The following is a 54,737-nucleotide window of genomic DNA, read 5'->3' on the forward strand; positions in this document are numbered from 1 at the left end:
AAATTAACTAATCCAGTAAAGGGTGCTACTTTGATTGGTGAGGCTAAAGAAGTTATGCCAAAAATATCAATGTGCGGAAATGACCTCGAATTAGCTCCTGGATTCTGTGGATCCATCAGTGGAAGTGTCAACGTAACAGTTGGCCAACCTCATATTAAGGTTGATTCAATCACTGTTGGTGGAAGATAGGATATGAATTCAAAAGAAATAACAACTCAAATCTCTGAAGCTGCAGTTTCTCTAAATCTTAAAAAATGGGATTATGGTGCAAGCTTTTCAAATGATTATTCTGTGCAAGTAGATAAAGGTGAGGCTAAACAACTTAAGGCATCACAGAAGCAAATTTTAACTATAAGAGTTTGGAACGAATCTAATTTAGTTGGTATTACAACAACTAGTGATATCAGTGAATCTGGTATTAAAAAAGCTCTAAATCAAGCAAATATTGCATCTGATTTTGGCAACAAGAATGAAAGAACAGAATTCTCACCACTAGCCAAGGATCCTATTGAAGTTAAGGACTTAAAAAAAAGAAATCCTGTTGGAATAAAAAAATTACTTACGCTTTTAAGAGAAGCAGAAGTAAAACTATTAGAAAGCCATGAATCCATAAAATCTGTTCCTTATAATGGTCTATCTGAAAGTTTTTATGAGAGAGTTTATGCAAATAGTGATGGTGCATTTCGGAGTTATACCAAAAGTCAAGCTGCACTTTATTTATATGCAAGAGCAGAAGAGAAAAATAAGAAACCTCGTAGCTCAGGTTCGGTAAAACTTGGATATGGAGTTGAAGATATAGATATAGAGTCGTGTATTAAAGATGCTTCTAATAAAACAATTTCTCATTTAAATTATTCATCTATTAAAACTGATAAATACTTAATATGTTTTTCCCCAGAGTCTTTTTTAACGATAATTAATGCCTTTAGTTCAATGTTTAATGCTAGAAGCATTTTAGATGGAGTTAGCTTATCTAATAAAAATTCTATTGGAGAGAAACTATCTACAGAAGCACTTAATATTTATGATGATGGTCTTCACGAAAAGAATATTTCTTCATCACCATTTGATGGAGAGGGAACTCCTACCAAAAGACTATGTTTAATTAACAAAGGGAGACTTGAAAATTTTATACATTCTGAATCAACTGCAAGAATATTTAAAACAATCCCCACAGGCCACGCTGGACTAGGATCAAAAGTCTCAGTATCTCCTGATTGGATAGTAGTTGAGAAATCAGAGGAAAACTCAGATCTAAAAAAATCATTAGATCACTCTACTTATGAGGGAGAATTTGTTTATATTGAAGAATTAAATGCAATCCATGCAGGTGTCAGAGCAAGTCAAGGTTCATTCTCTCTTCCATTTGATGGATGGCTCTACAAAAACAGTAAAAAAATCTCAATAGAATCTGCGACTGTAGCAGGGGATATCAAATATCTTATGAAAAACATAGTAAATATTGAATCAAACCAGGAAGTAACAACAAGTGGAATTTCTCCACATGTATGGGTAGATGAATTATCAATAACTGGTGACGCGTGAGAATTATATTTTGGGGAACACCTGAATATTCAATTGCGAGCCTTGATACTTTTATTAAATCTAAGCACGAGGTAATTGGAGTAGTTAGCCAACCTGACAAGAAAAGATCTAGGGGAAATAAATTATTATCCTCACCTGTTAAAAGCTTTGCCGAGCAAGAATCTATAAAAATTTATACTCCAGCAAAAATCAGGGACAATGTACATTTTATAAATAAACTTAAATCACTATCTTGTGATTTATTTATTGTTATAGCTTACGGGAAAATATTACCCAAAGAGATATTGGAAATCCCAAAATTTGGATGTTGGAATGCACATGCTTCATTACTTCCAAGATGGCGTGGTGCAGCCCCAATCCAATGGTCCCTAATAGAAGGCGATGAATTTACTGGTGTAGGAATTATGAAAATGAATAAGGGACTAGATACTGGCGACTTATTATTGGAAGAAAAAATTAAAATTGATAATGACGATAATTTTAATACACTATCGGAAAAACTTAGTATTTTATCTGCAAAATTATTTTTAAATGCCACATCACTACTCGAAGAAAATATTTATAAAAATACTAATTATCAATTAACAAAACAAAATACTCTTGGAAGAGAAATTACTTACGCAAGAATGATTGAAAAATCAGACTTTAGAGTTGATTGGGGTAATGAGGCAATTAAAATTTCTCAAAAAATAAAAGGATTATACCCACGAGCAAATACAACTTTTAGGGGTAAGAACCTAAAAATACTTAAAATCAAAGTTTTGAGTAGTGATGAAATTAAAAATAAAAAAAACCTTTTCACGAACAATTATTCAAGACCAGGTATTATTCTTGCTGTAATAGAAAATGAAGGAATAATAATTTCAACTAAAACTGATCCTATTATTTTGTTAGAAGCAAAACTTGAAGGCAAAAACATTTCTAGCAAAAAGCAATTGATACAACAGTTAAAGCCATCAGTAGGTGAATATCTCTCAGATTAAGTTTTAGATTCTTTTTTAGAGAATCCCCAAGTGAAGGCAAAAAGAATCAAAAAATAAAAATAATAGTCTGGAAGAATAGATTCTTTAATTAACGTATTTAGTAAAAGTTTAATCCCAACTATTAAAATTGCTACGTAACCGGCTGTTTCTAATCTAGAAAATATATCCAGAAGTTTTAGAAAAATCCCCGATGTAAATCTTAAGGCTAATACTCCAATCAATGCTCCAAATATTATTAATATATATTGATCGCTGATAGCTACTGCAGTAGTGATACTGTCTATGGAAAAAGCAAAATCAGTAATTGAAAGAAGCGCTACAACCCTTAAGAACTTAAAATTATTTTTATTATTATCTGTCCCATTTTCAGCGTTTTCTATATCTGAATTTAAAAAAACATTAGAGAAGAACAAGTATATTAAATAAAAACCAGCAAAAACTCTAATAAGAATAAACTTTAGAAGAACATTAGATAAAATGATGAGAATAATTCTAAATAATAAAGATATTGTTATACCAATATTTAAGGCTCTTGACCTTAATTCTGAACTGTCGAGGGATTTAGTAAGAGAAGCTAGTGCGACAGCATTATCTGCCGATAATAATAATTCTAGAGCAATTAATATTGGTAAAAGTGTAAAAATTTCGTACCAACTGTCTACCTGATCTAGTGTGGGTATAAAAGAATTTATAGCAGCTGAATCCATTAAATATTATTCACAAACACTTTAAAATCTAATATAATGTATCGGATATTTGTAATCAAGATTGATAACTATAAATGAGTTTAAATACTTTAGTTGATTATATTTCTAACTCACAAATTACTTCTGAATTAATAAAAAGAATTTCAAAAAATAATGAATTAAATATTGTTGGTTCAAGTAGATATGCTAAATCAATAATTTTAGATAGCATCGCGAAAAAAGAGGGTAAAAATATATTATTAATTTGTCCTAATGTAGAAATTGCCTACAAATGGATTGGTTATTTTGAAAGTATAAATAATAAAGCAGTTTTATATTATCCCCCAACAGAACATCTACCATACTCATCAATTAATAAATCCAAAGAGATTGAATTTAGTCAGCTTACTGTTATATCCAAATTAATTAAAAAAGAGACAAAGGAACTTAATATTGTTATATCAACAGAGAGATCACTACAACCTCATCTAATAAATAAAAACTTATTTATTGAAAACAAATTAGATTTGCAAAAAGGGGTTCAAATCGAGATTCAAGAATTAGCAAATAAACTTACTTTGCTGGGTTATACAAAGGATAATGTCACTTCAACAGAAGGATTCTGGAGTAGGAGAGGGGAAATAATAGATATTTATCCTGTAAATAATGAGTTTCCTATAAGATTAGAATTTTTTGATAATGTAATTGAGAAAATAAGAGAATATGATCCCCACACACAGAAAACATTAGAAAGTATCAATAATATTGAAATAATACAGGCTGGATTTGATTTGCTAATAAAAGATAAGTTAAATAATTTATCTAAGAACAGTATTTTTAATTCAGAAGATATAAATAAAAATAATCTTGATCGTTATTTAGGAATAATTGAAGAAGAACCTTCAAATATAATAGATTTTATAAATAGGGATACAATTCTTGTAATTGATGAATTAGAAGATTGTAAAAAATTTGCAAATAATTGGTATCTAGATTCAGAAAGTAATTTTGATAATTGTGCTTATGAATTAAATGAGAACCTTAAAAATAATGACATAAATTTAGAAGCCATACCTAACTTGCATTTAAAGTTTGACGAAATACTAAATTCACTAGGAAATTTTAATTTAATAAAATTTTATGAATTTGAATCTAAAGTCAATATTGATAATAGGTTTTTGTTAAACGATAAAAGATTAAATTCATACTCTAAAAATATAGGAAAATTATCCAATGATATAAATAAAAATATAAAAAACAATGAAAAAGTTTGGATATTATCGGCACAGCCATTGAGAACTAGAACTTTACTTTTTGAGCACGAATGTAATACAAATTTTTTAAATAATCCCAATGATATTGATGAAGCATTTAAATCAATCAATAATTCAACTCCCTTAATTTTAAAAAATAAGAACAATTATGAAATCGAGGGTTTTTATCTTCCGATATGGAAAGTTGTCCTCATAACAGATAAAGAATTATTTTCACAACAATCTCTTTTTAATAATGTATTCATAAGAAGAAAAAAAAGAAGTGTCAATTCAAATATAAATGTGAATAAGATTAGTCCCGGTGATTTTATAGTTCATAAAAATCATGGGATAGGAAAATTTATAAAAATAGAAAAAATAAATATAACTGGAGATTCAAGAGATTATTTAGTTATTCAGTATCAAGATGGGAAAATAAGTGTTGCCGCTGATCAACTTGGTAGTGTTAACAGATATAGATCAAGCGGAAAAATAAAGCCAAAAATAAATAAATTAGGAGGGACAGAATGGGAAAGAATAAAAGATAAAAATAAGAAACAAATCAAAAAGGTTGCTGTAGATATATTAAAACTTTATGCAAAGAGAGAAAAATTAAAGGGGCACATATACCCAGAAGATGGTCCTTGGCAAGATGAATTAGAGGAATCATTCCCTTATCAACCGACCCCAGATCAAATTACTGCTGTAAAGGAAATAAAATCTGATATGGAAAGCGATAAGCCAATGGACAGGTTAGTTTGTGGAGATGTAGGATTTGGCAAAACAGAAGTTGCTGTTCGGGCTATTTTTAAGGCTATAACATCAGGCAAACAGGTAATATTACTAGCACCCACAACAATCCTAGCTCAGCAACATTGGAGAACAATAAATAATAGATTTTCACCTTACCCAATAAAAGTATCATTACTCAATAGATTCAAAACCATTAATGAAAGAAAGGAAATCTATGCTGGTTTGAAAAATAACAAAATTGATTTAGTTGTAGCAACGCACCAAATTTTAGGAAAAGAAATAGAAATTAAAAACTTAGGATTACTTGTTATTGATGAAGAACAAAGATTTGGAGTAAGGCAAAAGGAGAAAATTAAAAAAATCAAAACCAACTTAGACGTTTTAACTCTCTCGGCAACTCCAATTCCAAGAACTCTGTATATGAGCTTATCTGGACTAAGACAAATGAGCTTGCTAAATACTCCTCCTCCATCAAGAAGATCAATAAAAACATATTTATCTGAAATAGATATGGATGTTATAAGAACCGCAATTAATCAAGAACTTGATAGGGGAGGTCAAATATTTTATGTTCTTCCAAGGATTGCAGATATTGATCAAGCTATAGACAAATTAAAAAATATGTTTCCCAGCTTAAAATTTATTGTTGCTCATGGGCAAATGAACGAAACAGAGCTTGAAAATGCAATGATTGCTTTTAATAATGGAGAAGTTGATCTAATGATATGCACAACGATAATAGAAAGTGGACTAGACATCCCTAAAGTAAATACAATCATTATTGAAGATTCTCACAAATTTGGCCTTTCACAACTTTATCAACTTAGAGGAAGAGTTGGCAGAAGCGGTGTACAAGCACATGCTTGGTTATTTTATCCAAATATAAATAAAATTAATGATGCAGCAAAACAAAGATTGAAAGCGATAAAAGATTTTTCGGAACTAGGAAGTGGATACCAACTTGCAATGAAAGATATGGAAATAAGAGGTGTTGGAAGTTTATTAGGAGAAGAACAAAGTGGAAAGGTTAATGCTATGGGATATGACTTATACATTGAAATGCTCCAAGAGGCTATATCAGAAATAAGTGGACAAGAAATACCGGAAGTTAGCGACACACAAATTGATCTCCCAATAAATGCATTTATTCCTGCCACATGGATATTAAATAGGGAAGAAAAGCTAGATGCTTATAAATCTGCTACTGAATGTTCTAACAATAATGAATTGACTGAATTAGCTACCGACTGGGTTAATAGATATGGGACCTTGCCAAAACCTGTTGAGTCTTTAATTATGGTGATGAGATTAAAATTACTTTCTAAAAAATGTGGTTTTAAAAGAATTAAACTCAAAAAACCAAATATAGTTATCGAGACAAAATTAAAAATTTCTACTTTTAAAATTCTCAAAAATTCATTACCAAGTAGTGTCCACAATAAATTTAATTTTGATGAAGGGGAACAATTCTCAAAAATAACCATAAGGGGTTTAGGAGTTACTGAAATTCAAAATCAAATTGATCAATTAATGTTTTGGTTTGGGTTATTTGTAAAAGAAATAAATAATTTTGACAAGGATCTAATTATTAAAAAAGAATAAATTATTAAATAATTATTTAAAACCCGCAAAATAGTTTAATTTCGGTTAGGTTTATAAAAATTTATTTATTTATGGGAGAATATATAGACATAGGAATTCAAAGTTCTGTTTTACCATTATCGATTATTCTATCTTCTTTAATACTAGGATTCCTTGCAATATTCGGAGAAGAAACAGAAAATGATGATGATGACTCAGATTCAGGTAGTGGAGGTTTAATGCAACCAATCTGATATTACTTATAATTTACCTGTCTTGATCTTCTGTTGACTATTCTAAATATTCTATAACAGGATCCCAACAGCAAAATCAAACTAAATAATAAAGAGACAAAAATAAAAATCACCAAAAATATTTCAATGACATTGGACAAGATATCAATAAATAACATAAAAGATTTACTTAGATTATTTGGTAAATTCTGCAAAAGTTGATTCTTATTAGGTATTAAATAATTTATGTAAATTAAAAAAAGACTCAAAATAAACATCAAAGCAGATTCATAAAATAATCTTCTTTTGGATTTTCTTCGTAAACTTAATTTCTTTTTAAAAATATATTTGTCAGACTTTATTTTTAAATTTGGGATGTTTAAATCTGCCATACATCAAAGCCCAAAGAAAAAACTAATAATTATTCTTAAAAGAAAATTATCCTATACTATCGTGTTTGTTAGTGAGATGCTATATCTACTTATTTTGTATTTATTAGTTCATTTTTTTCTTTATCATCAACAGGATCATAAAAATAAATAAAAGCAGAGGAGAATAGAATTAAACAAAATATTGACATTAGAGGTGGCAGGAAGAAATTTAAAAATTTAAATTTGCTATCCAAACCAAATTTTACTTTTTTAGGAAAATTATTAAAAACAAAAGATTTTTTTAATCTAACTTTTGATGATTCATTTAACTGATCAAAACAATTTATGATGTCAGACAAAAGTGGATTGCCAATCTTTAAAATTAGTGGTTTAACATCTGGCTTAGAACTCTTGAGAACAATATTATGTAAATTGAGATTGTCAGCTTTTATATCAATTAATTTAGATTCGTATAATGGGTTTTCGTTATTTATCAGAAGATTTGAATAGATATAAAAAGCATCCATAATTAACCCTAAATGTTCAACCTTTCCTTCAATAAGCGGTTTATCAATAATGGTTAATTTCCATTGAGAAATTATTGATATTTGATCTTTATTTTCGTTATTTGATAAATCTGGCAATCCTTCTATTTCGAGACTAACTAAAGATTGATGAAATAAAATTTTATTCTGCATCATATTAACAATGGAACAACAAAGTCCTTAACTTTTGATATCCTCGATCAGAAATACAAAGGGATAAGGTAAGCAATGACTTTATAAGAATCTCATCATTCCCAGTTCGATTTAAAAGCTTTTTAACTCTCATACTATTCGTATTAAACCTCTCATTAATTAACTCTACAAATCTATTATTAAAATCATTCCAGATTATTGAATTCATTTCAGGGTCTTCTATTGATTGAAGTATCTCTCTAATGTATGGATATAAGTATCTAGACATTTCAACAGTTATTTGAATTAAGCCATCAAATTCCTTAGATTTTATATTGTTAGTCATATGTGATTTTCTCAATGGATTATTATTCCTCAGTTTCCAAATAGAAACTTTATTAGGGAAAACATCATTCAAATTAAGTTTATTCGATAAAGCATAAAGGGATTGTATACCATTCAAATCTATGGTCTCTAGGATTAATAATAATAAATCAAGCTTCTCTATAGATTGCCTTGATATGTGATTCCTTTTTGATAAAACAGTAATTGTTCTTTTTTACGATATCTGTTAATTATAACAGAATTATTTTTCCATTTTTTTGAATAAAAAAGAATATAACTCGTCAAGTTCTTCAATAGTTAGGATTCCGTAACTCCATAATAAGATTGGTAATGGAGTTTTATTTCTTATTGATAATTTAATACCAAGTTCGATTGCTGACTCTTCTAAACCTATCTCATCCATAAGATAAATTATCATATTTCTAACCAAATAATTATCCATGCCTATTACTTAATTCTTGAATAAGTGAGAGATTTAGTCATTTGATTAAGGACTAATTTTCTTATAAAAAGAAAATTATTTAAAAGTAAAAATGAAAATTTTCGTATTGGGGATAAAAAATGGTTTTTATTAGAGAATAGAAGTATCAAAGAGTCAGTTATAAACATGGTAAAGATAATATCTAAAAATCTGCTTGAAAAATACTTAAATTTGAATAAAGTCAAATGCATTTTAGTAATGGTAATGTCTTTATTAAAAAGATCAAAAATAGCATTAACATCTCTCCAACAACAATTTAGACCTTGTCCGCCCACAGGATGAAATGTATGAAATGCATCGCCAACAAGAACTATTTTTTTAAAATTAAATATTGAAAAATTAAGGGATAGTGAAACAGGAAATATATTAAGATCACCAATTATTTGATCTAACTTAAATTCATTAGGCAAGATTGTTGATAAATTATCCATCAAAAAATTCTTATCAGAATTTAACCTTTCAATAGACTTTAATGTACTAGAAGTCCAAATTACTTGATACAAGTTTTTATCTAAAGGTAATAATGCAAGTGGCCCTTCTTTTCTAAAAATTTCATAAGCACGCTTTTCACAATTACCTCTGAGAGAAACCTTAAAAGTTAAACAGGACTGATTATAAGATTTTTTTATATTTAAAAAATCTAAGAATTTTTTATCTAGTGAGTTGGCTCCGGTTGAAAAGAATTGATAATCAAATAATATTTTTTTAAGAAGTAATTTTTGTGGCGTAATAAAAAAGATATTTTCATAATTATCAATCTCTTGAAAAAATACATTCATAAGATCTGAATGTTTAACTACCCAGCCAACATTTTTAACAGCACTTATATCATCATCTAAATCAGAAATTGATAAGTAGGTAATCACAGAAGTTAAGCTATCTGATATTGAAATGGTATCAAAGCCAAACAAATAGGGTTCTAATTTTTCCCAAAGTCTGAATTTAGATAAGATTTTTCTTGTTGAGTGAGTAATTGCATAAGTTTTATCTTTATTAATTAAGCTATCTCTGGTTAATAAATCAGTTAAAAAAATATTGCAATCAAATTTAGAGAGTGCAATTGCAAGTAATAATCCTGTTGGACCAGAGCCAACAATTTTAAAATTGAATCTATTTTTCATCAGATAATATAAGTAACATCTATCTATTCAAATAAATATAGCAAATTTCCTCAAATGCCGGTCTTAATAAATATGGATACTCACCCACCCATAAATTAATTTCTGGCAGCCAAGCATCGGTTAAATAAAAATCTTTTTCAAAATTGCGGTTATTCGATGTTAACAAGCATCTAATACTTGAACCCACTATTATTTGACTGTGTTTGTTTTCCATCGGGAAACTTAACTTTTCTAAATAACCATCTTCATCTTCTAGTTCAAGTACTAACCAAGTCCTTTTATTTTCAACAACTTCTAATCGACCTTGCCTATTTGATTGTTCTCTTGAACTTTCAATTTTTTCCGTTTTATAGATATCTGATACATAACCATCAAATATAGAAAAAAATTTATATTTTCTAATATTCAAATTTTTTTTGCTTGCTTCAAGAATTGGGCCCCAGATGATATACAAAAAGAAAGCTACACATAGCAATAACCAGAAATTATTTGTTTGATCTCCAGTCGAACTAATGATTAATGAGATAAATCCTCCAATTGAAGAAATTATTACTCTTTGAAGAAGTTTTCTTGGATTACCCGAAGTGTACTTAAATTGACTTCCGGTACCAACTGCAGGAATAAGTTTTGAAATTTGTTTTGGATTAATTGGAATTAGCATTTTAAAAAATCAATTTTTCAAGTCCGTAAACTAAAGATTCATAATTACCTATTTTTTTAATAGCCTGCAAAACACCTGGCATATATGCCTTTCTATCAATAGTGTCATGCTTAATTGTATAAGTTTCACCTGGAGATCCCATAATTACTAACTGATGGGCTAATAATCCTGGTAATCTTACGGAATGTATATTAATTCCTGAATCTCTGATCCCTCCTCGCACACCCTTCAATGACTCAGACTCTTTTACTAAATTTTGATTAAAATTTTTTGGATATTCTTCAATCATTTCTGCAGTTTTTATACATGTACCACTGGGGGAATCAGCTTTTTGATTATGATGCATCTCAATTAATTCAATATTGTCATAAAATTTTGCGGCTACAGACGCTGCCTGCTGAAGAAGAACAATGCCTACTGAAAAATTAGGAATTATTGCACAACCAACAGAGGCTTTTTGAGCAAAAACAGACAAGTCTTTTATTTGCGAAGGAGAAAGTCCTGTAGTTCCGACCACTGGTGAAATACCATAAGCAATAGCTGATCTGGTATTTTCATATACAGAATCAGGATGAGTAAAATCAACCAAAACTGGTTTGATATTTTTATTTCTGTAATTTTGACTAACAGAACATAAAGTTCCTTCAAAATCATTTGAAACAAAAACATCACAATTTTTTACTTTCAATAATTCAGAAATATTTGAACCATTGTTTTTTTCGTTTATGTCAATTGCTGCGACAAGTTCACAATCTTTAGAATTTAATACAGTATTAACAACTTCGCTACCCATTCTGCCTAAAGCTCCGGATACTAGTACTGGTATAGTTTTTTTTGAATTTTCAATCATTTTTGTGAAAAAATTTTTTTTAAAGGTTGTTACACGCTATTTATATTGCACACAATAACGTCTTTTCATTCGTAGGCTGGTAGAAATACTTAAAGAAAATCAATGTTTACGCAGGTCCGCTCAGCAAACCGCAGAGTATCTCCTGTTGAGGATAACAAACACAAAGTTGTAATAAAAGCAGTTTATGTTGTCCTTGAGCCACAATACCAAAATTCCTTAACGGAAGCAGCTAATTCGATAAATAAGATGAATGGGCCAATAGGTATAGACCTTAGCGGCTATCTTATTGAAGAGCTTAGAAATGAAAGTAATTTTTCCGATTTTAAAGAAGATATAGCAAATGCAGATATATTTGTTGCTTCCCTAATTTTCATCGAAGATCTTGCTCAAAAAGTTGTTGATGCAGTAACTCCATATAAAGACAACCTTAAAGCATCAATAATTTTTCCCTCTATGCCAGAGGTAATGAAATTAAATAAGTTGGGTACATTTAATATGGCTCAACTTGGGCAATCTAAAAGTATCATTGGAGATTTAATAAAAAAGAAAAAAGAATCTGATGGAGCAAGCTTCCAAGATTCAATGTTGAAATTATTAAATACCCTACCTTCAATACTTAAATATCTACCAGTAGAGAAGGCTCAAGATGCAAGAACATTCATTCTTAGTTTCCAGTACTGGTTAGGAGGCACCACTGAGAACTTAAAAAACTTTTTATTAATGATTTCTGAAAAATATGCAGTTTCAGAGAATATAAAAGATCAAATTGAAGAATTCAAAATACAAGACCCAGAAACTTTCCCGGATTTAGGAATTTGGCATCCTTTAGCTCCCTGTATGTTTGAAAATCTTAAAGAATATCAAAATTGGGAAAATAACAGGAAGGATTTAAACCCTAAAGATGATAAAACACCAACAATAGGATTAGTACTCCAAAGAAGCCATATAGTTACAGGAGATGACGCTCATTATGTCGCTGTTATTCAAGAATTAGAATACAGAGGAGCAAGAGTTCTTCCTATCTTCTGTGGCGGACTAGATTTTTCTAAACCAGTTAATGAATTCTATTATGATGCAATAAATAGAGACCAACCTATAGTAGATGGTGTTGTATCTTTGACTGGATTCGCATTGGTTGGAGGGCCAGCAAGACAAGATCATCCTAAGGCTATTGAGGCTCTCAAAAAGCTAAACAGGCCCTATATGGTTGCACTTCCGTTAGTTTTTCAAACGACTCAGGAATGGGAAGATAGTGATCTAGGATTACACCCAGTTCAAGTAGCACTTCAAATTGCAATACCTGAACTTGATGGTGCAATTGAACCTATTATCCTCTCAGGTCGCGATGATGCTACAGGTAAGGCTCATACCCTACAGGATCGAGTTGATGTAATCTCTGAAAGAGCAATTAAATGGTCAACTTTAAGAGTAAAGAAAAGAAAGGACAAAAAATTAGCTATTACAGTTTTTAGTTTTCCACCAGACAAAGGGAATGTTGGAACAGCTGCATATTTAAATGTTTTCGGTTCAATTTACAGAGTACTTCTTGAGATGAAATCGAAAGGATATCAAGTAGATGATCTTCCAAGTAATTCAAAAGAATTAATGGAAAAAGTAATAAACAACCCAGAAGCAATGGATGGTTCTCCAGAATTAAATATTGCTCATAAGATGTCAGTAAAAGAATACGAAGAATACACTCCATATTCACAAAGACTTGAAGAGAATTGGGGTAAGCCACCCGGAAACCTAAATAGTGACGGACAGAATCTTCTAATTTACGGAAAACATTTTGGAAACGTTTTCATAGGAGTTCAACCTACATTTGGTTATGAAGGTGATCCGATGAGATTACTTTATTCAAGAAGTGCTAGTCCTCATCATGGTTTTGCGGCCTACTATACTTATGTAGAAAAAATCTGGGAAGCTGATGCCGTTCTTCATTTTGGAACTCACGGCTCACTTGAATTTATGCCTGGCAAACAAATGGGCATGAGTGAAACATGCTACCCAGATTCTCTCATTGGATCATTGCCTAATTTGTATTACTATGCCGCGAATAATCCTTCTGAAGCAACAATTGCAAAACGAAGAGGGTATGCTTCAACTATTAGCTATTTAACTCCTCCAGCAGAAAATGCAGGACTTTATAAAGGACTTAAAGAACTAAGTGAGCTTGTTGGCTCTTATCAACAACTAAGAGAAAATAGTAGAGGTATTCAAATTGTAAATGCAATAGTTGAGACTTCTAAGCAATGTAACCTTGATAAAGATGTTGAGCTGCCCTTAAAAGATATAGAAGAACTTTCCTTAGATGAAAGAGATTTATTTGTTGGTAATGTCTACAAACAGTTGATGGAAATTGAAAGTAGATTATTACCTTGCGGTCTTCATACTATTGGAGAAGCTCCAACTGCAGAAGAAGCTGTAGCAACACTCGTAAATATTGCATCTTTAGAAAGAGAACAAGAGGGATTAAGATCTCTTCCTGGACTACTTGCAGAATCGATAGGTCTGACTATTGACCAAATTTACGATGGTAATAATAAAGGTGAACTCAAATTTGTAGAGTTAAATGAAAAAATCATAAAGACAGCTAGAGAGTCGATATTTGCCATGGTCAACTCTTTAAAAATTGTTAATGGAAGAGTTTATTTAGAAAAATCACTTCTTTCCAAACTTTTTGACTTACTTAAAGTGTTTGGTTTTAATTTACCTACCCCTTGGCTAAGAATTTGTAGAGTGAATGGATTTAATGAAGTTAACCAGAAAGAATTAAATAAATTATTTGATTACTTACTTTTCTGTTTGGAACAAGTCTGCGCAGACAAAGAGATGGATAGCCTGATTAAAGCGTTAGATGGAAATTATGTTTTACCTGGACCGGGTGGAGATCCCATAAGAAATCCAGGTGTTTTACCAAGTGGTAAAAATATCCATGCACTTGATCCTCAATCAATCCCAACTACAGCAGCAGTAGCAGCAGCAAAATCTGTAGTTGACAAACTAATTGAAAGACAAAAGGAAGAACAGGGGACTTGGCCTGAAACAATTGCTTGCGTATTGTGGGGTACCGACAACATTAAAACTTATGGAGAATCTCTTGCACAAATCTTGTGGTTTGTAGGGGTAAAACCTAAACCAGATTCCGTTGGAAGAATCAACAAATTAGAATTAATTCCATTAGAAGAATTAGGAAGACCAAGAATAGATGTAGTAGTTAACTGTTCTGGGGTATTTAGAGATCTATTTATAAATCAAATGGCATTAATAGATCAGGCAGTTAAACTAGCTGCTGAGGCTGATGAGCCTTTGGAGTCAAATTTTGTAAGGAAACATTCATTAGAACAAGCAGAAAAAGAGGGGACTTCAATCAGAGAAGCTTCTGCAAGAGTATTTTCTAATGCAAGTGGTAGCTACAGTTCGAATGTTAATTTAGCTGTAGAAAATTCAACTTGGGAGGAAGAAAATGAATTACAAGAAATGTATTTATCTCGCAAGACATACGCATTCAATGCTGATAATCCAGGGGAGATGAATCAAAAAAGAGAAGTATTTGAATCAGTTATGAAAACAGCTGATGTTACATTCCAAAACCTTGACTCATCAGAAATTTCTCTAACGGACGTAAGTCATTATTTTGATTCAGATCCAACTAAATTAATTAAAACATTAAGAGATGACGGTAAAGAACCAAGTAGCTACATAGCAGACACTACCACTTCTAATGCTCAAGTTAGAACTCTTGGAGAGACTATAAGATTAGATTCAAGAACAAAACTATTAAATCCTAAGTGGTATGAAGGTATGCTTAAATCTGGTTATGAGGGAGTAAGAGAGCTTTCTAACAGACTTAATTACACCCTTGGTTGGAGTGCAACAAGTGGTCAAGTAGATAATTTTGTATATGAAGAAACTAATGAAACATTCATAAACGACGAAGAGATGAGGAAAAGACTAATGGATTTAAATCCCAATAGTTTTAGAAGAATAGTAGGGACTTTGCTAGAAGTTAATGGCCGAGGATATTGGGAAACTTCTGACGAAAATATAGAACAGTTGAAAGAACTTTACCAAGAAGTAGAGGATAAAATTGAGGGAGTTAAAGAATAATAATCTCTTTTATTTTCTGTAAATCCTGTCAGCAATTTTAAGAATTTGAGAATTCATTTTTACATTATGAACTCTCACAATATCAATATTAAAATGAGAGCAAAGACAACTTATTGCTAATGTACCAATGTCTCTTTCTTTAGGATTTACTTCATTTAAAATTTCCCCTATAAATCTTTTTCTTGATGCTCCAATTAAGATTGGTAAATTTAGGTCTTGAAATTTATCCAAGTTTTTAAGAATTTCTAGGTTTTGATTTAAATCTTTGGAAAAACCAATTCCCGGATCAATAATTATATTTGTTTGAGATATATTTTTCTCTAAAGCATTCTTAATCAAGTTCTCAAGGGAGCACTTAACTTCACTCAATAAATTCTCATATTTAGAAAGTTCGTTCATATTTTGACTATTTCCACGACTATGAGTTATGACGAATGGACAGTTAAATTTTGCGACAACATCCAAAATTTCTCTGTCTCTTCTTCCACCAGTTATATCATTTATCCAATTAGCTCCATTTAGAAGTGCTTCGTAAGCTACCTCAGAATTAAAAGTATCAATTGAAATTAAAACATCTGGATATTCAGATTTTATTAATTTAAGATATGGGATCAATCTTTTTATTTCTATATTGGATCCAACTTCTTCAGCTCCGGGCCTCGTGCTCTGGGCACCAAGATCTATTACATCAACACCATCACACAAAAAATGATTAACTTGATCTAAAACTTTTTTTGTTGAATTTAAATCTCCACCATCACTAAATGAATCAGGAGTTAAATTAATAACCCCCATAATTGAAGTTTTTTGTCTCCAGCCTTTTGGCCATGGATTTATCTTATTGATAATTTGCAATTCTCGCAAAATTATTTGGATCTAATGAAGCTCCTCCAACTAAAACTCCATCTATATCACTCATCGACATAATTTCGTCTATATTATTAGGCTTAACTGATCCTCCATATTGAATAATCACATCATCAAAACCTATTAATTTTCGAATCAAAGAACATATTTTATTAGCATCTTTAGCTTCACATGTTTTACCTGTACCAATAGCCCAAATTGGTTCATAAGCAACTATGAGATTTGCTGGATCTGTATTTTCTAAACCTTGTTCAACCTGTCTAGTAATAACTCTATCTGCTTCTCCTCTCTCTCTTTGTTCTAATGATTCCCCAACACAAACTATTGGAGTAAGTCCACTAGATTGAGCAAAAACTGCTCTTTTATTAATTTGTTCATCACTTTCGCTAAAGTATTTCCTGGGTTCACTATGACCAACTATTGCATATGAGACTCCATGCTCAAGAAGCATTTTTGGAGATATTTCAGCTGTAAATGCTCCTTCATCTTCCCAATGAATATTTTGACTAGCAATATCTAAATAATCAAAATCAGAGTGGTTAGAAAAAGTTGAAATAGCTGTAAAGGGTGGGGCAATAATAATTTTGCGATCATCCCTCAAATTTTTTATTAAAGGTATAAATTCCTCCAAATAAGACTTAGCTTCAGCACAAGTCATATGCATTTTCCAATTACCAGCAATAACAGATTTTCTCAAAATACTATCTCCAAGAAAATCATAATAATATAAACTGAGCTGAATAAACCAACTATTCAAAAATTAATTCATTTTTTAGAAACATAACTTTATCTCCCTTATTTAATTTTCTTCCTCTCCTATTTTCAATTTCTCCATTAACTTTTACAGAACCGGATTTAATCAAAATTTTTGCCTCTCCACCAGAAGATACCATTTTTTTCCATTTTAAGAATTGATCTAATTTCATTGTTTTGCATACCCTAAGATATTGATAAAGTAGGATAAATAATAAATATATAATATCTTGAGATTAATACCATCATTCAGACCATATTTTAATAGGTTTATAAAGGGCTTTATATGCATGCTTGTATACGTAGCTTGTTGGCCTTTGTTAGCTTATTTAGCTGGAAACTTGATACCAGCAATTGGATCCGGTGATCTTTCAAAAGTTTCTAGCATAATAATTAAGTCATTATTAGTATTTTTAATTCAAAAAACTGCTCAATTTGGACAGGATGTTTTCATAGCAAAACCATCTTTAGAAATTAGTGAAGTAATGAGAGGAAACTTATTTAGCAAAATTCAAAAAATAGATATGAATTCTGTTAAAAAGATATCAGCAGGAGATATCACTTATAGGCTTACTGAAGATGCAGATAGAGTTAGCGAAGTTATCTATAAAACAGCTCAAGATACAATTCCATGTACCTTACAATTATTAGCAGTAATAATATATATGTTTTATTTAGATTGGTCACTCACATTATCAACTTTTTTATTGGCACCATTGATCATACTTTCAGTTAATAGTTTTGGGAGAAGAGTTTTATTAGCTTCTGAAAAGAGTCAAGAATCAACAAGTAACTTAGCAGGTTTAATTGGAGAATCTATAAATGGGATGTCTACAATAAGAGCATTTGCTGCCGAAAATTGGATTGAGAATAGATTTTATAAAAGATTAAGTGCTAATAAAAAAGCAAAATATAAAACTTTAAAAATACTTGCATTTCAACATCCAGTTGTAGGTTTTGTAGAAGCATTCGGAATATTAGCAATATTAGGTTTAGGAGCTGCAAGAATTAACCTAGGCCTTCTAACAAGTGAAGGATTTAGTAGTTTTTTTGCAGCAATATTGATGCTTATTGATCCAATAAGCCATGTAAGTACAAATTTTAATGACTATAAACAAGCAGAAGCATCAATAAAAAGATTAAAAAATATAAATCTAGAACCAATGGAAGATGAAAAAGAAAATTTAACAAGGATATCTAAGATAGAAGGCAAAATAAGTTTCAAGAAAGTTAATTTTGAATATAAAAAAGATAATCAAGTTCTTAAAAATATAAATTTGGAAATTAAAAAAGGGGAAGTAACAGCTTTCGTAGGAGCTTCAGGGGCTGGTAAAAGCACATTGATGGCCTTAATATTAAAATTCATATCTCCAAATAATGGAGATATTTTTATTGATGATAAAAATCTTAAATTATTAAATACAAAAGATATAAGAAAAAATATTGCACTAGTGCAACAACAGCCTTTTTTATTTTCAGGGAAAATTATTGATGTAATAAGAATGGGAAGGAGATTTACCAAAGAGGAAGTTATAGAATCAGCAAAAAAAGCAAATGCTCATGACTTCATTCAAAATCTTCCCGAAAAATATGAGACTAAGATAACTGAAAGGGGATCAAATTTCTCTGGAGGTCAGATCCAGAGGATAGCGATTGCAAGAGCAATACTAGGGAATCCATCCATTCTTCTTTTAGATGAGGCTACAAGTGCATTAGATGCAGAGTCAGAGTCAGAAGTTCAAGAAGGTCTAAATAGAGCGATGAAAAACAGGACTGTTATTGTAATTGCTCATAGATTATCAACTACTCAAGAAGCTGATAAAATAATTGTCCTAGATAAGGGAGAAATTATCGAGGTTGGAAAACATATTGATTTGGTAAATAAGGAAGGAATTTACAAAGAATTATGTGAAAAACAATTAATTAAGAAAATATAATCAATTTAATTATTTATTTGTTTATTTAAAAGCTAAATCAATCATTGAAAATGCAAATTCTTCAGTCTATTTTATTAGCCTATAGAATTTTAGAGGTATTCAATAAACATTCTAAAGATATTAAGAATCCAAATAAGAATTACCTAGGCAGTAACTTAATATAAAATTTACCAATTTAAATTGAGATTTCTTTCAATAATTCTAAACTATTCAGCAAGTCAATTTTAGGAAAAAATAAAAAACCGTAGAATAAATTTTTTAATAATCATGGATTTCTTGTAGGGAGTAAGTATCAATTTCATTACTGCGCAATGATTTAATTGCTTTGATAGCAGCCTTGGCACCAGGAATGGTTGTAAAAGTAGGAATATTATATTCTAAAGCCGCGCGTCTTAAATATGCGTCGTCATGTAGTGCTTGAGATCCTATTGGAGTATTTATTATTAATTGAACAAGTCCCGAACGAATTAGATCCTCAATATTTGGTCTGCCTTCATGTACTTTAAGCACTTCTTCAACTTGAATGCCTAAATCAACCAAATATGAAGCAGTACCTTTCGTTGCAATTAATTTAAAGCCTAAAATTAATAACTCTTTGGCAATTTCTTCTAGATTATTTTTATCTAAATCATTTGTAGACAAAAAAGCTACTCCTTCAGAAGGGACACCATTTCCTGCTGCTAATTCTGACTTAGCATAAGCAATTCCAAAATCTTTAGCTAAACCCATTACTTCTCCGGTAGATTTCATTTCCGGACCAAGAAGTGTATCAGATCCGGGAAATCTTTTGAAAGGCAAAACAGCTTCTTTTACTGCCTGATATTTCGGAATAAATTCTTCTGTAAAATTAACATCTTTTAATGTAAAGCCTTGCATTAATTGTGTGGCTATTTTTGCAACTGGTTTACCAATAGCTTTTGAGACAAATGGGACAGTTCTTGAAGCTCTTGGATTTGCCTCTAAAATAAATAGTTCGTTTCTTTTATTATTTAAATTTGTCACTGCAAATTGCAAATTAATCAAACCAACAACATTTAGTCTTTTTGCAATTAATTTAGTCCAATTTTTTACAACATCTAGAGTAGATTTTGTTAAAGAAATTGAGGGTAAACAGCATGCTGAATCTCCAGAGTGAATTCCTGCAGGTTCAACATGTTCCATTAAGCCTGCGATTACAACGGAACCTTCTGAATCACATAAAGCATCCACGTCTATCTCAATAGCATTATTCAAATATTGATCAAGAAGGATTGGATGATCAGGAGATACCTTTACTGCCTCAGAGATATATCTCGACAATTCATTCTCATCCTTAACTATTTCCATTGCTCTACCACCTAAAACATAAGAGGGTCTAACTACCAAAGGGAATCCAATATTTTTTGCCACCAATCTAGCTTCATTATGATTGCGAGCTATTCCGTTTAAGGGTTGCCTTATATTTAATTCGTTAAGTATTTTTGTAAATTCCTCTCTATCTTCTGCTAAATTGATTGAGATTGGCGAAGTACCAAGAATTTTCGATCCAGTTTTAGCTCCATCATTAGATTTTAGCCACTCAAATAAAGGTAATGACAACTTCAAAGGAGTTTGACCTCCAAATTGAACAATCAAGCCATATGGATTTTCAACTTCTATTATATTGAGCACATCTTCCAAAGTTACAGGCTCAAAATATAAAATATCACTAGTATCATAATCTGTTGATACAGTTTCAGGGTTACTATTAACCATTATTGTTTGGTAACCATTTGTGGAGGCTTGATATGATGCATGACAACAACAGTAATCAAATTCTATTCCCTGTCCAATTCTGTTTGGACCTCCTCCTAAAATCATAATTTTTTTTGATGCACTATTTTTTAAAATTTCGCTATCAAAAACTTTTGAATTAAAATTAATAAATGGCTCTTCGTAAGTTGAATAATGATAGGGTGTTGAAGATGAAAATTCTGCTGAACAAGTATCAACAGTTTTATAAATTGGTAGAACATTCAATTTTTTTCTGTATCTTCTTACTTCAAAAAATTCAGAACTTGTTAAATTAGCAATCTGTTGATCTGAAAAGCCTAATTGTTTAGCATGTAGCATCAAATCTCTATCTAGACTAAAGAGATCTTTTTCTCTCAAAAATTCATATTCAAAATCATAGATATTTCGTAATTTTTCAATAAACCATAAATCTATATTTGTAACTTTATGGATAAAAGAATTAGTTTTCCCAAGTTGCATTGCTTTTTTAATAATGAGAATTCTTTCAGATGTAGGATTTCTTAAACTATTTTGTAAGTCATTCTCGTTATTAGTATCCTCGATTGAATCACATTCCCATCCATATATATCCACTTCTAATGATCTTAATGCTTTCTGAAATGATTCTTCAAAAGAACGACCGATCGCCATTGACTCACCGACTGATTTCATGGCAGTACTTAATGTATTTGATGACCCTTTAAACTTTTCAAAGGCAAACCTAGGAATTTTGGTAACGACATAATCAATTGATGGTTCAAAACATGCAGGTGTTTTTTTTGTTATGTCGTTGATAATCTCATCAAGTGTAAAGCCAACAGATAATAAAGCTGCAATCTTGGCGATTGGAAATCCAGTTGCTTTACTTGCCAAAGCAGAGGATCTGCTAACACGAGGATTCATTTCTATAACTATTACTTCACCATTAGCTGGATTTATTGCGAATTGGATATTACTACCTCCAGTTTCAACTCCCACTTCTCTAATAATTTTCAATGATAAGTCTCTCAATCTCTGATATTCCTTATCTGTTAAGGTCTGTGCAGGAGCTACGGTAATCGAATCTCCAGTGTGGACACCCATTGGATCTAAATTTTCAATACTGCAAACTATTACTACGTTATCTGCAGTGTCTCTCATGACCTCTAATTCAAATTCTTTCCATCCAATAAGTGATTTTTCAATCAATATTTGATTACTTGGACTTTCCTCTAAACCTGTATTACACAATTCAACAAATTCTTCAAGGTTATATGCAATTCCACCTCCAACACCACCTAAAGTAAATGCTGGCCTTATTATAAGAGGATAGGAATTAATTTTTTTTGATACGTCTTTTGCTTCAGTTAAATTAGAGGCTATCCCAGATGGGCATACATTTACATTTATTTTTTCCATCGATTCTTTAAATAATTTTCTATCCTCAGCCTTATTAATAGCCCTTAAATCAGCACCTATTAGTTCAACGTTATTTTTTTTCAAGAAATTTGATTCTGACAATTTAACAGCCAGATTCAATGCAGTTTGACCTCCCATCGTGGGTAGAATGGCATTAGGTTTTTCTTTTAAGATTATCTGAGAAACTATTTCAGGAGTTAATGGTTCAATATATGTTTTGCTTGCAATCTCAGGATCAGTCATTATCGATGCTGGATTTGAATTTATCAAGATAATCTCATAACCAGCTTTTCTTAAGGCTTTGCAAGCTTGAGTTCCAGAGTAATCAAATTCGCAAGCTTGACCTATAACGATCGGACCTGAACCTAGAATCAGAATTTTATTAAGATCACCTCTTTGAGGCATAATTTAAACCTTCGTTTATTTAATGCTACTTATAAATCATCAGATGTTAATCAAGTTACTTGAAAAGCAACATTTGTTTCTATAGTATTGAAAGAAATTAATTTTTTATGAGCGAACTTCAACGACTTAAAAGTTTGTTGCCTCCGGAGAATGAAAGTTGGGTATTTATTGAAGCCGCTGCCGCGATTGATCCCCCTTTAATAACACTTGAGGAAATTGGTCGTGACGAAGTAGAAATACAAATAGATTTAGATGAATGGGATAACTTTGCTATTGACCATAGGAATCTACTATTCTGGCACGAAGTAGGGAAAATTCAAAATGACACAATACCAAGAGATGGTTGGGAAATGGCTGCTCTTGCTATTGGACTTGGAGGGGCAATAGGGGAGTTGTGGGTACAAGATGGGTTACTTTTATTGCTAGCGCTTGGGTTATCAAGTTTTGCCGGTTATAGACTGTACATTAAGAATAATTCTGAAAAGAAACTCCAAGATGCTATCTTTGCTGATGAAAGAGCTATAGATCTTGCTTGTAGATTTGGATACAGTATCCCAAATGCTTATAAAAGTCTTGGAGGAGCACTAAAAGAGTTAATTGAGAAAACTAGAAAAAAGAAAAAAAGGAGTTTCTTTGAGGATAGGCTAGATGCTTTACGAAAAAGTGCTGAAAAAGCTAGAGCGGAATTATCTCAGCAAGAAGGTTCAGAAAAATCAGTCTCAAGCGAAAATATATATGGACAATAAACGTTTGGTTTTGATGGCAGCAAAAGCTTGTGACGAAAAAAAAGCTAAAGATATAAAACTTATCCAAATTGATAAAGTCTCTTTCATAAGCGAATGGATATTGATTGCAGAGGGATTATCTGATGTTCAGGTTAGATCTATAACTAACTCTGTGGAAGGAGAGTTGAGAGAAAAGGCAAAAATAGAACCAATAAGAAAAGAAGGAGTTAGCGAGGCTAAATGGGCTCTACTTGATTATGGTGATTTGATTGTGAATATTTTTCAACCTGAAATTAGAAAATTTTATGATCTTGAATCATTTTGGAGTAATGGAGATGATCTTACATTTCCATAATTATCATTTATGAACGAATCTAAATGCCCTGTTCCTAAAGAGCAACAACCCACAAATGAATTTATTGAATTATCAAAATCTAAAATTTTTTCTTGGCCAAAAACTAAAAAATCACTTATTCTCGTATTAATTAAATTCTGGATAGGAGCTTTTCTTTTATTTCTTGTTATTTCTTCTGGAAGTATATATTTCAAAGAATCAATTTTAAAATATATTCTTTTAAGTTTCTTTACGAGCCTATCAATACCTTTATTAATTTCAATAAAGTTATATCTTGGTTGGAATCATGTTTTTAAAAGATTAACTTCTGAAAGAATTGAATACGAAGAATCTGGCTGGTATGACGGTCAAGTATGGGTAAAGCCATTAATCTTAAAAGAAAAAGAATCACTTATTGCCTCAATTGAGGTAAAACCTATTCTGAAAAATTTAATTCAAATTTTTTCTATTATTTCAGTCTTAGCTTTATCAGGAATTTTACTTTTCCAATATAAAAATTTATAAATGAGTTCAAACTTCAAAAACCTTTATACATCAAACAATCCTCCTTTAAGAGCAATATTAATTAGAGGTTCAAATATTGAATCAATACATAAAATTCATGCTGTTATCAGCGACAAAAAAGGGCGTGTTTTAATGTGTGCAGGAAATCCAGAATATAAAAGTTTCATAAGATCAGCATTAAAACCTTTTCAAGCAATACCTTTTGTTAGTAGTGGAGCAGCATCAAAAATCAATAATGCTTCAAAATCAATTGCACTAGCATGCGGTTCACATAGTGGTTCTAAAATTCATTCAAGGGAAGCATTCAAAATTTTATGGGAATACGACATCGACATTCATAATTTGAAATGCCCAAAATTAAAGTCAAGCCCATTAGAACATAATTGCTCAGGTAAACATGCTGCTTTTCTAGCTACATGTAAAAAGTTAAATTGGCCAATAGAAAGTTACTTAAAAGGTGATCATCCACTTCAAATCGAAATATTCAGAATTGTTTCTGAATTACTTGAAATTCCCTTATCTGAAATAAACGCTGAGCGGGACGATTGTGGTGCACCAACTCTTTATTTGAAACTAATAGAAATGTCTAAGTTATATTCACTATTAAGCAGTTCCGATAATGCAGAATTAGAGCAAATTAGTAGAGCTATGACAACCAACCCAATTATGATTAGTGACAACAATAAATTTGATACTGAAATAATTAAGGCTTCTCATGGGCAAGTCATAGGTAAAGGTGGCGCAGAAGGTATACAGTGTCTATGCAAGGTGAATGAAGGGATAGGACTGGCATTAAAAGTAGAAGACGGATCAAAAAGAGCAAAGCATGCTGTTAGTCTTCACTTATTAAAACAGTTAGAATGGATATCTGAATTAAGAATTCAAGACATTGAAGAAAAGGTGTTTAATTTTTCTGAAGGAGTACGAATTGAAGTGCAAGGTCAATTAAAATTCCAAGAATCCTAAAAAAACAGAAAAAAGAACCCTTTCAGATGTATGCTATGTATATGTCGCGGGGTAGAGCAGTCTGGTAGCTCGTCGGGCTCATAACCCGAAGGTCGGAAGTTCAAATCTCCCCCCCGCCACCATTCGATAGCAGCTAACAGCTGCTTTTTTAGTTTTAAATATAGTTCAGAAATTAATAAGATTTCCTAAAAAGATAGAATTTCGTATCATACAAAAGGTTCTCATTAAAATTAATTAGAGATCCTTTTGCATTGAAAATTTAAAATCAATTCTCACTACTAGACCAATAATTATAAAAATTATCCCAATGTAAGAGTTCAATGATAGATCCAAAATATTTAATTAAGTTTATATTAATAACTTTAGCTCATAAATCATTTCTATATAAATAACCTAATAAATATGAACTTATAAAAACAATTTGAATTTATCCTTTTGCCTTGTTTAATAAGTAAGTTTTTAAACTAAAGTGACATCAATGAAATAGAAATTTATGCAGAATTTATTACAGCGTGATCTAGGTTCAAGCTTGCTATCTTTAGCAATTATTTTAGGGTGGTTAGGGTTATTTTTTGTATTCTTGAGATTATTAACAATTACAATGAAAAAGGTTCTTGAATCTATATTCAAAAATACTTAAATAAATAATTTTTTAAGTATTAACACATAATCCTCACATGAGTAGGTATAATAACCTAAAAAAATGTCAATTTTAGACAAGGCTAAGATAGGGGATTCTGTTCAAGTAAGTTTGAAACTATCTAAAGATATACTTAGTAAGGAAATTATTGAGGCAATAGATATATCTTCAGTAGGTAAGATTTGTGATTTCAGAATAACTGATGGGAAAGGCATTGGTGTTGTTTTAAAGTTACATAACGGGAAAGAGCAATGGTTCTTTGAAGATGAAATTGATCTCCTAGACGAGAATGGCAATGTAATAAAAAAAACTTATAAAACAAAGGCGGACAATAATCTAATATTTGAAACTTTAGGAAGATTTAAATATCAAAATAATATTAAGGTTAGTGAGTTACTTAATCCAATTAACTTTTTTCTCTGGTTAGTTGTTTCGATTAAGGATATTTTTTAAATCATTAATAAAAACTTCTAAGATAGTAATAATTCGATAATAAAATTAAATAAAAACTTTAAAAAATAAGAAAACTGAAATGATACAAAATATTATCGAAGTCAGAAATTTATCGAAGTCTTTTGATATTTCTTCTAAAGACCCAGGGTTAAAAGGCACAATTAAACATTTTTTTAGAAGACAAACTAAAAGCTTAAGAGTTATCAAAAATATAAGTTTAAAAATAAAAGAAGGAGAAATTGTAGGTTTCCTAGGTGCTAATGGAGCTGGGAAAACAACAATATTAAAAATGCTTTGTGGTTTAATTTATCCCAGTGAAGGTTCAATTTTAGTCTCAGGGCACATCCCTCACAGGAGAAAAGAAAATTTCCTGAAAAATATCACCCTTATAATGGGTCAAAAACAACAACTTATTTGGGATCTTCCACCAATTGAATCATTTTATTTAAATGCATCAATCTATGATTTAGATAAGTTCGAGGCAGAGAAAAGAATAAAAAAATTATCAAACATGCTTGAGATTGATGATGAGCTATTTATACCTGTTAGAAAATTATCTCTAGGTCAACGTATGAAGTCAGAATTACTAGCGGCTTTGATACATGAACCAAATATTCTATTTTTAGACGAGCCAACACTAGGTTTAGATGTTAATGCACAGAGGAATTTAAGAAACTTCCTTCAAAAATACAATAAAGAAACTAATGCAACGATATGCCTAACAAGCCACTATATGAAAGATATTACATCTCTATGCGAGAGAGTAATATGTGTTCACAACGGATCAATCTCATATGATGGGAAATTAGATCAATTATTAAAAAAACTATCCCCTATTAAAGAAATAATTATAGTTTGTCGCTCAGAAGAAGATGCAATTCAATTAAGAAATTCAGGTTTTGATGTAAAGAATAGAACAAATAATGAAATCACAATAAAAGTAGAAAATAAGTCTATTACACGTTCACTGAAAACCATTCTAAATAATTTTGATATTGAGGACCTTTATATAAATGAACCACCTATAGATGAAATTATTGGGGAAATATTAATTAAAAATGATTATGAAATTTAACTTAGTTAACCGTAAAATTTTCACCTTGTTAAAGGTCCAATATTCAAACATGTTGGAATATAGGGTAGAGATTGCATTATGGGCAATTTCAGGGGTCATTCCATTTTTTATGTTAAACATATGGACAAACAACGGCCTTAATGAATCCATAAACATTAATGATATTATGCTTTCCAGGTATTTCTTGTGTGCTTTTTTTGTAAGACAGTTTTCTGTGGTTTGGGTTGTATTTAGCTTTGAAGAAGATTCCCTTATGGGTAAAATATCACCATATCTAATACAGCCTTTAAATCCATTCTTCAGGTATTTGGCACAACATCTTGCTGAACAAATAACAAGATTCCCGTTTGCTCTAATAATAGCATTATTCTTTTTTATTTTTAATCCGGAAAGTATATGGATTCCAAATTTGGGTATTTTATTCTTATCGATAATATCAACTTTCTTGTCTTTCTTAATCCAATTTTTAATCCAGTCAATAGTCGCATGTCTATGCTTCTGGACTGAAAAAGCATCATCATTCGAAAGATTGTTATTTATCCCGACTTTATTTCTATCAGGTCTTTTAGCTCCAGTCGTTTCTTTTCCGGAATATGTTAAATCTTGGATTTATGTGACTCCCTTTCCATATCTAATAGATTTTCCTGCAAATTTATTATCAGGTAATCCAACAAATATTAGCGGAGGTTTTATTATGCAAATAATATGGATTTTTTTACTTTTTCCAGTATTTAGAAAAATTTGGTCTAGAGGAACAAAAAAATATACTGCTATGGGATCATGAATTTAAGAAAATATTTAAAAATCTATAGAAATTTCTTACATACTTCATTTGCTTCTGAATTGGAATATAAAACAAATATATTAATTGATTTAATTACAGCAATTTTAAGTTTAATAGGCAGTATTTTTTTATTATCTATTTTCTTTCAAAATACTGGCAATATTGGAGGCTGGGAATTTAAACAGGCATTAATAATTCAAGGTATTTATACAATTTTGAATGGAATAACTAATACATGGTTCAATCCAAATCTTGCAGAAATAGTTAAGCACGTAAGGGAAGGAACCTTAGATTTCGTACTCTTAAAACCTATAGATAGTCAATTTTTTATCTCCTTAAAAAAAATAAACCCATCAGGCTTTTTAGAAATAATGCTTGGATTTTGCCTATTGATGTACTGCGTCAAAATCAATCAAATAAATGTAAATTTAATTTTTCTTGCTTTATGTTTGATTACGATTATCTGCTCAATTTGCATTTTATACAGTCTTTGGTTTTTTATCTCTACAACTACTATTTGGTTTGTAAAGACATGGAATGCCACAGAAGTATTGAGATCATTCCTTTACATTGGAAGATTTCCTTTGAACTCATTTTCATTTTCAATAAGAATATTTTTTAGTGTTTTCATTCCTATTGCATTTATAACGACAATCCCTTCTGAAGTTTTCCTAGGTCTTTATCAACTATGGTCCATATTCCTTGAAATTATTATTACATTTGTGTTTCTATTTTGTTCAAGAAAGTTCTGGTTATTTGCATTAAAATTCTATTCATCAGCATCAAGCTAAATATTATTTGATAACCTCCCTACAAAATTCCCAAATTCTTTGTTTACTTTTTAACTTAGAGAGCCTCGATAAATTCTTGAAATTAGAATCAGATTTTTTAAAAGCCAAAACCCTACATTTGTACTCAATTTGATAGTATCTTGAAATTATTCCTAATTTGAGTGCGACATCACAAAATAAAATTAATAGGGCGAGTATAAAAAGAATCTTAAATATTTGAGAAAATGACCTTGAATAATTATGATTTTCAGTTTTTAATTCAAACTTCATTACTTAACTATATGTTGAGGGCATTTCATTGCAGCTATCGCAACGGCTGTAACTTTAAAGTTTTCTGACTTCTCAATAACCTTTTTAACTTCTAATGGTCCAAATTTATTACTTGCATCACTATAGGAAAGAAGTAAAGATTTATAATTGTCATGACCTACATTCCTATATTCACAAAAATTATCTCCAACATAGTTCAAAAGAGTTAGTAATGTTAATTCAATCATTAAAGCTTTTAACTAACGAAGTTCTTACGAATAATACAATGTGTCAAATTTTTAACAAGTTTAATTGCAAAAAATAATTCAAATGGATTTTTATTTGTACATTATAAAAATACAAAATCATTTCAGATTTTCAAGACATAAAAAGATAAAAATTACTAAAGCACTATCGGTAGTGTTTTGGCACAATATAAACTGCGCTACAGATAGGGGGTTGCAATTTTTAAGAAATTGGTCTAAAAATAAGGTTCCCCATCACCCGGCCCCACAAATGTGAGGGCTTTTTTTATTTAATAAGGTTTCAACTTAAAAGTATTGTTTAATACATCAAGTAATTCTTTAAAACTTAAGATTATAAATAAAAAGAATGGATTTATCTTTATTAACTGTTACTGCTGCATTTGGTCTTTTTTTGACCACGACCTTATTAGTATTCACAATTAACTAAATCATAAAAAACCTACTATTGATTTCATAAGTAAAGTAATGCCAACGAGAAGACAGACTAATGTAAAAGTTTTTTTGACTAATGTATTTCCTTTTAATTTTGATAAATGAGCTCCGAGATATCCTCCAGTAAAAGAACCAACTATCAAAAATATTATTAAATTTGAATTAACGGGCCCTATTTTACTCAAAAAAACTGCCCCAGTAAAATTCCAAAAAATGCCCACGGTAAAGAATGTCAAACTTATAGCACGAAGAAAATCCATCCCATAGGTTTTTATCAAAAGTATTGTTACCAACAATCCAGTTCCTGAAGAAATAGAACCATTTAAGATACCTATAAGGAAAATAAAAAATAAAAATCTAATTTTATAAATTAAATTAAGTTTATTACTCCCAGAAGATAATCCTAAATCTGATCTAAAAAATGAGTAGAATGCTAAAAAAATTGATATTAGTCCTAACAATAGGTATAAATATTGTTCTGATATAAATTCAACAAAAGATGCTCCAAAAATTACTCCAGGTAATCCAAAAATTAAAACTTGCCAAGCGATAAAAATATCATTTTTTAGAGATTTGTAATTTCTTAATGAACCGCCGAGCCCTAATGCTACTGTTGCTAATTTATGACTAGCCAAAGCCTGATAATAAGGAACACCAAATAAAATCAATGCTGGTAATTGGATTAATCCTGCTCCACCTCCTGAAATTGCTGAAAAAGTGTTAGAAAAGAAGGATAGAAAAAATATATAAATACTTTTATAAAAAGAATAATCAAAACTATTTACTAATGTTGTTAACAAATGGAGCATAGAATCAATATATACTTATTAATTATTGAATATTATTACTTTAAAAAGAAATATACGGCTTAACCAGTTTTATCTACTCTTTCTCAATCATAGTTATATAAAAACTGTTATTATCAAAAAAAATTATCAAGAATATTATGCATAGACAAGATGCAATTTACCTTGATCAACTTTGTCCCAAGATAAGTAATAAAAGTTGGAGAGAGTCACTTCATAAAGTTACTAAATATAAATGCATTTATTGTGGTAAGCCATCAGAGTCACTAGATCACCTTCATCCAATGTCAAAAGGAGGTTCAAGCATTACAAGTAATTGTGTACCATGTTGTTTATCGTGTAACGGTAAGAAATCAGATTCGGAAGTTCTTAGTTGGTACAGAAGACAAAACTTTTATGATCCTAGAAGGGCTATGGCTATAAGAGCATGGTTTAATAATGACTTAAGATTAGCCTCAGTTCTTTTAAACTACACAGATTAAAAAAGAAATTAAAATTGATTAAATCTTCTAAAAAATATTTTTTTTTACATTTGGCTTAAATTTATTTCCTATTTGCGTAAAATTATCTAGTTTATTTAAATTATTATTTTTCTTTCGGAATTTATTTTATTGCTCTCGAAAGTAACAATATTTGAGAAATCATCTTTCCACATTATTGGAGAATCTATAACCTTTCTTTCTGGGGATTTTACTGAAAAAATCAAGCTAAATACAAAAAGAATAGTAATCAAGATTATAGTCATTACTAATTTGTCCGAAATATTATTCATAAGATTAATTTATCTAGAAAAATTCCTATCGGGAGTAGTTTTTTGATAAATTTCTAGAAAGTATGATTTAAAATAATCAACTCCCTCCTTTCCTATTAATCCAAATGACCATCCACAATCATTTACTACCCGTAATGAAATTTGATTAGCCAAGTCATTTATCTCAATCCATTTTTTTTGCGGATTATAAGAAAAAGATATAATATTTTCTGTTTTTACTATAGCGAATTTCATTGCTTCATCTTTAGAAAAACCATTTTGTATAGCTTTACAGTATTTCCTCGAAAAATTATTAGAGATCCTATTCTGTAGCAAACTAACACTCGGGTCAGACTTATCAAAAGCTAACCCTGGAGGAGGACTTAACAAATAAACTATAAAAAATAATAAACTTAAAAAGAACTTTAACAATAGCTAAAAATCAATACTCTCATAGAGATTTTAGTTTTTTTTAAATCTCTTTTCAATTTAATCTCATAATTCTTAAAATCATGATTAAATTTCAATTTATTAAAAACTAATAGAATTACGATAAGTTCAGTAATAATATTCAAGTGCTTAATTGAACTACTTATATGTACGAAACTTTGATGACATTGCTATTTTTTCCTGACTGGACAAACGGATTGCCGTCTGACTTTTTAATCCTCCATTTCTTTGTGGGAGCTGTAATTTTTCCATTCAACATGATCCATGCCAAGGCTCGAAAAATTGACGCTCAGAACGCTCAGGAAGCTGCAAATGGATACAAGAATTCAGACAATACTACTTTCTTTGGATACGAAGAAATCAATTAGATTTCAATAAAAGCCTTTAAAGGAATAACTTTATTGATGATAATTGCTCTAAAATCAACACTAGACCTCAAAGTTTTTAGTCCTAGTGAACCTGTAGGAATAATAATCCTTTTTTTAGGATTAGTATTTACTGGCATGATTTTTTATATTATTTATGCTGTTAGCACCAATAAAGAATCATTAGAAGATAGAAAAATAAGAACGAAAAAGGAGTCTTTACAGCAAGAGAAAATTGGGAAATTATTTCCTAAGAAAAAATAAATTTTATTGTTTTATTATTTATAAGGATTTTATTTATTTTGTTGATTATCAAATCTGTAGGATCAAAAAACATTAAACGAAGTTCCTTTAAGTCAAACATTTATATTTAAACTTTCATTTTAGCAAGTAACTTTTTCCCTTGGGCTTCATATCGATATTTTCACAACAATAAAGTATTTTCACAATTAACATTTAATGTTAAAAATGAATAGATGATTTGAAATTTTGAAGGATTCACCTAAATATCTATTTCTTGCAAGTGGAGTAAAGAACGGTGAAGGTTTTTGGATTGTGGGAGTCAAAAATTGTAATGAAAATATTCTTGAGGATAAAAAACTTTTAGATTGCCATAGAAAAGAATTAATAGGAAATGAATCAGCTAAAGAAATCCTACTCGCTATTAATTTAAACATAAATAATTTATTCAATGAAATAAGAAATAAAAACCATCAAATTGAAAGGCCTTCTATTGGAATTTCTTTTGATATCCCACTTGATCTACTGGAAAATATTTTTGATTTTTGGTTAGAGGTATACAAAAATAAAGAAGCCTGGGAAACTTGTTTTGGTCTTCTTAAAGTTAGACAAAGAATTTCCCTAACGAACCTAATTAAAAGCGAGAGCTTAAAAGGCAACTCAAGAAAATGGGCTATAAAAGTAGAAAATCTACATACATATGAACCAAATTTATTCAACTTTGAAAAGCCAAATAAACCAATGTGGAAATAACTATATGTTTAATTATTCAATATTTCAAAATATTTACTTCGAAGGATATTTAAGTAAAAATAAAAATTATTTATGAATTTAAAATGAATAAGCCATATTCTTTTAATAACGATCAAATGAATGGGATTGTGGAGGATACTTATGCCAACATAATAAGAGAATGTGAAATTTTAAAGAAAAATACTAATTGCCCTAATGAGCAGGTAGTAGCACTTTTAAGTGTAATCGCCTCAAATTACGCAACTAAAGCTGATAAAAGCAATAATTAAGATGATAAGTTATTTTACATGGAGCGATTTTGACGAGAGCGTGGAACACATAGCAAATAAATGCAAATTATTAGAGTTTTCTGGCATCTATGGAGTTCCTCGTGGTGGTTTATGCCTTGCTGTTGCATTAAGCCACAAATTAAAAATAAATTTGATTTCAGAACCAATAAAGAATTCACTAATAGTAGATGATATCTACGAAACTGGTATCACATTAAACACCTTGAAAGATATTGAAGGAGCTACGTTTTTTGTATTGTTTAGTAAAGTTCAACCTAAATGGTGGAATACTGTACATATATCAGAAAAAAAAGAATGGATAGTTTTTCCATGGGAAAACATTTTAAATATAAAAAATGACCGCAATGATTACACTAAAAAAAGAGGTTTGATTTGAAAAAGAAATTATATTTTGCAAATCCATATGGGTTTTCAAAACAAACCAAAAAACTTTTATATGAATTTATTAATATTTTTAATAAATTAAATATAGAAGTTTATGAACCTTTTGAGAGAACGAAAAACATAATAAAAAAAGAAAATGAATGGGCGTATGACCTAGCAAGAAGTAATTTCCATGACTTAAAAGAATGTGATGGCATTTTTGCAATTGTTAATGGGACTCCTCCAGATGAAGGTGTAATGATTGAATTAGGCATTGCGATTGCTCTAAAAAAGGAAATCTTTTTATTCAGGGATGATTTTAGAAATTGTTCTGATAACAATCAATACCCATTAAATCTAATGTTATTTATAGGGCTTCCTAGGGATAACTGGGAAAAATATTTTTTTGAATCTTTAGAAGAGATAAAAAGTAATAAAAAAGGATTTGTTGAATGGGCAAAAAAACCAAATTAACCAAAACCTTTAAGTTGAAGTTTTTAATTTAAAATACTCTAATAAGATGTTAGAATGAATTTTATTTAAAAAATTTTGACACAAGTTACAGTTGGAGAAAATGAGGGTATTGAATCCGCCCTTAGAAGATTTAAAAGACAGGTATCTAAATCTGGAATATTTGCAGATTTAAAAAGACTTAGGCATCACGAAACACCTGTTGAAAAATATAAAAGAAAACTGCAACAAAGAAGAAAAGCAAGAAGAAGATAGTTCTAACTATATTTATAAAGAAATAACGACTTTTAATTATTCATAATATATTTAAAAAATAAAACTTAGATTATTTAAGTTTTTTTAGCTTTTTAACAAGATTTATTCCTACTCCTGTAACAGCAAGAAGGTCTTTTTCATCTGCAGCTATAACTGCTTTAGTTGTTTTAAATCCAGCTTCATACAAAGCTTTAGCACTTTTTTCACCAACGCCAGGAAGTTTAGTTAAAGTTTCAATATTTTTTTTTGAATTAACTTTTTTTGCTTTAGTTTTTGTTTTTGAAGCTTTTGAAGACTTAGTTGTTTTTTTCTCGCTCTTTAAAGGAGTTTCAGAAGATACTGAACTTTTAAATAGAATCGATTTTAGTTTACTTAAAAATTTAGAAATCATTGCAAAATATATGAGTAATAAAATTAGATCTTCAATTTACATATATTATTAAGTTCCTAGGGAAATCAATAACAGAACTATAGATAAATTGAATGAAATTAATTTATTTACATTTATATAAAGACACATATTTAATATTTATGCAAGCTTATAAGCCATTGCAAGGTTTTTTACGTTCCTCTAAAAATTTTAAGAAAATAAAAATAAATTTACTTTCCAAGATTCCAAGAAATTACTAAAAGTAAACTTAGAATATTAATAGAGCGCGTAACACAGAAAATGAAGCTCATATTTATAAGTGGTCCTTCAGGTAGCGGTAAAACAACCTTATCAAAAGAAATACAAGTAAAAATTAAAAATGGTCTTGTTTTAAGTACAGACAACTACTATAAAACAGGCCTAATAAGTAAATTATTCTCGAAATTAATAAAAGGTTATTTTGATAGAAGTATTAGTTTTGATTACGAACTATTTAAAAAAGATTTTAATTACATTATTGAGAATGGAAATTCATTAAATGAGCGTTCTTATAATTTTCAGAAAAAAACAATAAGTAATTCCTTAAAAGAAACAAATAATATTAATTTCTTAATTATTGAAGGTATTTTTGCTAGAGAATTCTCAAGCACATTAAGTAATCAAAATTATATTTTTTTAGAATTAAATATCAATAAAAATGAGTGTATGAAAAGAGTTAGCCAAAGGGATTTTGAAGAAAGGGGAAAGGCCAAGAATCAAGCTAAAAATGATTTCCTAAAATCATGGGATATTTATTACAAGAAATTCAAAAATAAAAGTATGAAAAAAAATATAAAAAAATTCATTATTACAAAAAACACTGATTTTGATAACATACTAAAAAAAATATTTAGTTAAGTCTTAAGTTTTTCAACTAATAATAAAGCACTTAAAATTGAGCCTTCAATCCTACCAAATCCTTCGCCTTCAAACCAATCTCCACAAAATCCAATTCTATGTTTTCTACTAAATTGGAAAGATAATGGTACAGCACGTCCAGAAGGTTGTGATGCTCTCCATTTCATAATTGAGATTTTTTCATTGCAAGTTAATTGATTTATAGAAGAATTACCCTCGAATAATTTATTGAAATTTGCAAATATTTTTTGTTTAAATAAATCCTCATCTTTTTCATTTATATAAGAATTAATAAAATCTATATTTTTTGAATGTACTACAATACCCAATTTCTTGTTATCTTGAAGCTGAAAAATAACTCTTTCAAATTTATATTTTTTTTCAAGATTTTTTTTTAAATAAAAATACCTATTTTTTTTAGAATAAAAATCTTTATAGCTATAGTTTTCATCTGTATAAATTAAAAAAGTCAACCTAGGGATAAATGATTGTTTATCTAAAAAACTTAAAAGTGAATCAATTTTTTTATCTTTTTTTATAGGAATAGCAGTTCTTAATGGAATTTGATTTATGCCTAATATTTTCAATGACCTTTTATGTGATAATAAATTAGTTGAACAAATAAGATATTTAGATTTAAATTTATCTCCATTTTTAGATATTAATATCCATTCATTATTATTAAAACTCAAATCAACTATTAAAGTTTTAAAATAGAAATCAATTTTCTCCTTTAAATCATAAAAATCTATTATCTTTTTTGATAATTTTCTCATAGAAAATAAAGAAATATAATTAATACCGCAAGTAAATTTAGAATTTTTATTGGCTTCTGAATTAGAAGCCTTACCAAGAGCAACCAACTCTGAGTCATCTACTTTAATAAATTTATTTTCTAATAATTGATCAATATAATTTTTTAGTAAAATATTATTTTTATTATTTAATATATTTAAATTTGGAGCTCCATGGTTTAGTTCCCATTCTTTAAATCTTTTACTTATTCTTGTACTCGCCCTCCCTCCTAGTCCACGACCAACCTCAATTAATGCAATTTTTTTTGTATCGTTACTTTTAAGATACTTTGATGCGAAAACACAGGCAGATATTCCTCCACCTATTATTAATAAGTCGTAGGTAAAGTTATTTTTCATAAATTTTAAATTGATAGTAATTATTTTTCATTTTCCAAAGAAACTATAGACAGAATCAAGTTTTTCTGTAGATGTAAAATCAGTTTCAATAACAGGAGTGATGTTATTATTTTTATAAAAACGAACTAAATCTCTTGTAAATTCATAAAAATCATCTAAAGAATATAAGAATTTTTCAGAAATATGAACCCCTTTCCAAGGACGGAATTTAAACCTTCCTATAAACTGTTTTGAGGGAATTAATAAACTTCCAAATAGATTTAATTTTTCAATTTTTACAGCTTTCTTAAGATATGAAACTTCATTTTGGAGTACTTTAATATCTGTCCCATATTGAAACCAAATTGAATTTATTAATTCCGAAGAAATTTTCTTATCGAAACTTTCTCTTTCTGAATTCACACAATAGTATTTCTTCAAGTATGGATTATAAGCAATACCTAATTTAATTTTAAAATTTTTTTCTTTTTTTAAATTACTTAAAACATTTATTACATCAAAGTTTTTTTTCTTAATTGAACCTGATACAAGAAGAATTTCATAATTTCTATTTGAATCAGACTTTTTTAAAAAATTTAAAAAATCTTGATATGATTTTTCCTGATTTTTAGAGTATTGGTGAAAAAGACTATAATGATAAGTTACATTAAATTCTTGGTAATTTGTGGATATATATTTAATAGTTGAATTAAATAATTCCTTCTTAATTGACCCCTTGCAAGGAATATTGATATCTTTTATTTTATGCAACTTACAGAAATTAAGTTTATTTTCTAATTGAGAAATATTTTTAAATGATAATTCAAACCTTAAATTATTAATCATCAATAAATGCACATAAGTTATTTAAAAATATCTTAACGAAAACATGCATCTGCTACGATTCTTATTTTTGAGAACCTATTTTTTTTCTTACTCTTAATTAAATAACTTGGTGAAATCTCTAATATTGCTTTTATAGAAATCTTATCCTCTGCAGATTTTACAATAACATCATTGAAACATTTCCAGTTCTTAGGAATTACTATCCCAGGCCAGGAGAAATAAAAACCTGCAAAAATCCCTGAAAATAAAAGCAAAAAAGATCTCATATTTAAAATACTTGGTATGTTTAAATAATAGAAATTCACAAAATACACACAAGTTTATTATGAGATAGATTCTTAATTTTTTATTATTTAGGCAAATCATTAAACCACAAAAGATTTTGATGAACTCTAGAGGTTAGAATATCAAAAAGTAATTTTTTTAATATGGCAAGCCAAGATTATTTAATTGCAGTAGCATTAATAGAGCAAAACCTTGTTAGAGCAATGCCTCTTGGAGGAAAAGAAATCAAAGATAATTTAGAAGAACCAGAAAATTTTAAAAAACTTGGAGAAGAGGTTATTTTAAATCTTCTACTAAGAGTTTTTCAAAGGAGTGATGAAGGTGCATTGAAAAGAGCCTCTGAAGATAAAGGATTACTTTTGGTACATATGCATCCAAAAAGGATGCAAAAAGAGCTTCCATTTATCAAATCTGAATGGATAAGAGATGGAGATACACAACAATTCTTGAAATACCTTGGCAATCTTTCCAAAGAAGTATGGACTGCATCATTTGTAAAGTACAAAGGAATTGAATTTACTTCTATCTCAAAGAATGAAGAAATCTAAAATTTATGTATAAATATTTTTTAAAGGATTTGTTTCTTTAATTTATTATTTTCTTTAAATACTTTAAAACATTTTTTACCATTACCAAAATCTATTGAGGAATATTCAATATCATTTTTGATGTGCAAAGCACAATTACCTTCAATACAAATACAAGATTTTATGATTTCTCTGTTAATAACATCATTAACATAAGGTTCTCTCTCTTTTTCCTCATCGAAATGCGGACAAGCAATGCCATCAACTATTCCCAGACAATCCATAATAGTCAATTCTTTAGCAAAAGAATCAGTAATTCCCTTACTAAACCAACAAATAGCTCCAGCACTTACACCACTCATTACAATGCCCTTTTCGTAAGCATTTTGCAAGATTTTATGTAAATTCCATTCTTTCCAAACCGCTAACATACTTTTTGTATTTCCTCCTCCTACATAAATTATGTCCTGTGTTAAAACTTTATCTTCTAAGTTTTCTGTTCTAGAGAAAAAATCAATATGACTTGTTATGCAATCTAGTTTTGAAAAAGCTCTATAAAAATTTAGTTTATACGAACTACTGTCACCAGATGCAGTGGGGATAAAACAAATTTTTGGTCTTTTTTTACTAATTAAAGAAATTATAAATTTTTCTATTTCAAGAGAGCCTAAAGAGCGTCCAAACCCTCCTCCCCCAATTGCGACTATATTTTTACTATGCATTTTAAATAAATTATTTATTAATGAATTTAAGACAAATTACCATTGAAGATCAACTTGAATTAAAGAAGGTTTATTTTGACTCAATACAGTCATTAGATGAAACTATATATACTCAAGAACAAAAAAGGGCTTGGTCAAGCCAAGCTTGGAATAATCTAAATTTTGATAAGTCAATAAATCAAGGAAAAGGATGGCTATTTAGTAAGGAAGGCGAAATTATCGCTTTTGCAATAAGGTACCCCATTAATAGAATTTCTTTATTTTACTGTAAAGGTAAATTTCAGAGAAAAGGCTACGGTTCTCAGTTACTTCAGAAAATAGAAGATGAAGCTAAGAAAGAAGGTTTGGATTATCTTTCAACGGAAGCAAGCATGATAAGTTATCAATTATTTCTTAAGAATGAATGGGAAATTATTCGTAAAGAAAAAATAATTATAAATAACATTTTTTTTGAAAGATATAAAATGATTAAGATTATAAGATTGGATTATTAAATGTCTAAAAAAAGCAAGGGGATAATACTAATTCAAAGAATATTAGTTTGGACTTTATATTTTTTTGCCGGGTTTATCCTTTATTCAAAAGAAGGTTCTCTATATCCTTTTTTAATTACTTTTTCGAGAATTATTTATCCATTATCTATTTTCTGGCTACAAATAAGAATAAAGAAAAGAACAAATTTCTTACCTATTGATTCAACAATGACAACTTCACATTTGTGGTTTAATTTATTACCCGTTATTGCATCTTTAATTACAGTAATTTTATCCCTAACAAATATTTTCTTATATATCTTAGGAAAATTATTTAACTTTTAAATAGATTATTCTCTGATTGTTTTGAAAATTTTTTTTATAAAAACATAATGTAAAGAAATTTGCCTTTTAATCAAATTTGTATAAATTTTAATTAGTGATATTTAAAATCATGAAAAATATTTTACTAAAGGGAAATATTAATTTTGATAATGAAGAAAAAGAAATAAACGATTATGAATCATTCTCTTTGAAAATCACTGATAGTTTATATAAAAAAGATATTGGTAAATTTCTAGAGACTATTTCTTCTCACTTTATTTAGGTAAAGATATTACTTTTCTAATCTTCAAATTCAGACAGTCTGATAAATAAATAAGTTTTTGAAGGATAATAGGAAATAATATTTTAAATTATCCAATGCAACTATTTCTTGCTGACTGCCAATTCCCAGATATTGAGAATCAAGTTAAGGCCTATCAATTATTTGTTGAAACATGGGAAAATGGAGAAATGGCAAAATCAGATAAAACAGACAAATTTGAGATGTTATTTAGAGTTCATGCGCCAGGAGAGGGGAGGGTAGTTTGCTTATGTAAGGCATATAGTGATAAAGAAATATTTGAGCATTTTGCCCCATGGAGAGCGAAATTCGGCATTCATATGGAATTTACGCCCGTAATAAGTTGTCAAAATGTTGTTGATTACCATAAAGATTTGTTCAAAACTTTAGGGTAATAAGCTTAAATCTAAACTTCATCGTGATTAAACCTTTTCCCAATCTTCTTCTTAAAAGAAAAGAAAAAAATTCAACTTCCTCAAAAAGTACGCCTAAGAAAGAAGAAAACGTTAAATCCAAGCCATTAATAATTTTTGGTTTTATCATCTCTTTAACATCTATCTTTTTACTCTTATTAACCATTAACAATAAATTTGGATGATTATTAAGTAATTTGAACCATTACTTGGTAACAAATATGTTCTATTATTAATTTAAAATAACTTTCTATATGGCATTTAACGAAGGAGGAATGGCATCAGGACTTCTAATTATTGCAGTATCAATAGTTTTTGCTGCAGGTTTTGGTTTTTTAATATTGCACTTTGTTCCTGGGACCCCATTTTAAGTAATCCAATTAGATTAAATTCACTAAAATAATCTAAACATTTATAGTTTCTAAATCCTGCATTTGATTATCACCATTATTAAATTTCTTCTTTGTTCTAAAAGCATAAAATAAAGATCCTAAAGCGATAGAACTAGAGGCTAACATTCCTGCTATAAGTATCAAAGCAAAAAGTCCTCCTATTAGACCACCTTTCAATCTAAGCAAGTTTGATTTTATTAGAAGAATTGATAGAAAAATAATAGTAGCTTTAAGAGAAGAAATTTTCAAAAAAGTGAGTGGATAAAAAGGATTTAACAACATTTCTTTATCAGAATATAATTATGATCTATTCTAAAAATAAATTATTAAAATCGCATAAAAAAAGACTCTAATGAGTCTTTTTAAATCTAAATTTAATTTGATGATTTATGCATCAGGATCAAAATTCTTAAGATTTGGTCCTGCGACAAGACCAACAAGGCCAAATAGGACTAAAGAACCAATCCCGAAGCCTGCTGCCCAAGGATTGAAACCACCTAAAGCAAAAGAAGCTAATAAATGCATGATTTTAAAAACATAATATCTCCGAGTAAGCATACAGATTTTTGTGAAAAATATACCTATATTGAGACATTTCTTTGTAATTATGAATATCTTCTTGGTAAATCCCTTTAGTAAGCATCCACAAAATATTTATTGTTTATTTTATTATCTAAGGATAACTACCATTTTGCTGGTGTACTTTAAGACAATTAACACTGTTTTTCCCAATGACTGCAAACTATACCTTTATTTATGATGGAGAATGTCCCTTTTGCAATCATTTTGCAGAGCTCCTAGAAATTAAAAGCAAAATAACTAATATTAAAATTCTTGATGGTCGTAAAAATATACCACTAATTAACTCCCTAATAGATAAAGGTTATGACTTGGATAAAGGTGCTATTCTCCTTAAAAATAATGAGATCTTTCATGGGGCAGAAGCAATAAATACAATCTGTAAACAGATAAATAATCCTTCAAGTAGTTTACTTTTATTGCTTTCTAAAGTATTTAAATCAACCAAACGAACAAAGGTATTATTTCCGTTACTTGTTAGAGCAAGAAGATTTGCATTAATATCAAAAGGTGTGCCAACATCTCTAGTTTGAAAAATAAATAATTTCTTAAAAATTAATAACATATTTATAAGCTTCTGTATAAATAAATGATAATTTATTATTTATTAGCTAAAACTATAAAATAACAAGGAATAATTAATGATAGAAAACTTCAACCCCTTTATTTCATTAGGCGGAAATAACCAGAAAGTTAATCATATGGCTGAGGCTGCACTTGAAATGAATTTAACATGCAATGATTTAAAGAAAGATTTAAATTTAACGGATGGAGATGTAGTTGATATGTTGCAACTTGTTATGGATAGGTTTAAAAATAGTAATTAAGTTAAATCGTTATAAATAAATCATTATATTTCTAAATTTTTAATGAAAACAATACAAATTGAGTTTTCAAAATATGAATCAGTTAATTTTTTATGGTCTGAATTAATAGAGGATTACGGATTCGATAAGGCTAAAAAAATAGTTTCTCAAGCTATAGACTTGCAAAAAATGAATGGCAAGAAAAATAACACCATGCCTATCATATTTTCTGGAACAGGAGGATTAGCTCTTATACCCATACAAATGCTAGAAAAAGAGGATCTTAAAATTAGTTGTAAAGAAAATCAAGTTTTAATATTTAATCTAAAAAGAAAGTCATTTCAAATATTAAATGAAGCAAACTAATCGATCTTAGCAACTTCTCGATAAAGCTAAAATTACTCTATAGTTTGATAAATAATCTTGTCATAATGACTTTTGAAGCGACCTACCTCGGATCAAATGGTTGGTTTATTAAATTCAAGCGAAACAATGTAATAATTGATCCATGGCTTATGGGAGATTTAATATTTCCCCCAGGAGAATGGTTTTTCAAAGGATCATTAGAAAAAGAAATTTCAATAGATAAAGACATAGATATCATTTTGTTAACCCAAGGCTTACCTGACCACTGTCATATTCCTACATTAGAAATGTTTAGAAAGGACATTCCCATAATCTGCCCAAGAAGTGCTAATGAAATATTAGAAAAAATTGGTTTTAGTTCAATTAAAATTCTAAAGCCAACTGAAAAAACTCATCAATTTACTTTAAGTTTTGAAGCCACTGCTGGGGCTCCAGTACCACAGATAGAAAACGGATATATTGTTAGAGACGATGAAGATAACAGTTTTTATATAGAACCTCATGGTTATCTTGATGAAAATTTAGACAAACAAAATCTTGATGCAGTTATTACTCCCACAAAAAATTTAGAATTACCCATAGTAGGTTCTTTTGTAAAAGGTGCAGATGTAATACCTAAATTGATAAACAAATTTAATCCGAAATATATACTTTCAAGTACAGTTGGTGGAGATGCAAAGTATTCAGGTTTTTTAAATAAATTTATTTCAGTAAAGGAATATAAAGAAAAATTAAATTGTAATCTTATAGATTTAGAGAGTATGCAATCTATTATGATTTAAATTGATCCAAAGAAATTATCAATTTTCTAAATTGGAATCAATGTAATTTAAATTTAAAAAGGAGTCTATAAAATTCATTCAATTTTTTTTACATCAATAATTTTATTAGTTTTAAATACTAATTATTTATGTGATAATTCAAATCTTGATCTTGTTATTAGAAATAATATGAATGGTGAATTTACAATAATTAATAAGATATCTGAAATAAAACCAGGAGCATTTATAAATATTAATTGGAATAAAAAAAAGCTTATGCTCCCATACTCTCTAAGGAAAGATTACATTTCATTTACAGATAAAAAATGGGACTGGAGGTACCAATTTAATAAGGACGGATCGCCAAATATTAATAATCCTTCTTTATACGAACTACTTCCTTCTGGGGAAATTAAAACACATTTTTGTGAGTCAGAAGATATTAAGTAAACTTATATTCAAGCAAGTTATCTTAATTTTTTCAATATCTAAAAGCTGTATTAAAGATGAACAACCTAAAAAAACAAAAGGAAATATCAAGATATGTAAAAATTGAAGACTATAAAGTATTTGATTATGAAATACCTGAAGTTTTTCTGGATTTCGTAATTGAGAAAAATGCAGTTAATGTTACGACAGAACTTAAATTAGTAAAAAGAAACAAAAATACCAAAAACCTTATTCTTAATGGTACTGATATATTAATTAAAAAAATATATATAGATGACTCTCTTTTAGAAGAGAAATACTATACACAGGAAAAAAATGAGTTAAAAATTAAACATATAGATAAAAATAATGTTTCATTAAAAATTGAAGGAATAATTAAACCAAAGGAAAATTCATCTCTTTTAGGAATGTATGAGAGCAATGGAATTATAACTACACAATGCGAGGCAGAAGGATTTAGAAGGATAAGTTACCACTCTGATAGGCCTGATATTCTAAGCAAATACACTGTAAGGATTGAGGCAGACAAGAATGATTATCCTGTCATTCTTTCAAATGGGAACGTAGTAAAAAAAAATAATCTTACAGATAATCGACATGAAATAATTTGGGAAGACCCATATCCGAAACCATCCTATCTATTCGCTTTGGTGGCAGGGAAACTTAATTGTGTAAAAGACTATTTCATAACGAAATCGAATAAAAAAGTGACAATAAATATATATGTTGAGGATGGCGATGAAAAATATGTTCAACATGCAATAAGTTCTTTAAAGAAAGCGATGAGATGGGACGAGGATAAATATAACCTTGAATACGATTTATCATTATTCAATATTGTTGCGGTAAGGCACTTTAATATGGGAGCCATGGAAAATAAAAGTCTCAATATTTTTAATTCAAAACTTATACTCGCTGATTCTGAGACTACAACTGATGAAGAATTAGAAAGGATAGAGGGAGTGATCGCTCATGAATACTTCCATAACTGGACGGGGAATAGAGTGACATGTAGGGATTGGTTTCAATTATCTCTAAAAGAGGGTTTAACAGTATTCAGAGATCAACAATTTACTGCTGACCTTCATAATCATGAAATAAAGAGACTTGAGGATGCAGAATTTCTTAGAAGAAATCAATTTAGGGAGGATTCCGGCCCAACATCACACCCTGTAATGCCAGAAAAATATCAAGAAATAGACAATTTCTATACGACCACAATATATGAAAAAGGTTCTGAAATAATTCGAATGCTTAGCAATCTTTCAAAAGGCAAAACTTTTTATAAAGGATTTAGTAATTACATATCAACTTATGATGGCAAGGCAGCAACAATAGACCAATTTGTCGACAAGATATTAGGAAATAATAATGAAATCAATTCTAAACAATTTAAAGTTTGGTACAAGCAAAATGGAACGCCAAAAGTTAAATTAAAAAGAATCTGGGATCAAATAAACAAAAAACTTACAATTCAAGCAACTCAAAGTAATTCCAAAAAAAAGAACCCGTACAATAATTTACCTCTAATAATTCCTATAAATTTAGCTATATTTTGCGGAGAAAATAAAACAATAAAAAAAACATTCGTTCTAAAATCAAAAAAACAGGAATTTATCATTAATAATGTTAGATCTCATTTACAAATACCTTTAGTTACTTATTTCCGAGAATTTTCATCTCCAGTTGAGTGGGAATCAGATACAACTTTGGATGAAAAATTTCTAATTCTAAAATTTGAAACAGATTACTTTACTATATCTAATACTGTAAAAGAATTTTATAAAAATATAATTTTATGCAGATTAAAAGAAAAACCAGATTATAAATTTGAAAGCAAATTAATAAACACATTAATATCATTTATTAAAAATAAAGATATTAATTTATCACTTTTATCAGAATTACTAAGTATTCCGAATTTCGCTGAAATTGAATCAGAAACAGAAAAAATAGACCCTTTAAAAATATATAAAACTATTGACGAATTAAATTATTTATTCGGTACCAAATTAAAAAAAGAATTATATTTTAAACTACAAGAAATAGAGAAAAATCTGTATAAAATGTGGCCAGAAGGAAAACATGAAAGAAAGTTAATAGAAACTATTTGGAAACTACTCTTACACAGTAACGATGAGGACATTAAAAGTAAAATAGTTAATTACATCGATAGTAATTCAATGACACTAGCAAAAGCTGCATTGAATTCATTTAGTAGGATTAATTGCCCAGAGAGAGAAATTATATCTAATATATTCTTTAATAAATGGAGAGATAATGGCGTTGTATTGGATAGTTGGTTCTCATTCAATGCATCTTTAGAAACTGATGAAAAAACAAAAAATATAGAAAAATTATTTGAAAATAAGTTTTTTGATTCAAAATCACCAAATACATTAAGAGCGATATTAAACACTTTCGTAACTAGAAATAGTATTTTTCACGCAATGGATGGGTCTGGTTATAGATATATTGCAAAAAAGATAATTGACTTCGATAAATTAAATCCAATCGTAATTTCCCGTTTTGTGAAAGTATTTAGCCGTTACAATTATTATTCAGAACCTTACAAAAGTAATATGATAGAAACCATTAAGCATATTAAGAAAAATAAACTATCAGCAAATACTAAAGAAGTATTAGATGCAATAATGAAGTGATTTCTTGATGATATTTAAGTAAATAAAATAATAAAAATTGTAATTATAAGTAATAAAATAAATCCAAGATGTTTATTAATAAAAATATAATCAAATACATTTTTATTATTATCTTTATTCCACTTTTTATTGACATATTCATTAGTTATAAATTTATTAGGTCTGCCACAATATAAACATGTTGGGGAAGTTATTAAAATTAAATTTTTACATTGGGGGCACTTTTTTTTTTCCATAATTTTATCTTACTGAATAAAATTGAAACCAGAATCAAAAAATAAAATAAGTAATTTAATTTAATTTAATTTAATTTAATTTATATTTATTAAATTTTGAATAATTAAATATCATTGCAAAAACAAATTTGATAAAAACTATTTAAAAAAATTCAATATAATAAAAAATTAGTATTTGGTCTGAAATGTTTGCTATTGCCCTTGGAATGTCCCCTATCGAAAAAATAACTGTTGCAATATCTGCTTCGATTTTTATAGTCGCCTTTACATGGGTCTCAATTAAGGGGGATTTAAGAAAACTGGCTAATGAACTAATTGAAGATAATGAAAATAACCAGGATAATTAAAAAAAATTTTTTAACCTAGTTTGCATGCAAACTAGGATAATCGATAATATGCCTAATTTCTCTAAGAGAAGAACCATAGATTTTTTCACCATTAAAGTGAACACCAATCCATTTTTCCTTTTGATTTAAAAAATTACTTTTACTAGTATCCCCCTGGAGATAATCTTTATTATCCCAATTTAAAGCTATATCCCAACCTTTATAATTTTCTATCATTTAGAAAGAGAGAACATACTCAAATAATACTCAGAGAAACAGAGAACAAAAACAAAGGAAATAAGTATTTTTTTCGTTATTTTTATTTAATATTTATTTATTTGGAGCTGACTTTTATTCTAAGAGCAGCTTCATCAGCATTTTGTCTTGCTAAATTAATATCTTTATTTGTTGCGAGAACAACTCCCATTCTTCTGCCTTTTCTAGAAACTTGCTTCCCAAATATAAGTACTTTAGTGTTTTCGAACTCTAGTGCTTCATTAAGACCTTTATAAATAGGATTAAGATACTCTTGATCTGAAAGTATAACTCTTGTTGCTGAAGGTTCTATTAGATTTATATGTGGAATTGGTAAATTTAAAAATGCCCTTAAGTGTAATTCAAATTCATTAATGTTTTGACTAACTAATGTGACCATACCAGTATCATGAGGTCTTGGAGATAATTCTGAAAATATAACCTCATTTCCTTTAACAAAAAACTCTACTCCGTATAATCCTGACCCATTTAAGTTATTCAATATTGTGGTCGTCATTTTTTTGGCTTCAGTTATTAAAGACTCATTGATCTCTATAGGCTGCCAACTGCATTGATAGTCTCCATTAGATTGAACATGTCCAATTGGTAAACAAAAAATATTTTCACCACTTTCCTTTCTTACAGTTAAAAGAGTAAACTCAAAATCAAAATTAATAAATTCTTCAATAATTACACCTTTAACCTTGCCCCTGGAATTTGCTTGTGCCTGTTCCCAAGCAATTTGTAAATCATTTTTTGTTTCTACCAAGCTTTGTCCCTTACCAGATGAGCTCATTAAAGGCTTAAGTAAAAGTGGGAATCCAATTTTATCTGCTTTTCTCTCAAGATCATCAAATTCAAAAATATAATCAAAGTTTGCAGTTTTTATTTTTAAATCTTTAGAAGCTAAGTCTCTAATTTTGTCTCTATTCATTGTTATTTCTACAGTTCTGGCGTTTGGGACAATATTGAATCCTTCATCCTCTAGTTCTTTTAAGGCTTCAATTGAAAGTGCCTCAATTTCTGGGACAATATAGTCAGGCATAAATTCTTTTATAACATTTTTTAATATATTTTTATCTCCCATATCAATTACTCTTGAATAATCAGCGACTTGCATTGCGGGTGCTTCTTCATATCGATCAATTGCAACAACTTCTAACCCTAATCTTTTGGATTCTATTACTAATTCTTTCCCAAGCTCGCCACTTCCAAGTAATAAAATTCTTTTTTTAGAAAAAAATGGATCTTTCATATTCATAAAATTTATTCATCATTACCAGAAGGTTGTGAAGATGAATCATCTGAATTTTTTTTATCTTTAGAAAAACTAAATAAAAATTTTCTAGTAAACCAATTTTGACTTCGCATACTTTTAGTAATTGACGTTGAAATTGATACTAAAAAAAAGGCTCCAATAATTGCCCAAATAATTCTTTCTAAAGCAATTGCAGGCGAGAAACCTTGACCGGAATTAATAATTTCAGTAAGTGGATCTAAAGGGTCCAAATTTAAACTAATTATTATTATTAATTATAAAGGGTTAAAGAAGTGAAAAATTAAAACTTACAAAAGAAATATCCTAAATCCATTGAACAATTTAAACACAAAAAACGTTTTACAATGTTATCTTCAAGATGTAATTTTTCTAAGACATGCAAGTTGACGTACAAAATACTACTGTTCTATCAGCAGATGGATCATCTATAAAACTTGGTGAATACTCTGGGGAAGTGATTTTAGTGGTTAACGTTGCTAGTTATTGCGGAAATACTGCACAGTATGAGGATCTTCAAAAGCTTTATGATTTATATTCAAGCAAAGGGCTAAGAATACTTGCATTTCCCTGCAATGATTTTGGAAAACAAGAACCAGATTCTATACCAGTAATAAAAGATTTTTGCACCACAAAATATGGCGTTAAATTTGAAATCTATGAAAAAGTTCATGCTAAAGGCAATACTACGGAACCATACACAACCCTTAACAAAGTTGAACCTGCGGGGGACGTTGAATGGAATTTCGAGAAGTTTCTAATAGGGAAAGATAGTAAAGTAATTGCAAGATTCAAACCAGGCGTTAAACCGTTTGACGAAAACTTAATAGCAGCTATTGAAGTAGCGTTAGATTCATAAAATCTTCTTATAATTCAAACTAAAATACTAAAAATTAAGAACCTTTATATTGAATTTAAAAAATAAAAATCTTTTCCCAAAATGCATAATTTTGTGATTTAACTTTGCCTAATATTCTTCAATTTAATTTAAATTCTTATTTATTATCAGAATTAACTTCTACGTCTATTATTTCATCTTTAACTGCTCTTTTTTTTGGTTTATCTGACTTTACTTCTACGTCTATTATTTCATCTTTAACTGCTCTTTTTTTTGGTTTATCTGACTTTATTTCTGCCTCTATTGTTTCTTCCTTAACTTCACTTTCTTCTGCTTCCTCTGACTTTATTTCTGCCTCTATTGTTTCTTCCTTAACTTCACTTTCTTCTGCTTCCTCTGACTTTATTTCTGGCTCTATTGTTTCTTCCTTAACTTCGCTTTCTTCTGCTTCCTCTGACTTTATTTCTACCTTTATTGTTTCTTCCTTAACTTCACTTTCTTCTGCTTCCTCTGATTTTACTTTTGAAATTTCTAAAGTTTGATTTTCTTCTTTAGTTAAAAGGAATTTTAAAAATTTTTTAAATAATAATATACCTTTTTCAATTCTTTTTGTACCTAAAATTGAGAGCAAAACGACTAAAATTATGAATATTGCAGGAGAATTCAAACCTAATAGTTTCATAAAATTTCATATTCTATTTATATTTTAGTACATACCAAAAATTTAACCTAATTATTCTCAAAAGTTGGTAGATAGAGTTCCCTATTTGATGCAATTAAACCCTCTTCTTTAAAAAAAATCTCTAAGTCTTTTAAATCATTTATATCTACAAATTCACCGCAATTATCTAATATATTTTTATTAGTAAAATTCCATAAATCCTCCAAATATTCGTCATCATCTGGAAATGCTACGAATTTTAAATATGTATTATTCAAAGCATATTCACTGGCAAAATCAGAATCAAATCCTTCCCTCTTAGCATCACAAAAAACTTTAGCAAATCTTTTACCTACAGAAGTTTGAGCACTCGACAAATCTAAATTACCTTGGATAGCTTTTACATTTATTGGTGCAATAAAAATAATTATTGGAAGAATAATAGATAATAATATAAACAAGAAACTCCTTTTTCAATTTCAGTTCAATATAAACTAGCAAAAAAAGTAATCAATTAGGCCTATTTAACTAAAAGCACTTATTATAAAATCAAACAATAAAATCTACTTAATATCGGAATTTATAATAAAAAAAGATAAAATAAATTTAAAATTATATGTCTTCAAATATAAAGCTAAAAGGAAGGGGCGTTAACAGGATAATTAAGAGTAAGGTTATGCTATCCCCATTAGCAGGTGTTACAGATAACATTTTTAGACGACTTGTACGTAAATGGGCTCCAAACTCTTTACTTTTTACAGAAATGATAAATGCCACAAGTCTTAAAAAAGGATTTGGAACACAAAAAATCAATCAAATAGATTTAGAAGAAGGTCCTATTGGAGTACAAATATTTGATAATAGGCCATATGCTGTTTCTGAAGCCGCTAAAAAAGCAGAGGACTCTGGAGCTTTCTTAATTGATATAAATATGGGATGTCCAGTAAAAAAAATCGCAAAGAAAGGTGGAGGCAGTGCCTTAATTAAAGACCGAAAACTTGCTATAGAATTAGTCAAAAATGCTGTAAAAGCTGTTAGTGTTCCAGTAACAGTAAAAACACGACTCGGATGGGATAATAAAGAAGAAAATATAGACGATTTCTTATTTAAGCTTCAAGATGCGGGAGCAACGATGATCACACTACATGGAAGAACTAGAAAACAGGGTTTTTCAGGCAGGTCAGATTGGGAAATGATCGGGAGACTTAAAAAGTTGTTAGAAATTCCAGTAATTGCTAATGGAGATATCAAAAATCCAGATGACGCTCTTAATTGTTTAAAAAAAACAAATGCTGATGGTGTAATGATTGGGAGAGGAATTTTAGGATCCCCATGGAAAATAGGAGAAATAGATTATGCAATTAGAGAAAATAAAAATTTTCAAGAGCCAAACGCAGAAGAAAAACTATATTTAATTATTGAGCATCTTGATGAATTAATAAAAGAAAAAGGAGATCACGGCTTGCTTATTGCTAGGAAACATATCTCATGGACATGCAAAGACTTTAAAGGAGCATCAAATTTGAGAAATAACTTGGTTAGAGCTGTTGATAAAAATGAAGTTAAAAATTTAATAAATAAAATGATTAAAACTTTGAATAATGAAAAAAATACATTAGCTTAAAGCAAATTTATTCTTTAAATGAAAATTATTAGTAAAGAAACAAGTAAAAGAGTTTGTAGTCACATGAATAATGATCACATTGATTCGGTTCACAAATATCTTATTCATTATGGGAAGATATCAAGATTTGAGAATGCTTATATGGAAGAAATTAATAACCGTTATATAAAAATCAATTACGATGGACATTCTGCAATTATCAATTTTAAAAATGAAATATCTGAAGAAGAAATTCATTCAACTTTAGTATCTATGATTAAAGAGATTAAATAATAAAATATTTATAGAAAAAAATCTAATTTTTATTTTCATAGTAATCAGTTATGTTTTTACATTCTTCAAATGAAAGCATGCTTAATCTAGATGTGGCTTTTATTTTTAGAATTGCACAAACAGCTAATATATCGTTGCTATCAACATTAAGTGCTTCAGAAAGCTCTAGAACCCTAAGACCTTTCATTAGTATTAAAAAAATCTTTTTCTAAATTATCAATAACCTTGAAATCAATGGGCTGCATTTTTCCCTAAACCTGCAACGAATGGAAAAGTTTGTTCATCACCAAAAATATCTTCTGCTGAAGAATTAGAAATATTAGTTTTTTTATTATCAGGCTTAATTTCTTCAATTTCATTAGAAATAGTCTCTTTAATGTTATTTTCAATTTCTTTTGCTAATAAATTATTCGTATTAGAAAATATTGAAAAAACTAGTACACATAAAAACAAAATAATTCTTTTCATAAAAAAAATTTATCTAATACTATTGTCATATGCCAATAATGTTATTTAGAAAAACTAGATGATTTTAAAACAAATCTAAATAAATCAAAATAAAAAATATTTATCTTCCCAACTTATTTCTATTTTTAAATCTAATTAAAAAATAAAGACCTAATAACAAAAGAATTGCCAAGGAGTACTGATTAAGAAAAACATAAACTACATAGACAAGAAATGGGAATAAGCACGCCCTCTTGAAATTTAATTTCTGTTCCTTTGACATATTTTTCCAATTTAAATATTCTTCCCATTGAAAAATCTTCTTCATTTTTCTACTTCTATTATTACGATTAAACATAACTTTATAAATATAGTTTTGATGATTCTTATGTTAATAAACAAAATTAATCTACAATAACAAAATAAGTTTTTTCATTGAATAAAAATATTTTTTAAATAAAAGATGCACTCAAAACCAGTTTGGAAAATAGAAAAAATTGTTTTACCTCAACATGCAGATCATGCAGGCGTAATGTGGCACGGTAAATATTTTAATTGGCTTGAAGAAAGCAGAATAAATGCACTTTCAGAAGTAGGTATAAGTTATTTCGAACTAACTAAAAATGGCTTAGATTTACCTTTAATCAATACTTCAATAAAATATAAATCTCCATTAATTCTTGGTGAAAAAATAACAATCGAGAGCGAATTCAATATTGATAAAAGTCCTAGGATTAATGTAATTTCAAAATTTCTTAACAAGAAAAATGAAATCTTAACGATTGCTGAAGTCAATTTAGTCTTAATAAATAAACTGAATTTTTCTATAATAAGAAAAAGGCCAGATTTCCTATCGGAAGCCTTTATTAAATTGAACGGTTGAAATTATTATCCGCCAATTGAACGATTTATTAAATTAATAATTATGAACATATTTCAAGTAATCGATTCTTATCAATATGAAATGGAATCAAGATATCAAGAAAAATCAATGCTTACAAATCTTTTTACAGATCACAAATTCATAGGTTGGTTAGGATTGTTTATAGTATTTTTCTCTATCTTTGCAATTTTTGTTTTTCAATTTCTTGAGTGGGAAAGTAATGACAATAATAAAAGTTAGGAAGATTTAATGCTTATAATTCAACTGAATGATTTAAAAAATGGCTATCTACTTAAAAATAACTAACCCTACAGAGGTTGTAAAAAAAAAGACTTCAAAATGGCTTACAGATATTACTCCTGAAAGAATTGATAGAAAATTGGTCGAGGATGAAGTAATAAAAGGCATTATCGAGCAATTAACATTAGAAGGTATAAAAGGAGAAATATCAGCAATTAATGGGTTTGAAGTAAATGAATCTTCAGTAATAACAAAAAATAATTTTGTTATTAGAAAAACAAAAACTTTTTAGATCGAAAATAAAAAATCTTAATGAAAAATTTTTTAATTTTTATTATTTTTATCATTTTTTCAATTTTTATAATTGTAAGAGATTATCAAATTAAAAAGAAAAAGTTTAAATTAAATAATGCCTTAAATTCCAATTTCTTTATTCAAACAATTAATAATTTAATAGAAGAAAACAAATACAATTTGTTAGAGGAGAGGATCAGATTAAGGGAAATAGATGCTTACGGTAACGAGGATTATAAAAAATGGATTGGCAATCCACCTCTTGATGAAAAATCCATTGAGAAAAATATATTTAATGGATCCAAACGATTTAAAGAGGGCATACCA

General features: G+C 28.9%; 71 protein-coding genes and 1 tRNA gene (2 of these 72 only partly in view). 43 read left to right on the forward strand and 29 right to left on the reverse strand.

Annotated features, from left to right (window positions below; all coding sequences use genetic code 11):
* The 3 genes in view from HA144_RS05215 to fmt are tightly spaced (at most 3 nt apart) and all read left to right on the forward strand, a layout consistent with a single transcriptional unit that may run on beyond the window.
* A protein-coding gene (locus HA144_RS05215) for a TldD/PmbA family protein (RefSeq protein WP_209043056.1) crosses the window boundary here: on the forward strand, positions 1 to 189 show its end. 1,236 nt of this gene lie to the left of the window's left edge; the window shows 189 of its 1,425 coding nt (coding positions 1,237-1,425); its start codon lies beyond the left edge, outside the window; the stop codon is at positions 187 to 189.
* A gap of 3 nt (positions 190 to 192) precedes the next feature.
* Complete coding sequence (locus tag HA144_RS05220; RefSeq protein WP_209043057.1) at positions 193 to 1,545, forward strand: TldD/PmbA family protein; 1,353 nt, start codon at positions 193 to 195, stop codon at positions 1,543 to 1,545.
* Positions 1,542 to 2,528, forward strand: coding sequence for a methionyl-tRNA formyltransferase (gene fmt, locus HA144_RS05225; protein ID WP_209043058.1), 987 nt, complete (start codon positions 1,542 to 1,544; stop codon positions 2,526 to 2,528). The genes HA144_RS05220 and fmt overlap by 4 nt, the downstream gene beginning before the upstream one ends.
* On the opposite strand, the gene HA144_RS05230 is transcribed toward fmt, so the two are convergent.
* Positions 2,525 to 3,235 carry a TerC family protein gene (locus tag HA144_RS05230; RefSeq protein ID WP_209043059.1) on the reverse strand — a complete coding sequence of 237 codons (711 nt, stop codon included), beginning with the start codon at positions 3,233 to 3,235 and terminating at the stop codon, positions 2,525 to 2,527. The two genes, fmt and HA144_RS05230, sit on opposite strands and share 4 nt — an antisense overlap.
* A 74-nt stretch (positions 3,236 to 3,309) precedes the next feature.
* On the opposite strand from HA144_RS05230, the gene mfd reads away from it, so the two are divergent.
* Entirely contained in the window at positions 3,310 to 6,822 is a 3,513-nt protein-coding gene (gene mfd / locus HA144_RS05235; RefSeq protein ID WP_209043060.1) for a transcription-repair coupling factor, read from the forward strand.
* 71 nt (positions 6,823 to 6,893) lie between these two features.
* Positions 6,894 to 7,055 carry a hypothetical protein gene (locus HA144_RS05240; protein ID WP_209043061.1) on the forward strand — a complete coding sequence of 54 codons (162 nt, stop codon included), beginning with the start codon at positions 6,894 to 6,896 and terminating at the stop codon, positions 7,053 to 7,055.
* A 460-nt stretch (positions 7,056 to 7,515) separates the two neighbouring features.
* Here the strand turns inward: HA144_RS05240 and HA144_RS05245 are convergent, their stop codons facing one another.
* The 6 genes from HA144_RS05245 to dapB are packed head-to-tail and all read right to left on the reverse strand — an operon-like array spanning position 7,516 to position 11,540.
* Complete coding sequence (locus HA144_RS05245; RefSeq protein ID WP_245152839.1) at positions 7,516 to 8,106, reverse strand: DUF4335 domain-containing protein; 591 nt, start codon at positions 8,104 to 8,106, stop codon at positions 7,516 to 7,518.
* Between the two features lies 1 nt (position 8,107).
* The gene (locus HA144_RS05250) at positions 8,108 to 8,632 is read right to left on the reverse strand and encodes a DUF3038 domain-containing protein (protein ID WP_348535046.1); all 525 of its coding nucleotides are present in this window, start codon (positions 8,630 to 8,632) and stop codon (positions 8,108 to 8,110) included.
* Between the two features lie 36 nt (positions 8,633 to 8,668).
* A complete protein-coding gene (locus HA144_RS05255; protein WP_209043062.1) occupies positions 8,669 to 8,869 on the reverse strand; it encodes a DUF2949 domain-containing protein in 201 nt (66 codons plus the stop codon).
* A gap of 5 nt (positions 8,870 to 8,874) precedes the next feature.
* On the reverse strand, positions 8,875 to 10,029 hold the full coding sequence (locus HA144_RS05260; protein WP_209043063.1) for an FAD-dependent monooxygenase: 1,155 nt from the start codon (positions 10,027 to 10,029) through the stop codon (positions 8,875 to 8,877).
* A gap of 19 nt (positions 10,030 to 10,048) precedes the next feature.
* Positions 10,049 to 10,690: a hypothetical protein gene (locus tag HA144_RS05265; protein WP_209043064.1), complete on the reverse strand. Its 642-nt coding sequence runs from the start codon at positions 10,688 to 10,690 to the stop codon at positions 10,049 to 10,051.
* 1 nt (position 10,691) lies between these two features.
* The gene (gene dapB, locus HA144_RS05270) at positions 10,692 to 11,540 is read right to left on the reverse strand and encodes a 4-hydroxy-tetrahydrodipicolinate reductase (protein WP_209043065.1); all 849 of its coding nucleotides are present in this window, start codon (positions 11,538 to 11,540) and stop codon (positions 10,692 to 10,694) included.
* 102 nt (positions 11,541 to 11,642) lie between these two features.
* Between dapB and HA144_RS05275 the strand changes: the two genes are divergently transcribed.
* On the forward strand, positions 11,643 to 15,653 hold the full coding sequence (locus HA144_RS05275; protein ID WP_209043066.1) for a magnesium chelatase subunit H: 4,011 nt from the start codon (positions 11,643 to 11,645) through the stop codon (positions 15,651 to 15,653).
* A gap of 9 nt (positions 15,654 to 15,662) precedes the next feature.
* Here HA144_RS05275 and folP read toward each other — a convergent pair whose 3' ends face one another.
* Genes folP through HA144_RS05290 form a run of 3 tightly spaced genes read right to left on the reverse strand, consistent with a single transcriptional unit; the run spans position 15,663 to position 17,446 of the window.
* The gene (folP, locus tag HA144_RS05280) at positions 15,663 to 16,508 is read right to left on the reverse strand and encodes a dihydropteroate synthase (protein ID WP_209043067.1); all 846 of its coding nucleotides are present in this window, start codon (positions 16,506 to 16,508) and stop codon (positions 15,663 to 15,665) included.
* Positions 16,492 to 17,217: a triose-phosphate isomerase gene (gene tpiA, locus HA144_RS05285; protein WP_209043068.1), complete on the reverse strand. Its 726-nt coding sequence runs from the start codon at positions 17,215 to 17,217 to the stop codon at positions 16,492 to 16,494. Before tpiA ends, folP begins: the two co-directional genes overlap by 17 nt.
* 52 nt (positions 17,218 to 17,269) lie before the next feature.
* Positions 17,270 to 17,446 carry an RNA-binding S4 domain-containing protein gene (locus HA144_RS05290; RefSeq protein ID WP_209043069.1) on the reverse strand — a complete coding sequence of 59 codons (177 nt, stop codon included), beginning with the start codon at positions 17,444 to 17,446 and terminating at the stop codon, positions 17,270 to 17,272.
* 117 nt (positions 17,447 to 17,563) lie between these two features.
* Between HA144_RS05290 and HA144_RS05295 the strand changes: the two genes are divergently transcribed.
* On the forward strand, positions 17,564 to 19,210 hold the full coding sequence (locus HA144_RS05295) for an ABC transporter ATP-binding protein (RefSeq protein WP_245152841.1): 1,647 nt from the start codon (positions 17,564 to 17,566) through the stop codon (positions 19,208 to 19,210).
* Positions 19,211 to 19,468: 258 nt separating this feature from the next.
* Here the strand turns inward: HA144_RS05295 and carB are convergent, their stop codons facing one another.
* Positions 19,469 to 22,765 carry a carbamoyl-phosphate synthase large subunit gene (gene carB / locus HA144_RS05300; protein WP_209043071.1) on the reverse strand — a complete coding sequence of 1,099 codons (3,297 nt, stop codon included), beginning with the start codon at positions 22,763 to 22,765 and terminating at the stop codon, positions 19,469 to 19,471.
* A gap of 107 nt (positions 22,766 to 22,872) precedes the next feature.
* On the opposite strand from carB, the gene HA144_RS05305 reads away from it, so the two are divergent.
* The 9 genes from HA144_RS05305 (at position 22,873) to HA144_RS05345 (ending at position 29,058) form a co-directional block, all read left to right on the forward strand.
* Positions 22,873 to 23,511 (forward strand): DUF3318 domain-containing protein, encoded by a 639-nt coding sequence (locus tag HA144_RS05305; RefSeq protein ID WP_209043072.1) that lies wholly within the window; start codon positions 22,873 to 22,875, stop codon positions 23,509 to 23,511.
* Complete coding sequence (rsfS, locus tag HA144_RS05310; RefSeq protein ID WP_209043073.1) at positions 23,501 to 23,845, forward strand: ribosome silencing factor; 345 nt, start codon at positions 23,501 to 23,503, stop codon at positions 23,843 to 23,845. Before HA144_RS05305 ends, rsfS begins: the two co-directional genes overlap by 11 nt.
* 9 nt (positions 23,846 to 23,854) lie before the next feature.
* A complete protein-coding gene (locus HA144_RS05315) occupies positions 23,855 to 24,349 on the forward strand; it encodes a CGLD27 family protein (RefSeq protein ID WP_209043074.1) in 495 nt (164 codons plus the stop codon).
* Entirely contained in the window at positions 24,350 to 25,315 is a 966-nt protein-coding gene (locus tag HA144_RS05320; protein WP_209043075.1) for an asparaginase, read from the forward strand. It begins immediately after the preceding gene.
* A gap of 45 nt (positions 25,316 to 25,360) precedes the next feature.
* Positions 25,361 to 25,437 (forward strand) — tRNA-Met (locus HA144_RS05325).
* Between the two features lie 581 nt (positions 25,438 to 26,018).
* Positions 26,019 to 26,408, forward strand: a complete 390-nt coding sequence (gene petP, locus HA144_RS05330) for a cytochrome b6-f complex subunit PetP (protein ID WP_209043076.1) — start codon at positions 26,019 to 26,021, stop codon at positions 26,406 to 26,408.
* A gap of 79 nt (positions 26,409 to 26,487) precedes the next feature.
* Positions 26,488 to 27,483 carry an ABC transporter ATP-binding protein gene (locus HA144_RS05335; RefSeq protein WP_209043077.1) on the forward strand — a complete coding sequence of 332 codons (996 nt, stop codon included), beginning with the start codon at positions 26,488 to 26,490 and terminating at the stop codon, positions 27,481 to 27,483.
* A complete protein-coding gene (locus HA144_RS05340; RefSeq protein ID WP_209043078.1) occupies positions 27,473 to 28,267 on the forward strand; it encodes an ABC transporter permease in 795 nt (264 codons plus the stop codon). The genes HA144_RS05335 and HA144_RS05340 overlap by 11 nt, the downstream gene beginning before the upstream one ends.
* Complete coding sequence (locus HA144_RS05345; RefSeq protein ID WP_209043079.1) at positions 28,264 to 29,058, forward strand: ABC transporter permease; 795 nt, start codon at positions 28,264 to 28,266, stop codon at positions 29,056 to 29,058. Before HA144_RS05340 ends, HA144_RS05345 begins: the two co-directional genes overlap by 4 nt.
* A 269-nt stretch (positions 29,059 to 29,327) precedes the next feature.
* Here HA144_RS05345 and HA144_RS05350 read toward each other — a convergent pair whose 3' ends face one another.
* Together HA144_RS05350 and HA144_RS05355 are read right to left on the reverse strand one after the other, a co-directional pair.
* Positions 29,328 to 29,555: a hypothetical protein gene (locus tag HA144_RS05350; protein ID WP_209043080.1), complete on the reverse strand. Its 228-nt coding sequence runs from the start codon at positions 29,553 to 29,555 to the stop codon at positions 29,328 to 29,330.
* Between the two features lie 446 nt (positions 29,556 to 30,001).
* Positions 30,002 to 30,814 carry a sulfite exporter TauE/SafE family protein gene (locus HA144_RS05355; protein ID WP_209043081.1) on the reverse strand — a complete coding sequence of 271 codons (813 nt, stop codon included), beginning with the start codon at positions 30,812 to 30,814 and terminating at the stop codon, positions 30,002 to 30,004.
* A 137-nt stretch (positions 30,815 to 30,951) separates the two neighbouring features.
* Between HA144_RS05355 and HA144_RS05360 the strand changes: the two genes are divergently transcribed.
* On the forward strand, positions 30,952 to 31,293 hold the full coding sequence (locus HA144_RS05360) for an HNH endonuclease (protein ID WP_209043082.1): 342 nt from the start codon (positions 30,952 to 30,954) through the stop codon (positions 31,291 to 31,293).
* A 299-nt stretch (positions 31,294 to 31,592) separates the two neighbouring features.
* On the opposite strand, the gene HA144_RS05365 is transcribed toward HA144_RS05360, so the two are convergent.
* Entirely contained in the window at positions 31,593 to 31,994 is a 402-nt protein-coding gene (locus tag HA144_RS05365; protein WP_209043083.1) for a hypothetical protein, read from the reverse strand.
* A gap of 422 nt (positions 31,995 to 32,416) precedes the next feature.
* Between HA144_RS05365 and HA144_RS05375 the strand changes: the two genes are divergently transcribed.
* From HA144_RS05375 to rpsU, 6 genes are all read left to right on the forward strand, one after another.
* Positions 32,417 to 32,641: a hypothetical protein gene (locus HA144_RS05375; protein ID WP_209043085.1), complete on the forward strand. Its 225-nt coding sequence runs from the start codon at positions 32,417 to 32,419 to the stop codon at positions 32,639 to 32,641.
* 225 nt (positions 32,642 to 32,866) lie between these two features.
* Positions 32,867 to 33,370 (forward strand): josephin, encoded by a 504-nt coding sequence (locus HA144_RS05380; protein ID WP_209043086.1) that lies wholly within the window; start codon positions 32,867 to 32,869, stop codon positions 33,368 to 33,370.
* An 83-nt stretch (positions 33,371 to 33,453) separates the two neighbouring features.
* Complete coding sequence (locus HA144_RS05385; RefSeq protein ID WP_209043087.1) at positions 33,454 to 33,639, forward strand: hypothetical protein; 186 nt, start codon at positions 33,454 to 33,456, stop codon at positions 33,637 to 33,639.
* A gap of 1 nt (position 33,640) precedes the next feature.
* Positions 33,641 to 34,036, forward strand: a complete 396-nt coding sequence (locus HA144_RS05390; RefSeq protein WP_209043088.1) for a phosphoribosyltransferase — start codon at positions 33,641 to 33,643, stop codon at positions 34,034 to 34,036.
* On the forward strand, positions 34,033 to 34,497 hold the full coding sequence (locus HA144_RS05395) for a nucleoside 2-deoxyribosyltransferase (RefSeq protein WP_209043089.1): 465 nt from the start codon (positions 34,033 to 34,035) through the stop codon (positions 34,495 to 34,497). The genes HA144_RS05390 and HA144_RS05395 overlap by 4 nt, the downstream gene beginning before the upstream one ends.
* 75 nt (positions 34,498 to 34,572) lie before the next feature.
* Positions 34,573 to 34,749, forward strand: coding sequence for a 30S ribosomal protein S21 (gene rpsU / locus HA144_RS05400; RefSeq protein ID WP_011863032.1), 177 nt, complete (start codon positions 34,573 to 34,575; stop codon positions 34,747 to 34,749).
* A 70-nt stretch (positions 34,750 to 34,819) separates the two neighbouring features.
* Here the strand turns inward: rpsU and HA144_RS05405 are convergent, their stop codons facing one another.
* On the reverse strand, positions 34,820 to 35,140 hold the full coding sequence (locus HA144_RS05405; RefSeq protein WP_209043090.1) for a helix-hairpin-helix domain-containing protein: 321 nt from the start codon (positions 35,138 to 35,140) through the stop codon (positions 34,820 to 34,822).
* Between the two features lie 279 nt (positions 35,141 to 35,419).
* Here HA144_RS05405 and HA144_RS05410 point away from each other — a divergent pair, with 279 nt between their 5' ends.
* Positions 35,420 to 36,016 carry a uridine kinase family protein gene (locus HA144_RS05410; RefSeq protein WP_209043091.1) on the forward strand — a complete coding sequence of 199 codons (597 nt, stop codon included), beginning with the start codon at positions 35,420 to 35,422 and terminating at the stop codon, positions 36,014 to 36,016.
* Here HA144_RS05410 and HA144_RS05415 read toward each other — a convergent pair.
* The 3 genes from HA144_RS05415 to HA144_RS05425 are packed head-to-tail and all read right to left on the reverse strand — an operon-like array spanning position 36,013 to position 38,261.
* Positions 36,013 to 37,170, reverse strand: a complete 1,158-nt coding sequence (locus tag HA144_RS05415) for an NAD(P)-binding protein (protein ID WP_209043092.1) — start codon at positions 37,168 to 37,170, stop codon at positions 36,013 to 36,015. The two genes, HA144_RS05410 and HA144_RS05415, sit on opposite strands and share 4 nt — an antisense overlap.
* A gap of 27 nt (positions 37,171 to 37,197) precedes the next feature.
* Positions 37,198 to 37,995, reverse strand: a complete 798-nt coding sequence (locus HA144_RS05420) for a hypothetical protein (protein ID WP_209043093.1) — start codon at positions 37,993 to 37,995, stop codon at positions 37,198 to 37,200.
* Positions 37,996 to 38,027: 32 nt separating this feature from the next.
* Positions 38,028 to 38,261: a hypothetical protein gene (locus tag HA144_RS05425; protein ID WP_209043094.1), complete on the reverse strand. Its 234-nt coding sequence runs from the start codon at positions 38,259 to 38,261 to the stop codon at positions 38,028 to 38,030.
* 162 nt (positions 38,262 to 38,423) lie between these two features.
* On the opposite strand from HA144_RS05425, the gene HA144_RS05430 reads away from it, so the two are divergent.
* Positions 38,424 to 38,828 carry a hypothetical protein gene (locus HA144_RS05430; RefSeq protein WP_209043095.1) on the forward strand — a complete coding sequence of 135 codons (405 nt, stop codon included), beginning with the start codon at positions 38,424 to 38,426 and terminating at the stop codon, positions 38,826 to 38,828.
* Positions 38,829 to 38,848: 20 nt separating this feature from the next.
* Here the strand turns inward: HA144_RS05430 and HA144_RS05435 are convergent, their stop codons facing one another.
* A complete protein-coding gene (locus HA144_RS05435; RefSeq protein ID WP_209043096.1) occupies positions 38,849 to 39,529 on the reverse strand; it encodes a peptidase E in 681 nt (226 codons plus the stop codon).
* Between the two features lie 20 nt (positions 39,530 to 39,549).
* Between HA144_RS05435 and HA144_RS05440 the strand changes: the two genes are divergently transcribed.
* The 4 genes from HA144_RS05440 to HA144_RS05455 all read left to right on the forward strand — a co-directional run bounded on the left by HA144_RS05440 (position 39,550) and on the right by HA144_RS05455 (position 41,022).
* A complete protein-coding gene (locus HA144_RS05440) occupies positions 39,550 to 40,023 on the forward strand; it encodes a GNAT family N-acetyltransferase (protein ID WP_209043097.1) in 474 nt (157 codons plus the stop codon).
* Positions 40,024 to 40,347: a hypothetical protein gene (locus HA144_RS05445; protein ID WP_209043098.1), complete on the forward strand. Its 324-nt coding sequence runs from the start codon at positions 40,024 to 40,026 to the stop codon at positions 40,345 to 40,347.
* A gap of 109 nt (positions 40,348 to 40,456) precedes the next feature.
* Positions 40,457 to 40,609 (forward strand): hypothetical protein, encoded by a 153-nt coding sequence (locus tag HA144_RS05450; protein ID WP_209043099.1) that lies wholly within the window; start codon positions 40,457 to 40,459, stop codon positions 40,607 to 40,609.
* Positions 40,610 to 40,704: 95 nt separating this feature from the next.
* Positions 40,705 to 41,022 carry a DUF3303 domain-containing protein gene (locus HA144_RS05455; protein WP_209043100.1) on the forward strand — a complete coding sequence of 106 codons (318 nt, stop codon included), beginning with the start codon at positions 40,705 to 40,707 and terminating at the stop codon, positions 41,020 to 41,022.
* A gap of 422 nt (positions 41,023 to 41,444) precedes the next feature.
* Here the strand turns inward: HA144_RS05455 and HA144_RS05460 are convergent, their stop codons facing one another.
* Together HA144_RS05460 and HA144_RS05465 are read right to left on the reverse strand one after the other, a co-directional pair.
* A complete protein-coding gene (locus HA144_RS05460) occupies positions 41,445 to 41,714 on the reverse strand; it encodes a hypothetical protein (protein WP_209043101.1) in 270 nt (89 codons plus the stop codon).
* A 105-nt stretch (positions 41,715 to 41,819) separates the two neighbouring features.
* The gene (locus HA144_RS05465) at positions 41,820 to 41,957 is read right to left on the reverse strand and encodes a hypothetical protein (RefSeq protein WP_209043102.1); all 138 of its coding nucleotides are present in this window, start codon (positions 41,955 to 41,957) and stop codon (positions 41,820 to 41,822) included.
* 206 nt (positions 41,958 to 42,163) lie between these two features.
* Between HA144_RS05465 and HA144_RS05470 the strand changes: the two genes are divergently transcribed.
* The 7 genes from HA144_RS05470 (at position 42,164) to HA144_RS05500 (ending at position 47,640) form a co-directional block, all read left to right on the forward strand.
* Entirely contained in the window at positions 42,164 to 42,544 is a 381-nt protein-coding gene (locus HA144_RS05470; protein WP_209043103.1) for a DCC1-like thiol-disulfide oxidoreductase family protein, read from the forward strand.
* A gap of 108 nt (positions 42,545 to 42,652) precedes the next feature.
* Positions 42,653 to 42,838 carry a hypothetical protein gene (locus tag HA144_RS05475; protein ID WP_209043104.1) on the forward strand — a complete coding sequence of 62 codons (186 nt, stop codon included), beginning with the start codon at positions 42,653 to 42,655 and terminating at the stop codon, positions 42,836 to 42,838.
* A 42-nt stretch (positions 42,839 to 42,880) separates the two neighbouring features.
* The gene (locus tag HA144_RS05480; protein ID WP_209043105.1) at positions 42,881 to 43,183 is read left to right on the forward strand and encodes a hypothetical protein; all 303 of its coding nucleotides are present in this window, start codon (positions 42,881 to 42,883) and stop codon (positions 43,181 to 43,183) included.
* 65 nt (positions 43,184 to 43,248) lie between these two features.
* Positions 43,249 to 43,965: an MBL fold metallo-hydrolase gene (locus HA144_RS05485; protein ID WP_209043106.1), complete on the forward strand. Its 717-nt coding sequence runs from the start codon at positions 43,249 to 43,251 to the stop codon at positions 43,963 to 43,965.
* 168 nt (positions 43,966 to 44,133) lie between these two features.
* Positions 44,134 to 44,394 carry a hypothetical protein gene (locus HA144_RS05490; RefSeq protein ID WP_209043107.1) on the forward strand — a complete coding sequence of 87 codons (261 nt, stop codon included), beginning with the start codon at positions 44,134 to 44,136 and terminating at the stop codon, positions 44,392 to 44,394.
* A 56-nt stretch (positions 44,395 to 44,450) separates the two neighbouring features.
* On the forward strand, positions 44,451 to 47,057 hold the full coding sequence (gene pepN, locus HA144_RS05495; protein WP_209043108.1) for an aminopeptidase N: 2,607 nt from the start codon (positions 44,451 to 44,453) through the stop codon (positions 47,055 to 47,057).
* A 421-nt stretch (positions 47,058 to 47,478) separates the two neighbouring features.
* Complete coding sequence (locus HA144_RS05500) at positions 47,479 to 47,640, forward strand: photosystem II reaction centre N prot (RefSeq protein WP_209043109.1); 162 nt, start codon at positions 47,479 to 47,481, stop codon at positions 47,638 to 47,640.
* Positions 47,641 to 47,655: 15 nt separating this feature from the next.
* Here the strand turns inward: HA144_RS05500 and HA144_RS05505 are convergent, their stop codons facing one another.
* The 3 genes from HA144_RS05505 to HA144_RS05515 all read right to left on the reverse strand — a co-directional run bounded on the left by HA144_RS05505 (position 47,656) and on the right by HA144_RS05515 (position 49,383).
* On the reverse strand, positions 47,656 to 47,856 hold the full coding sequence (locus HA144_RS05505) for a hypothetical protein (protein WP_209043110.1): 201 nt from the start codon (positions 47,854 to 47,856) through the stop codon (positions 47,656 to 47,658).
* 97 nt (positions 47,857 to 47,953) lie between these two features.
* Positions 47,954 to 49,129 carry a formate-dependent phosphoribosylglycinamide formyltransferase gene (gene purT / locus HA144_RS05510; RefSeq protein ID WP_209043111.1) on the reverse strand — a complete coding sequence of 392 codons (1,176 nt, stop codon included), beginning with the start codon at positions 49,127 to 49,129 and terminating at the stop codon, positions 47,954 to 47,956.
* 11 nt (positions 49,130 to 49,140) lie between these two features.
* Entirely contained in the window at positions 49,141 to 49,383 is a 243-nt protein-coding gene (locus tag HA144_RS05515) for a lectin subunit alpha (protein WP_209043112.1), read from the reverse strand.
* 146 nt (positions 49,384 to 49,529) lie between these two features.
* Here HA144_RS05515 and HA144_RS05520 point away from each other — a divergent pair, with 146 nt between their 5' ends.
* Entirely contained in the window at positions 49,530 to 50,009 is a 480-nt protein-coding gene (locus HA144_RS05520; protein ID WP_209043113.1) for a glutathione peroxidase, read from the forward strand.
* A gap of 136 nt (positions 50,010 to 50,145) precedes the next feature.
* Here the strand turns inward: HA144_RS05520 and HA144_RS05525 are convergent, their stop codons facing one another.
* Together HA144_RS05525 and HA144_RS05530 are read right to left on the reverse strand one after the other, a co-directional pair.
* Positions 50,146 to 50,670 carry a cell surface protein gene (locus tag HA144_RS05525; RefSeq protein ID WP_209043114.1) on the reverse strand — a complete coding sequence of 175 codons (525 nt, stop codon included), beginning with the start codon at positions 50,668 to 50,670 and terminating at the stop codon, positions 50,146 to 50,148.
* A 47-nt stretch (positions 50,671 to 50,717) separates the two neighbouring features.
* A complete protein-coding gene (locus HA144_RS05530; protein ID WP_209043115.1) occupies positions 50,718 to 51,110 on the reverse strand; it encodes a hypothetical protein in 393 nt (130 codons plus the stop codon).
* A gap of 155 nt (positions 51,111 to 51,265) precedes the next feature.
* Between HA144_RS05530 and dusB the strand changes: the two genes are divergently transcribed.
* Positions 51,266 to 52,273, forward strand: a complete 1,008-nt coding sequence (dusB, locus tag HA144_RS05535; RefSeq protein WP_209043116.1) for a tRNA dihydrouridine synthase DusB — start codon at positions 51,266 to 51,268, stop codon at positions 52,271 to 52,273.
* Between the two features lie 18 nt (positions 52,274 to 52,291).
* Positions 52,292 to 52,546 (forward strand): DUF2470 domain-containing protein, encoded by a 255-nt coding sequence (locus HA144_RS05540; RefSeq protein ID WP_209043117.1) that lies wholly within the window; start codon positions 52,292 to 52,294, stop codon positions 52,544 to 52,546.
* A gap of 22 nt (positions 52,547 to 52,568) precedes the next feature.
* Here the strand turns inward: HA144_RS05540 and HA144_RS05545 are convergent, their stop codons facing one another.
* The 3 genes from HA144_RS05545 to HA144_RS05555 all read right to left on the reverse strand — a co-directional run bounded on the left by HA144_RS05545 (position 52,569) and on the right by HA144_RS05555 (position 53,321).
* Positions 52,569 to 52,733, reverse strand: a complete 165-nt coding sequence (locus HA144_RS05545) for a translation initiation factor IF-2 N-terminal domain-containing protein (protein WP_209043118.1) — start codon at positions 52,731 to 52,733, stop codon at positions 52,569 to 52,571.
* Between the two features lie 44 nt (positions 52,734 to 52,777).
* Positions 52,778 to 53,014: a hypothetical protein gene (locus HA144_RS05550; RefSeq protein WP_209043119.1), complete on the reverse strand. Its 237-nt coding sequence runs from the start codon at positions 53,012 to 53,014 to the stop codon at positions 52,778 to 52,780.
* A gap of 100 nt (positions 53,015 to 53,114) precedes the next feature.
* A complete protein-coding gene (locus HA144_RS05555; protein ID WP_245152842.1) occupies positions 53,115 to 53,321 on the reverse strand; it encodes a hypothetical protein in 207 nt (68 codons plus the stop codon).
* Positions 53,322 to 53,456: 135 nt separating this feature from the next.
* On the opposite strand from HA144_RS05555, the gene HA144_RS05560 reads away from it, so the two are divergent.
* The 4 genes in view from HA144_RS05560 to HA144_RS05575 are tightly spaced (at most 42 nt apart) and all read left to right on the forward strand, a layout consistent with a single transcriptional unit that may run on beyond the window.
* On the forward strand, positions 53,457 to 53,876 hold the full coding sequence (locus HA144_RS05560; protein ID WP_209043121.1) for an acyl-CoA thioesterase: 420 nt from the start codon (positions 53,457 to 53,459) through the stop codon (positions 53,874 to 53,876).
* Positions 53,877 to 53,918: 42 nt separating this feature from the next.
* A complete protein-coding gene (locus HA144_RS05565) occupies positions 53,919 to 54,116 on the forward strand; it encodes a hypothetical protein (RefSeq protein ID WP_209043122.1) in 198 nt (65 codons plus the stop codon).
* A 40-nt stretch (positions 54,117 to 54,156) separates the two neighbouring features.
* On the forward strand, positions 54,157 to 54,408 hold the full coding sequence (locus HA144_RS05570) for a hypothetical protein (protein ID WP_011818540.1): 252 nt from the start codon (positions 54,157 to 54,159) through the stop codon (positions 54,406 to 54,408).
* A gap of 20 nt (positions 54,409 to 54,428) precedes the next feature.
* Positions 54,429 to 54,737, forward strand: partial view of a restriction endonuclease gene (locus tag HA144_RS05575; RefSeq protein WP_209043123.1) — the 5' end (the start) only. The gene runs 561 nt beyond the window's last position; only the first 309 of its 870 coding nucleotides appear in the window; it begins with the start codon at positions 54,429 to 54,431; its stop codon lies beyond the right edge, outside the window.

Source organism: Prochlorococcus marinus XMU1404 (genome assembly GCF_017696175.1).
Taxonomy (GTDB): Bacteria; Cyanobacteriota; Cyanobacteriia; order PCC-6307; family Cyanobiaceae; genus Prochlorococcus_A; species Prochlorococcus_A marinus_X.

What these genes read in the sequence shown, in the direction of transcription:
- purT (WP_209043111.1), bottom strand. Translation starts at nt 49,129, where the DNA reads ATGAAAGATCCATTTTTTTCTAAAAAAAGAATTTTATTACTTGGAAGT.
- HA144_RS05335 (WP_209043077.1), top strand. Translation starts at nt 26,488, where the DNA reads ATGATACAAAATATTATCGAAGTCAGAAATTTATCGAAGTCTTTTGAT.
- HA144_RS05500 (WP_209043109.1), top strand. Translation starts at nt 47,479, where the DNA reads ATGTTTGCTATTGCCCTTGGAATGTCCCCTATCGAAAAAATAACTGTT.
- HA144_RS05375 (WP_209043085.1), top strand. Translation starts at nt 32,417, where the DNA reads ATGATAATTGCTCTAAAATCAACACTAGACCTCAAAGTTTTTAGTCCT.
- HA144_RS05445 (WP_209043098.1), top strand. Translation starts at nt 40,024, where the DNA reads ATGTCTAAAAAAAGCAAGGGGATAATACTAATTCAAAGAATATTAGTT.
- HA144_RS05435 (WP_209043096.1), bottom strand. Translation starts at nt 39,529, where the DNA reads ATGCATAGTAAAAATATAGTCGCAATTGGGGGAGGAGGGTTTGGACGC.
- HA144_RS05570 (WP_011818540.1), top strand. Translation starts at nt 54,157, where the DNA reads ATGGCTATCTACTTAAAAATAACTAACCCTACAGAGGTTGTAAAAAAA.
- HA144_RS05405 (WP_209043090.1), bottom strand. Translation starts at nt 35,140, where the DNA reads ATGATTTCTAAATTTTTAAGTAAACTAAAATCGATTCTATTTAAAAGT.
- petP (WP_209043076.1), top strand. Translation starts at nt 26,019, where the DNA reads ATGTCAATTTTAGACAAGGCTAAGATAGGGGATTCTGTTCAAGTAAGT.
- HA144_RS05465 (WP_209043102.1), bottom strand. Translation starts at nt 41,957, where the DNA reads ATGCATTTATTAGCTTCTTTTGCTTTAGGTGGTTTCAATCCTTGGGCA.
- HA144_RS05255 (WP_209043062.1), bottom strand. Translation starts at nt 8,869, where the DNA reads ATGGATAATTATTTGGTTAGAAATATGATAATTTATCTTATGGATGAG.
- HA144_RS05525 (WP_209043114.1), bottom strand. Translation starts at nt 50,670, where the DNA reads ATGAAACTATTAGGTTTGAATTCTCCTGCAATATTCATAATTTTAGTC.
- HA144_RS05540 (WP_209043117.1), top strand. Translation starts at nt 52,292, where the DNA reads ATGAAAATTATTAGTAAAGAAACAAGTAAAAGAGTTTGTAGTCACATG.
- HA144_RS05555 (WP_245152842.1), bottom strand. Translation starts at nt 53,321, where the DNA reads ATGAAGAAGATTTTTCAATGGGAAGAATATTTAAATTGGAAAAATATG.
- HA144_RS05220 (WP_209043057.1), top strand. Translation starts at nt 193, where the DNA reads ATGAATTCAAAAGAAATAACAACTCAAATCTCTGAAGCTGCAGTTTCT.
- HA144_RS05245 (WP_245152839.1), bottom strand. Translation starts at nt 8,106, where the DNA reads ATGATGCAGAATAAAATTTTATTTCATCAATCTTTAGTTAGTCTCGAA.
- HA144_RS05355 (WP_209043081.1), bottom strand. Translation starts at nt 30,814, where the DNA reads ATGCTCCATTTGTTAACAACATTAGTAAATAGTTTTGATTATTCTTTT.
- HA144_RS05480 (WP_209043105.1), top strand. Translation starts at nt 42,881, where the DNA reads ATGAAAACAATACAAATTGAGTTTTCAAAATATGAATCAGTTAATTTT.
- rsfS (WP_209043073.1), top strand. Translation starts at nt 23,501, where the DNA reads ATGGACAATAAACGTTTGGTTTTGATGGCAGCAAAAGCTTGTGACGAA.
- HA144_RS05275 (WP_209043066.1), top strand. Translation starts at nt 11,643, where the DNA reads ATGTTTACGCAGGTCCGCTCAGCAAACCGCAGAGTATCTCCTGTTGAG.
- HA144_RS05240 (WP_209043061.1), top strand. Translation starts at nt 6,894, where the DNA reads ATGGGAGAATATATAGACATAGGAATTCAAAGTTCTGTTTTACCATTA.
- HA144_RS05490 (WP_209043107.1), top strand. Translation starts at nt 44,134, where the DNA reads ATGAATGGTGAATTTACAATAATTAATAAGATATCTGAAATAAAACCA.
- dapB (WP_209043065.1), bottom strand. Translation starts at nt 11,540, where the DNA reads ATGATTGAAAATTCAAAAAAAACTATACCAGTACTAGTATCCGGAGCT.
- HA144_RS05290 (WP_209043069.1), bottom strand. Translation starts at nt 17,446, where the DNA reads ATGAAATTAGATCAATTCTTAAAATGGAAAAAAATGGTATCTTCTGGT.
- pepN (WP_209043108.1), top strand. Translation starts at nt 44,451, where the DNA reads ATGAACAACCTAAAAAAACAAAAGGAAATATCAAGATATGTAAAAATT.
- HA144_RS05415 (WP_209043092.1), bottom strand. Translation starts at nt 37,170, where the DNA reads ATGAAAAATAACTTTACCTACGACTTATTAATAATAGGTGGAGGAATA.
- HA144_RS05475 (WP_209043104.1), top strand. Translation starts at nt 42,653, where the DNA reads ATGATAGAAAACTTCAACCCCTTTATTTCATTAGGCGGAAATAACCAG.
- HA144_RS05420 (WP_209043093.1), bottom strand. Translation starts at nt 37,995, where the DNA reads ATGATTAATAATTTAAGGTTTGAATTATCATTTAAAAATATTTCTCAA.
- HA144_RS05345 (WP_209043079.1), top strand. Translation starts at nt 28,264, where the DNA reads ATGAATTTAAGAAAATATTTAAAAATCTATAGAAATTTCTTACATACT.
- HA144_RS05265 (WP_209043064.1), bottom strand. Translation starts at nt 10,690, where the DNA reads ATGCTAATTCCAATTAATCCAAAACAAATTTCAAAACTTATTCCTGCA.
- dusB (WP_209043116.1), top strand. Translation starts at nt 51,266, where the DNA reads ATGTCTTCAAATATAAAGCTAAAAGGAAGGGGCGTTAACAGGATAATT.
- HA144_RS05565 (WP_209043122.1), top strand. Translation starts at nt 53,919, where the DNA reads ATGAACATATTTCAAGTAATCGATTCTTATCAATATGAAATGGAATCA.
- HA144_RS05440 (WP_209043097.1), top strand. Translation starts at nt 39,550, where the DNA reads ATGAATTTAAGACAAATTACCATTGAAGATCAACTTGAATTAAAGAAG.
- HA144_RS05505 (WP_209043110.1), bottom strand. Translation starts at nt 47,856, where the DNA reads ATGATAGAAAATTATAAAGGTTGGGATATAGCTTTAAATTGGGATAAT.
- HA144_RS05520 (WP_209043113.1), top strand. Translation starts at nt 49,530, where the DNA reads ATGCAAGTTGACGTACAAAATACTACTGTTCTATCAGCAGATGGATCA.
- HA144_RS05460 (WP_209043101.1), bottom strand. Translation starts at nt 41,714, where the DNA reads ATGTTGTTAAATCCTTTTTATCCACTCACTTTTTTGAAAATTTCTTCT.
- HA144_RS05470 (WP_209043103.1), top strand. Translation starts at nt 42,164, where the DNA reads ATGACTGCAAACTATACCTTTATTTATGATGGAGAATGTCCCTTTTGC.
- HA144_RS05320 (WP_209043075.1), top strand. Translation starts at nt 24,350, where the DNA reads ATGAGTTCAAACTTCAAAAACCTTTATACATCAAACAATCCTCCTTTA.
- carB (WP_209043071.1), bottom strand. Translation starts at nt 22,765, where the DNA reads ATGCCTCAAAGAGGTGATCTTAATAAAATTCTGATTCTAGGTTCAGGT.
- HA144_RS05230 (WP_209043059.1), bottom strand. Translation starts at nt 3,235, where the DNA reads ATGGATTCAGCTGCTATAAATTCTTTTATACCCACACTAGATCAGGTA.
- HA144_RS05340 (WP_209043078.1), top strand. Translation starts at nt 27,473, where the DNA reads ATGAAATTTAACTTAGTTAACCGTAAAATTTTCACCTTGTTAAAGGTC.
- HA144_RS05410 (WP_209043091.1), top strand. Translation starts at nt 35,420, where the DNA reads ATGAAGCTCATATTTATAAGTGGTCCTTCAGGTAGCGGTAAAACAACC.
- HA144_RS05455 (WP_209043100.1), top strand. Translation starts at nt 40,705, where the DNA reads ATGCAACTATTTCTTGCTGACTGCCAATTCCCAGATATTGAGAATCAA.
- HA144_RS05360 (WP_209043082.1), top strand. Translation starts at nt 30,952, where the DNA reads ATGCATAGACAAGATGCAATTTACCTTGATCAACTTTGTCCCAAGATA.
- HA144_RS05450 (WP_209043099.1), top strand. Translation starts at nt 40,457, where the DNA reads ATGAAAAATATTTTACTAAAGGGAAATATTAATTTTGATAATGAAGAA.
- HA144_RS05550 (WP_209043119.1), bottom strand. Translation starts at nt 53,014, where the DNA reads ATGAAAAGAATTATTTTGTTTTTATGTGTACTAGTTTTTTCAATATTT.
- HA144_RS05390 (WP_209043088.1), top strand. Translation starts at nt 33,641, where the DNA reads ATGATAAGTTATTTTACATGGAGCGATTTTGACGAGAGCGTGGAACAC.
- HA144_RS05545 (WP_209043118.1), bottom strand. Translation starts at nt 52,733, where the DNA reads ATGAAAGGTCTTAGGGTTCTAGAGCTTTCTGAAGCACTTAATGTTGAT.
- HA144_RS05315 (WP_209043074.1), top strand. Translation starts at nt 23,855, where the DNA reads ATGAACGAATCTAAATGCCCTGTTCCTAAAGAGCAACAACCCACAAAT.
- HA144_RS05560 (WP_209043121.1), top strand. Translation starts at nt 53,457, where the DNA reads ATGCACTCAAAACCAGTTTGGAAAATAGAAAAAATTGTTTTACCTCAA.
- HA144_RS05485 (WP_209043106.1), top strand. Translation starts at nt 43,249, where the DNA reads ATGACTTTTGAAGCGACCTACCTCGGATCAAATGGTTGGTTTATTAAA.
- HA144_RS05385 (WP_209043087.1), top strand. Translation starts at nt 33,454, where the DNA reads ATGAATAAGCCATATTCTTTTAATAACGATCAAATGAATGGGATTGTG.
- HA144_RS05305 (WP_209043072.1), top strand. Translation starts at nt 22,873, where the DNA reads ATGAGCGAACTTCAACGACTTAAAAGTTTGTTGCCTCCGGAGAATGAA.
- HA144_RS05430 (WP_209043095.1), top strand. Translation starts at nt 38,424, where the DNA reads ATGGCAAGCCAAGATTATTTAATTGCAGTAGCATTAATAGAGCAAAAC.
- HA144_RS05350 (WP_209043080.1), bottom strand. Translation starts at nt 29,555, where the DNA reads ATGATTGAATTAACATTACTAACTCTTTTGAACTATGTTGGAGATAAT.
- HA144_RS05425 (WP_209043094.1), bottom strand. Translation starts at nt 38,261, where the DNA reads ATGAGATCTTTTTTGCTTTTATTTTCAGGGATTTTTGCAGGTTTTTAT.
- HA144_RS05260 (WP_209043063.1), bottom strand. Translation starts at nt 10,029, where the DNA reads ATGAAAAATAGATTCAATTTTAAAATTGTTGGCTCTGGTCCAACAGGA.
- mfd (WP_209043060.1), top strand. Translation starts at nt 3,310, where the DNA reads ATGAGTTTAAATACTTTAGTTGATTATATTTCTAACTCACAAATTACT.
- HA144_RS05295 (WP_245152841.1), top strand. Translation starts at nt 17,564, where the DNA reads ATGCTTGTATACGTAGCTTGTTGGCCTTTGTTAGCTTATTTAGCTGGA.